The 46704-nt window shown below is 59.0% G+C and carries 30 protein-coding genes and 11 pseudogenes; 25 read left to right on the top strand and 16 right to left on the bottom strand.

Annotated features, from left to right (window positions below; genetic code table 11):
• Positions 1–339 precede the first annotated feature (339 nt).
• Together N181_RS21815 and katE are read left to right on the top strand one after the other, a co-directional pair.
• Entirely contained in the window at positions 340–846 is a 507-nt protein-coding gene (locus tag N181_RS21815) for a YciE/YciF ferroxidase family protein (protein WP_037402433.1), read from the top strand.
• A gap of 118 nt (positions 847–964) precedes the next feature.
• Positions 965–3116: pseudogene (gene katE / locus N181_RS21810) on the top strand (catalase).
• 459 nt (positions 3117–3575) lie between these two features.
• Here the strand turns inward: katE and N181_RS21805 are convergent.
• A pseudogene (locus tag N181_RS21805) lies at positions 3576–5333 on the bottom strand (SLC13 family permease).
• Positions 5334–5808: 475 nt separating this feature from the next.
• Positions 5809–6002, bottom strand: a pseudogene (locus N181_RS34935) (hypothetical protein); the annotation flags it as partial.
• 294 nt (positions 6003–6296) lie between these two features.
• Here N181_RS34935 and N181_RS21800 point away from each other — a divergent pair.
• The 5 genes and pseudogenes from N181_RS21800 to N181_RS35375 form a co-directional block, all read left to right on the top strand.
• Entirely contained in the window at positions 6297–7454 is a 1158-nt protein-coding gene (locus N181_RS21800) for a glycosyltransferase family 4 protein (RefSeq protein ID WP_037435606.1), read from the top strand.
• Positions 7455–7529: 75 nt separating this feature from the next.
• The gene (gene glf, locus N181_RS21795; RefSeq protein WP_037400329.1) at positions 7530–9881 is read left to right on the top strand and encodes a UDP-galactopyranose mutase; all 2352 of its coding nucleotides are present in this window, start codon (positions 7530–7532) and stop codon (positions 9879–9881) included.
• Positions 9878–13120, top strand: coding sequence for a glycosyltransferase (locus N181_RS21790; protein ID WP_060563882.1), 3243 nt, complete (start codon positions 9878–9880; stop codon positions 13118–13120). The genes glf and N181_RS21790 overlap by 4 nt, the downstream gene beginning before the upstream one ends.
• Positions 13117–15395 (top strand): annotated as a pseudogene (locus N181_RS21785) (glycosyltransferase). The gene N181_RS21790 and the pseudogene N181_RS21785 overlap by 4 nt, the downstream one beginning before the upstream one ends.
• A gap of 114 nt (positions 15396–15509) precedes the next feature.
• A pseudogene (locus N181_RS35375) lies at positions 15510–15655 on the top strand (DNA polymerase ligase N-terminal domain-containing protein); the annotation flags it as partial.
• 24 nt (positions 15656–15679) lie between these two features.
• Here N181_RS35375 and N181_RS21780 read toward each other — a convergent pair.
• The 3 genes and pseudogenes from N181_RS21780 to alr all read right to left on the bottom strand — a co-directional run.
• Entirely contained in the window at positions 15680–16264 is a 585-nt protein-coding gene (locus N181_RS21780; protein ID WP_371864116.1) for a hypothetical protein, read from the bottom strand.
• Positions 16265–16368: 104 nt separating this feature from the next.
• A pseudogene (locus tag N181_RS35590) lies at positions 16369–16548 on the bottom strand (FAD-dependent oxidoreductase); the annotation flags it as partial.
• Positions 16549–16578: 30 nt separating this feature from the next.
• Positions 16579–17696: pseudogene (gene alr, locus N181_RS21775) on the bottom strand (alanine racemase); the annotation flags it as partial.
• 126 nt (positions 17697–17822) lie between these two features.
• Here alr and N181_RS21770 point away from each other — a divergent pair.
• Positions 17823–18299, top strand: a complete 477-nt coding sequence (locus N181_RS21770) for an Lrp/AsnC family transcriptional regulator (RefSeq protein WP_037435614.1) — start codon at positions 17823–17825, stop codon at positions 18297–18299.
• A gap of 99 nt (positions 18300–18398) precedes the next feature.
• On the opposite strand, the gene N181_RS21765 is transcribed toward N181_RS21770, so the two are convergent.
• The gene (locus tag N181_RS21765; RefSeq protein ID WP_037435624.1) at positions 18399–19208 is read right to left on the bottom strand and encodes an aminotransferase-like domain-containing protein; all 810 of its coding nucleotides are present in this window, start codon (positions 19206–19208) and stop codon (positions 18399–18401) included.
• Between the two features lie 12 nt (positions 19209–19220).
• Between N181_RS21765 and N181_RS21760 the strand changes: the two genes are divergently transcribed.
• The 5 genes and pseudogenes from N181_RS21760 to N181_RS35245 form a co-directional block, all read left to right on the top strand.
• The gene (locus tag N181_RS21760; RefSeq protein ID WP_037435627.1) at positions 19221–20381 is read left to right on the top strand and encodes an amino acid ABC transporter permease; all 1161 of its coding nucleotides are present in this window, start codon (positions 19221–19223) and stop codon (positions 20379–20381) included.
• A 1-nt stretch (position 20382) separates the two neighbouring features.
• Positions 20383–21522, top strand: a complete 1140-nt coding sequence (locus N181_RS21755) for an amino acid ABC transporter permease (RefSeq protein WP_037400656.1) — start codon at positions 20383–20385, stop codon at positions 21520–21522.
• 9 nt (positions 21523–21531) lie between these two features.
• Positions 21532–22314, top strand: coding sequence for an amino acid ABC transporter ATP-binding protein (locus N181_RS21750; protein ID WP_050994756.1), 783 nt, complete (start codon positions 21532–21534; stop codon positions 22312–22314).
• 63 nt (positions 22315–22377) lie between these two features.
• Entirely contained in the window at positions 22378–23610 is a 1233-nt protein-coding gene (locus N181_RS21745) for a MalY/PatB family protein (protein ID WP_050994757.1), read from the top strand.
• A gap of 447 nt (positions 23611–24057) precedes the next feature.
• A pseudogene (locus N181_RS35245) lies at positions 24058–24199 on the top strand (helix-turn-helix domain-containing protein); the annotation flags it as partial.
• A gap of 125 nt (positions 24200–24324) precedes the next feature.
• Here the strand turns inward: N181_RS35245 and N181_RS21740 are convergent.
• A complete protein-coding gene (locus N181_RS21740; RefSeq protein WP_234885924.1) occupies positions 24325–24489 on the bottom strand; it encodes a hypothetical protein in 165 nt (54 codons plus the stop codon).
• 342 nt (positions 24490–24831) lie between these two features.
• Between N181_RS21740 and N181_RS21735 the strand changes: the two genes are divergently transcribed.
• The 5 genes and pseudogenes from N181_RS21735 to N181_RS32150 all read left to right on the top strand — a co-directional run.
• Positions 24832–25917, top strand: coding sequence for a nucleotidyltransferase family protein (locus N181_RS21735; protein ID WP_037435616.1), 1086 nt, complete (start codon positions 24832–24834; stop codon positions 25915–25917).
• Positions 25918–26873: 956 nt separating this feature from the next.
• On the top strand, positions 26874–27491 hold the full coding sequence (locus N181_RS21730) for a type IV toxin-antitoxin system AbiEi family antitoxin domain-containing protein (protein WP_037435305.1): 618 nt from the start codon (positions 26874–26876) through the stop codon (positions 27489–27491).
• Positions 27484–28353, top strand: a complete 870-nt coding sequence (locus N181_RS21725; RefSeq protein ID WP_037435306.1) for a nucleotidyl transferase AbiEii/AbiGii toxin family protein — start codon at positions 27484–27486, stop codon at positions 28351–28353. Before N181_RS21730 ends, N181_RS21725 begins: the two co-directional genes overlap by 8 nt.
• Positions 28350–29317, top strand: a pseudogene (locus N181_RS21720) (3'-5' exonuclease). Before N181_RS21725 ends, N181_RS21720 begins: the two are co-directional and overlap by 4 nt.
• A gap of 36 nt (positions 29318–29353) precedes the next feature.
• A pseudogene (locus N181_RS32150) lies at positions 29354–29811 on the top strand (NADP-dependent phosphogluconate dehydrogenase); the annotation flags it as partial.
• On the opposite strand, the gene N181_RS21710 reads toward N181_RS32150, so the two are convergent.
• Both N181_RS21710 and N181_RS35585 read right to left on the bottom strand, forming a co-directional pair.
• On the bottom strand, positions 29798–31069 hold the full coding sequence (locus N181_RS21710) for a hypothetical protein (RefSeq protein ID WP_234818769.1): 1272 nt from the start codon (positions 31067–31069) through the stop codon (positions 29798–29800). The pseudogene N181_RS32150 and the gene N181_RS21710 overlap by 14 nt on opposite strands.
• A gap of 620 nt (positions 31070–31689) precedes the next feature.
• The gene (locus N181_RS35585) at positions 31690–32073 is read right to left on the bottom strand and encodes a pyridoxal-phosphate dependent enzyme (RefSeq protein WP_050984148.1); all 384 of its coding nucleotides are present in this window, start codon (positions 32071–32073) and stop codon (positions 31690–31692) included.
• 147 nt (positions 32074–32220) lie between these two features.
• Here N181_RS35585 and N181_RS21700 point away from each other — a divergent pair, with 147 nt between their 5' ends.
• Positions 32221–32430: a CsbD family protein gene (locus N181_RS21700; RefSeq protein WP_037400647.1), complete on the top strand. Its 210-nt coding sequence runs from the start codon at positions 32221–32223 to the stop codon at positions 32428–32430.
• A gap of 52 nt (positions 32431–32482) precedes the next feature.
• Here N181_RS21700 and N181_RS33355 read toward each other — a convergent pair whose 3' ends face one another.
• Complete coding sequence (locus N181_RS33355) at positions 32483–33085, bottom strand: hypothetical protein (RefSeq protein WP_037435309.1); 603 nt, start codon at positions 33083–33085, stop codon at positions 32483–32485.
• 3 nt (positions 33086–33088) lie between these two features.
• Here N181_RS33355 and N181_RS21690 point away from each other — a divergent pair, with 3 nt between their 5' ends.
• The gene (locus N181_RS21690) at positions 33089–36457 is read left to right on the top strand and encodes an adenylate/guanylate cyclase domain-containing protein (protein ID WP_234885922.1); all 3369 of its coding nucleotides are present in this window, start codon (positions 33089–33091) and stop codon (positions 36455–36457) included.
• Between the two features lie 120 nt (positions 36458–36577).
• On the opposite strand, the gene N181_RS21685 is transcribed toward N181_RS21690, so the two are convergent.
• Entirely contained in the window at positions 36578–37051 is a 474-nt protein-coding gene (locus tag N181_RS21685; RefSeq protein ID WP_050994791.1) for a quercetin 2,3-dioxygenase, read from the bottom strand.
• A 68-nt stretch (positions 37052–37119) separates the two neighbouring features.
• Between N181_RS21685 and N181_RS21680 the strand changes: the two genes are divergently transcribed.
• From N181_RS21680 to N181_RS21670, 3 genes are all read left to right on the top strand, one after another.
• A complete protein-coding gene (locus N181_RS21680) occupies positions 37120–37755 on the top strand; it encodes a TetR/AcrR family transcriptional regulator (protein WP_198963526.1) in 636 nt (211 codons plus the stop codon).
• Positions 37756–38292: 537 nt separating this feature from the next.
• Positions 38293–38481, top strand: coding sequence for a hypothetical protein (locus tag N181_RS21675; RefSeq protein WP_143565753.1), 189 nt, complete (start codon positions 38293–38295; stop codon positions 38479–38481).
• On the top strand, positions 38478–38897 hold the full coding sequence (locus N181_RS21670; protein WP_037402043.1) for a DCC1-like thiol-disulfide oxidoreductase family protein: 420 nt from the start codon (positions 38478–38480) through the stop codon (positions 38895–38897). The genes N181_RS21675 and N181_RS21670 overlap by 4 nt, the downstream gene beginning before the upstream one ends.
• Before the next feature lie 34 nt (positions 38898–38931).
• On the opposite strand, the gene N181_RS21665 is transcribed toward N181_RS21670, so the two are convergent.
• A complete protein-coding gene (locus N181_RS21665; RefSeq protein WP_037402085.1) occupies positions 38932–40407 on the bottom strand; it encodes a hypothetical protein in 1476 nt (491 codons plus the stop codon).
• A gap of 437 nt (positions 40408–40844) precedes the next feature.
• Here N181_RS21665 and N181_RS21660 point away from each other — a divergent pair, with 437 nt between their 5' ends.
• Complete coding sequence (locus N181_RS21660) at positions 40845–42341, top strand: lipopolysaccharide biosynthesis protein (protein WP_037402046.1); 1497 nt, start codon at positions 40845–40847, stop codon at positions 42339–42341.
• Between the two features lie 31 nt (positions 42342–42372).
• On the opposite strand, the gene N181_RS21655 is transcribed toward N181_RS21660, so the two are convergent.
• From N181_RS21655 to N181_RS21640, 4 genes are all read right to left on the bottom strand, one after another.
• A complete protein-coding gene (locus tag N181_RS21655) occupies positions 42373–43344 on the bottom strand; it encodes a phosphoribosyltransferase family protein (RefSeq protein ID WP_234885921.1) in 972 nt (323 codons plus the stop codon).
• A gap of 58 nt (positions 43345–43402) precedes the next feature.
• Complete coding sequence (locus N181_RS21650; protein ID WP_037402050.1) at positions 43403–43846, bottom strand: hypothetical protein; 444 nt, start codon at positions 43844–43846, stop codon at positions 43403–43405.
• The gene (locus N181_RS21645) at positions 43843–45300 is read right to left on the bottom strand and encodes a GMC oxidoreductase (protein ID WP_037402054.1); all 1458 of its coding nucleotides are present in this window, start codon (positions 45298–45300) and stop codon (positions 43843–43845) included. Before N181_RS21645 ends, N181_RS21650 begins: the two co-directional genes overlap by 4 nt.
• Positions 45301–45370: 70 nt before the next feature.
• Positions 45371–45988, bottom strand: coding sequence for a sugar transferase (locus N181_RS21640; RefSeq protein ID WP_272949694.1), 618 nt, complete (start codon positions 45986–45988; stop codon positions 45371–45373).
• 279 nt (positions 45989–46267) lie between these two features.
• Here N181_RS21640 and N181_RS32145 point away from each other — a divergent pair.
• Positions 46268–46545, top strand: a pseudogene (locus N181_RS32145) (hypothetical protein); the annotation flags it as partial.
• Positions 46546–46704: the final 159 nt, after the last annotated feature.

Raw genomic sequence — 46704 nt, 5'->3', positions numbered from 1 at the left:
TCTCATCCAGATTGTCGCGCTGATCTCAGCCAGATTGTCGCTCTACAAGTATCGGGAAACTTGACGATCCGGCAGGATTAAAGGCCAGAGCGCTAGGCGCCAGACGATGGTGATTTTGCTCGTCGAAAATTGACGAAGCCAGCAGTCGATCAATTGCAGGATTGCTTGCAGGGCGCTGCGCCCATGGAACCTAATGGGACCTACTGGAGCCTAATGGAACCTGCTGCGGCATAACTAGCCGCAGCGAAAGGTGCCCCTCAATCTTTGCCGAGAGCGGAACTTTACAGGGCGTGAATGGTTTCAGGCCATCGCCCCCTAAAAATTGATCGGAATCCCGAGATGCCTACTGAGAAGACATTGAACGACCTCTTTCTTGACACGCTGAAGGATATCCTCTTTGCCGAAAAGCAGATTCTGAAGGCCCTTCCTAAAATGGCCCGCGCTGCCCAGTCGGAAGAAGCCAAGGCTGGCTTCCTGCAACATCGCGATGAGACTCAAGGACAGATCGAGCGTCTCGAGCAGGTGTTCGGACTGGTTGGCAAACCAGCCCGAGGCAAGACGTGCGAAGCCATTCAAGGGATCATTTCCGAAGGCGAAGAGATCATGGAAGAATACAAGGGCACCGCCGCCCTTGATGCCGGCCTCATCTCGTCGGCCCAGGCCGTCGAGCATTATGAGATCGCACGCTATGGAACGCTCAAATCATGGGCGGCCCAGCTTGGCCTCGATGAAGCCGTCGCACTCCTTGATGCCAATCTCCAGGAGGAGATCGCCACCGATCAGAAGCTGACGGCACTTGGCGAAGCCGCGGCAAACCCAAAGGCGTCCAGGCAGGCCGCCGAGTAGTTGCACTTCGACTTCGAGAAGCCGCCCTGCCAGGCGGCTTTATCATTCCGGCGCGAGCAAGTGCGCGCCTCGCGCGCAGTCCCCGGCCAAGAAAATTCAGCACACCGGAGTTCGCCCCATGGCTAAGAAATCTCTCGAAAAGTCGACCTCGAAGAGAAGAGAAACCGTGACAATCCATGATCAAAAGGTGCACGGGGGAGAAGGTGGCGAGCTTCACCAGGTAGCGGAAGATGGTACGCCTGTCCTGACCACCGCTCAGGGTGGCCCCCTTGCAGACGACCAAAATTCCCTGCGCGTTGGGCCACGCGGTCCCCTTGTCGTCGACGACTTTCACTTCCGCGAGAAGATTTTCCACTTCGATCATGAGCGAATCCCCGAGCGGGTGGTTCACGCACGAGGCTATGGGGCCCACGGCTATTTCGAGACCTACGACGCTCGCCGCTTATACCCGGGCCGATGTTTTTCAGCGGGCAGGTGAGAAGACGCCGGCTTTTGTCCGCTTCTCTATAGTTGCCGGCAGCAAGGGATCCTTCGATCTTGCGCGCGACGTTCGCGGCTTCGCGGTAAAGATCTACACCAATGAGGGAAACTGGGACCTGGTTGGCAACAACATCCCCGTCTTCTTTATCCAGGACGCAATCAAATTCCCCGATATTATTCATGCGGTGAAGCCCGAGCCGGACCGCGCCTTCCCCCAGGCACAATCCGCCCACGACACATTCTGGGACTTTATCAGCCTGACGCCGGAAAGCATGCACATGATCATGTGGGTGATGTCGGATCGCGCCATCCCTCGCTCGTTCCGGTTCATGGAAGGGTTTGGAGTTCACACCTTCCGTTTCGTCAATGCCAAGGACGAGTCGACCTTCGTGAAGTTCCACTGGAAGCCTAAGCTTGGCCTCCAGTCCGTCGCCTGGAACGAGGCGGTGAAGATCAATGGCGCCGATCCCGATTTCCATCGGCGGGATCTATGGCAGTCCATTCAATCCGGCAATTTCCCGGAATGGGAGTTGCAAGTGCAGTTGTTCGATCAGGAGTTTGCCGACGGCTTCGATTTCGACGTGCTTGATCCGACGAAGATCATCCCCGAGGAAGTCCTGGCGCCCCAACCGGTAGGACGTCTTGTTCTTGATCGTATGCCCGACAACTTCTTTGCAGAAACCGAACAGGTGGCATTCATGACGCAGAATGTGCCGCCTGGGATCGATTTCAGCAGCGATCCACTTCTCCAGGGTCGCAACTTTTCCTATCTCGATACGCAGCTGAAGCGCCTCGGCAGCCCTAACTTCACGCATCTGCCGATCAATGCGCCGAAGTGCCCCTTCGCGCATTTCCAGCAGGACGGGCACATGGCGATGCGCAATCCGGTCGGCAGGGTGAACTACCAGCCGAATTCTTTCGACGAAGGGCCTCGGGAATCGCCGATGAGCGGCTACCGCCATTTTCCGGCCGAAGAGACTGGGACCAAGGCGCGGCTCCGGCCGGAAAGCTTTGCCGACCACTACAGCCAGGCTCGACAATTCTACATCAGCCAAACCTCTCCGGAGCAACGCCATATTGCGGCGGCACTGACATTTGAGCTGAGCAAGGTGCAAACGCCGGCTATCCGCGAACGAATGGTGTCCCATCTTCTCAACATTGACGAGACGCTGGCAGCCACGGTTGCCCAAAAACTCGGCTTCCAGTCGATGCCTAAGCCGGCAGACGCCGCAGTGCCCACCCGTCAGGATCTCGAACCGTCCCCGGCGCTGAGCATCGTTGAACGCGGACCGAAACGTTTCGAGGGCCGCAAGCTAGGCATCCTGATCACCGACGGCCTCGATACGAGTTTGTTGAAGGGGTTGACGGCGGCGATTGCCAACGAAAAGGCCGTCTGCGAACTGGTTGCCCCAAAGGTCGGTGGCGCTACGGCGTCCGACGGAACCTGGATAGAGGCGCATCATATGATCGATGGCGGTCCCTCGGTCCTCTTCGACGCCGTCGTCTTGCTGACCTCGTCTGACGCGATTGATGATCTGGTGAAGGAAGCGAACGCCCGCGATTTCGTTGCCGACGCCTTCCAGCACTGCAAATTCATCGGATACGACCCCTCGGCGATGCCGCTGATCGAAAAAGCCGGGATCGCCGATGGCCTCGATGAGGGCACGATCGAGCTTCCAGGCGAACAGGGACTATCCGACTTCGTCTCAAAGCTCGGCAAATTGCGCGTCTGGGGCCGAGAACCGTCGGTGAAACTCGGCAAAGCGTCGTCGCCGGTACAGAGGAAATAGCGCTTATGGTGTGCGGGAGTTGGTCCCAGAATCGATAGAGCAGCCAAGGGGCCGGACCCTCTAGTATTGACGGTCAGGGACGTTTTGGCCGTCAGAGTGAACTGGCATTAGAGAAACCATCTCAGTTATTCTGATATTGGCGTTCTTGCTTCGGGCGTTGGCAATGGGATGTGGGAGTCCTAAATGTCGGAAAAGCTGGCCACTTGCAGCAGCGGGGCCAGCTTTCCTGTCGGCTCCAACGGCGGCAGACGATCGCAAAGATCCGGCTCCCTGGGGTTTTCGGCCTCAACCAGGATGAAGCGAAGCTTCGCATTGCCGGTATGCCTGCGGCGCGCCACCTTTAACATGGCCCCGGAGAAATCAGCGCTGTCGCATCGTGACCGCCACAGGCGAGTTCGAGCACGCGTTTGGGCTCGTCTCCGACGCACGGCGGATAGGTGCTCCCGGGAATAAGTGTCTTTATCGAACCGGCCAAACATAAAGTAGAGTAGGCACGCTCACGAAGATGACTAGCAATGACAACGGGAACCCTAGGCGCGGGTAGTCGGAAAACTTGTAGCCGCCAGGCCCAAATACAAGGGTGTTACACTGATGACCGACAGGGCTAAGGAAGTCCGAGCCGGCGCCGATCGCTACCGCCATCAAAAACGGTTCTGGTTTAAAGCCGAGACCGGTGGCAAAACTTGCTGCGATCGGTCCCATGAGGAGCACGGTTGCGGCATTATTGAGAAATGGGGTAACTGCCATAGCGGTTACCAAAATGAGTCCTAGGGCTCCCCATGGCGGCAGACCTGACGCGGCGTCGCCGAGCCAGCGGGCGACCAGCTCGCTAGCCCCGGACGTGCGCAGCGAATCCGAGACTGGGATCAACGCGGCAAGCATCACAAGGATTGGCCCCTCAATCGACTTGTAAACGTCGGTCAATGGAATTGCGCGAGAGACGATCATCCCAAGCGCTGCAGCGAAGAAAGCGACCGGTACGGGGGCAAGTCCGGCTGCCGTGGTCGCCATGGCGAGCGCTAATATGGTCAGCGGGACAAAAGCGCGGCGACGCGTACCAAGCAGCACTTCCCGTTGAGCAAGCGGGAAAAGCGCAAAATCCTGTAACAAGGCGGTAAGGCTCGGACGACTACCTTGCAGAACGAGTACATCCCCGGTTGCGAGCGTCAAGCTGCCGAGCCTCTCCTTGAGCCGTTCGCCGCGGCGACTGATAGCCAGAAGATTGACGCCATGGGTGTAGGAAAGCAGACAGACCCGCAAGCTGCGAATCCGGGCTGATGATCGCCTCCAGAGAAATGATTTCCGCCCCGGGCTGGCCTTCGCCCTGCAACGGTTTTCCGGAAAGCTGAAGCTTACCCCCGGATACGATACGGTCGAGCGCCGCCGAGGGACCCTCCAAAAGGACGGTATCACTTTCCCGCAACGTCAGGTCGGGGTAGGGCGCCAGGCGAGCTGCGCCTCGCAGAACTGCGGTGGCAATGATTTCACCGTCGCCCAATTTCAGCAAAGTGTTTAGCGGTCCTCCTATCAAACTCGAAGCCTCGGGGATCGCCACTTCACTTGTGTAATTCTTGATCTCAACGGCGTCTTCGATGGGGCCGTCCTGTTTTGTACGGCTGGGAACCAGCCTGTGGAAGATCAATAGGAATGTTATGCCGACGATCGCTAGTATGCCGCCGACCGGGGCGAAGTCGAACATTGTAAAGGAGGTTCCCGTCAACTCTGCGCGTATCCGCGACACAACAATGTTCGGGGAGATGCCGATCTGGGTCATTAGGCCTCCCAGCAGCGCGGCAAATGCCATCGGCATGAGGTATTTAGACGGTGAGACGCCGGATTTCTTGGCGAACTGGAAGGCGACCGGCATCATGATTGCCAGGGCGCCTATGTTCTTTATAAAGGAGGAGAGCACGGCGACGACGATCATGAGAAGCGCGAGTTGCGCATGCATTGTGTTCAGGTTCGGGAAGAGTTTCTTGATCGCGATGTCGACTATACCGGATCGCGCTACGCCTGCGCTCACGACCAAAGCGCTGCCGACGATGACAACGATATCGTCAGCAAAGCCTGAGAAAGCCCTGTCTGCAGGAACAATGCCGATCGCTACCGCAGTGACCAGACCGCAACAAGCCACGACATCGTAGCGAAAACGATCCCAAATGAGACCGCCATCATGATCGCGATGACGGAGAAGGCCAGTATCTGCTGTGTTGTCATGTGACACCAGAAGAGGGGCTGGAAGTCACCGACAACCAGCTCTCGAGGTCCGTCGCTGGAAACTCGCGCCGCTTCAGCATGTTCCCGGCAAAGCGATCGAAAGAGTAACCAGCTAGTGGTCTTTCGCGTCGAAGCCAGCGATGTCGCTGCGGTCGCCATCGAAATTCCTAATGGATTAAAAACGGCCAACAGAGGAACGCAGCGCCGCTTTTTTTTTCGAAAGCCCGCAATCTGTGGAAACCGCGGAACGCCCGTTGATCGTTGACTCCGCTTATGGTTCGCCATCGTCACGCCGAGGCGCTCGGCGGTATGACGCTCTATCGTTGCGCGCCCGCAGTAGGAATTTCGGGATCAGAATTAAGCGCGATCAGATCGTGGTGGCCGAGGTGATAACACGAATTAGAACGCGCGTTTGGCCAGAAAGACATCGTCATTCGGGCGCTGCCCATGCACGGTTATAGTTCAAGGGATGGAGGAAGAAGGAGTTGACCTCGCCGAGATTTCGCCGGTCTTTATAGAAAGGACTTTCCGTGATGTAGCTGATCACGTCGGCAAGGACTTGCTATGCAGTCGCTTGCCAGACTGAGTTTTCCGACTGCTGGTCGTTTCCGAGCCCGGTGCGAACAGGAAGACCTGGCTTCCATTCTGACGCCGATAGTCTGCGACCGACTAGCTACTCGCTTCGCAGCGGAAGATATAACACATAGCCGTCGCCCGTCGCCGCGATCTCCGTGTAACGTCTTCCTCGAGTTCCTATTCGGTCATCGCCTGCTCTACGCCGGCCCTTGCGCTTAAACTGTCCGACGGCTAGTGCGGCTCCGTCCGGCGCGTGACTGTCCGGGGACGGCCACCATCGGAAGATCAAACGTTCTCACAAAACCCACGATCGAGGCGGATCAAACCGTGCATCAGCGGGTTTCTACACCGAACATACAGGAACTAACGCACGCTTCCTTCTATCGCATGACTTCGCATCCAAAACATCGACGGCTTGTCGTCGTCAGCGATTTTCAGGCCGGGTGGCCATTTGCCTCCCGGGTACCCTCGGTTCGAGAGTTCCAGAACCAGTGGGAAAAGCGTGCGCGCGAACAGCCTAAGGCAGTTGAACGGGCACATCGCGATTTTATGGTAGAGGGCGGATACATCGAACGTCTTCCTCTGGCCTGCTTGAAGGTGGGGATAGTCGATGCTGTGGAGATTTGGACACATTGGCGCGGGGACGATCCTCCGGAGACAGATCTAGGGGAAGAACCGCTCCTCCGGCGTTCATTTCAGATGAATGGTCCGGAAGTACCGTTTGCATCAAACGACATGCTGGCCCACATTTTCACATTTGGTCCGCCTGACGTTCTTTGCGTATGGGGCCTTGGCGTTTCTGAAGACATCCTGGCCGCCTGTAAAGGCAGTTACCTGATTTACAATTCCATCGACGCGCCAGCGTTGCGTATCCCGCCCGAGATTAGCCGGCATTTCGATCTCGTGCTCACCGGTGCTAAGTGGCAGTCAGACGAGGTGACCGACCGGCATCCGGGAATGAAAACTGCCATCCTGCCCATCGGTCCGGAATTCGCTTCAGACAGTATGTTTTATCCGTGCCACAGCCCGAAGCCCTATGACGTCATCTATGTCGCAGCCGCGCAGAGCTACAAGCGTCACGACATTCTTTTCGAAGCTTTGGCGAAACTCCCGCCCTCCTATCGGGCGTTGTGCGTCTTTGGTTATGGGGAGATGAGCGAAACTTTGCGTGCGCAAGCTCGTGACTTGCAGATCAACGTTGACTTCGTCGGTCCGCCCGGCGTCCCGTGTGCCGAGGTAAACCGCTTGATGAACCAGGCCAAGATTGGCGTCGTTTGCGGCGTCGATGATGGGGCGCCAGCGATCCTGACCGAATACATGCTTGCCGGGTTGCCCGTCCTTGCGAACAGCGCGCTTCGGTGCGGACTTCAATATATTACGCCGCAGACTGGGGGCGTCGCAGCAGCTGGAGCCTTTCACGAAGGGATTATTGAGATGCTCTCGACGCTTCCCGATTTTTCGCCCAGGCAGACCGTTCTCGACAACTGGACCTGGCCGCACTCGGTGCGCAAGCTGAGAACACTGATGAATTTTTCCGCATATTAGTTATGTTTGAAGGAAGCACGCGGAACAAACCAATGGGATCGTAGTTTGCATCCGTCTCTCAAACGCGGATGTGCAATGAATCTCTCCAGCTCGTTTTCTCAAGCGGCACGTCCCGTGTCCGCCCACAACACACCCCTTATTTGTTTCTCTCACTTACGCTGGGATTTTGTGTTGCAGCGCCCGCAACACCTGATGGACCGCTTTGCCAAAGATCGGCAGGTATTCTTCTTTGAGGAATTTATTCCGACAGACCATCATCTCGCCTATCTCGAAATTCATTCATTCGAGGGAACGGCGGTCAAGGCCGTTCGTCCCCGCGTTCCGCATGGATGGAGTGAAGGCGACCGGGAACGGGCGCTGAGAAAACTGCTGGATGACCTTCTCGGGCTTTGCGGCGCGACACGCCCAATTTTGTGGTTTTACACTCCGATGATGTATGATTTCGCCAGCCATGTGGATGCGTCGGCGGTCATTTATGACTGCATGGACGAACTGGCGAATTTCAAATTTGCACCGCCCCGACTGAAGGAAACGGAAGCTGCGCTCATCGGGCGGGCCGATGCGGTATTCACGGGAGGACATAGCCTTTACGAGGCGAAGCGCCATCTCCATGCCAACATTCATCCCTTTCCATCGAGCGTCGACGCAAGCCATTTTCAGACCGCACGGCTGACCTGTGAGGAGCCGTCCGATCAACGGACGATTTCCGGCTCGAAACTGGGATATTATGGCGTTATCGATGAGCGTCTCGATCTGGCCTTGATCGATGCGGTGGCCAAAGCCAGACCAAACCTCTCCTTCATATTTATCGGTCCGATTTCCAAGATTTCGCCGGATGATCTGCCGAAGGCCCCAAACATCCATTATCTCGGACAAAAGAAATACGCTGAACTGCCGGCCTATCTTTCGGGATGGGATGTGGCATTGATGCCGTTTGCCCTCAATGAGGCAACAAAGTTCATCAGTCCCACGAAGACGCCGGAATATCTGGCAGCCGGACGGCCAGTTGTCAGCACGCCGATTGCGGATGTGGTGCGTCATTACGGTGATGTGGGTGGCGTATTTCTGGCTGGAGACGCCGATGATTTTGCTGCGGCATGCGAAAGTGCGCTTACCTTGAAAAGGTCAGGCACGGATTGGCTGGCATCAGTCGATACTATGCTTGCGGGGTCATCCTGGGACGAGACGTTCCTTGCGATGAATGCACTGATGGATGAAGCTGTGACACGGCGGATCGTGCCCGAGCCGCCTCCCAAAAGAAGCTATCCTCGAAGATCAGGCGCCGCGTTTTCTTTGGCGTACGATTATCTGATTGTCGGTGCAGGGTTTGCCGGTTCGGTCCTGGCAGAGAGACTTGCATCCGATGGCAATAAGCGCGTGCTTCTTTGCGACCGACGACCACATATCGCCGGGAATGCCTATGATTTCCACAATGCAGATGGCATCCTGGTTCATCGATACGGACCTCATATCTTCCACACCAACAGCGAGGTCGTCCTCAACTACCTGTCGCGGTTTACCGATTGGAGACCGTACGAGCATCGGGTACTTGCACACGTCGGCGATCATCTATTGCCTGTTCCCATCAACAGAACGACGCTGAACGCCCTATACGGTCTTGACCTCAAGGACGAGGCGGAAGCCGCGCTATTTCTGGCCAGCCGCGCCGAGCCGTGCCGTGCGATCGTGACGTCGAAGGATGTGGTCGTGTCACAGATCGGCAGTCATTTGTACCGTGCATTCTTCGAGGGTTACACCCGAAAGCAATGGGGGCTTGATCCCACGCAGCTCGACAAGTCGGTAACGGCGCGGGTGCCGACGCGCACAAATACGGACGACCGGTATTTTCTCGACACCTACCAGGCGATGCCGCTTCATGGGTATACCGAAATGTTCGAAAAGATGCTGGATCACGAGAACATCACCGTCTTGACCGGCACCGAGTATGCCGACATTCACCGGGACAGCCTGGCAGCGCATACGATCTTTACAGGGCCAATCGACGAATATTTCGGTTACCGCTTTGGCCGACTGCCGTATCGCAGCCTGAAGTTCCAGCACGAAACGCATGATATCAGTCGCATGCAACCCGTAGCCGTCGTAAACTATCCGTCCGAGGCCGTGCCTTATACCCGCGTTACCGAGTACAAGCATTTGACCGGGCAGATCCACCCGAAAACCAGCATTTCCTATGAGTTCGCCTGTGCCGACGGAGACCCCTACTATCCGATTCCGCGACCGGAAAACCAGGCACTCTACAAGCAGTACGAGGCGTTGGCACGAGAGCGCGCGGACGTAACGTTTGTCGGGCGACTGGGAACCTACAAATACTTCAATATGGACCAGGTTGTTGGTCAGGCGTTGGCAACCTATCGGCGGATGGTGAAGACAGTCCCGACCGACGCCATGGCTGCCAGCGCTCAATGAACACACGTTTACGCATAGTGCTTGCAACCGACAGCGTCGATCCATCCGGAATGGGTGAACACATGCTGACGCTGGGGCGGGCGCTCCAGGGCCAGTTCGATGTGACGCTTGCCGCCATCGATGGGATCGAAGCCGCGCTGCTGACAAGGGCTGCACGTTGCGGCGTCGCGGTCAAAGGCATCGATGATAACGCGTCGTTCGAACATTGGCTGGGGTTTTCAGGCGTTTCTTTGCTCCACGTCCACGCTGGCATCGGTTGGGAGGGGCATGAGATAGCGCGCGCAGGGGTCGCCTGCGGCATCCCGGTTATCCGTACGGAGCATCTTCCCTATCTGCTCACCGATACCGAGCAGAAGGAGCGCTATGCCAATGAAAGTGATGCTCTTGCGCATCATATCGTCGTTTCGGAAGCGTCGAAGTTCAGCTTCGAGAGCAACGGGGTCAATGCATACCGAATGACGGTCGTCCGCAATGGAATCTTCCCGCTAGGCACACGGAACATTACCGATCGCAGCAAAGCCGCACTTGGGCTCGACGGAAAAAACGTCCTCATTACGGTGGCGCGCTTTTCTAAGCAGAAGGACCACGCCACTCTGATCAAGGCAATGCCGGCAGTATTAGCCGCGGACCCGTCGGTCGTTTTGCTTCTTGTTGGCAAAGGCGAGGAGATGGAGCCTGTTCGGGCACTGGTCGAAGACTTGTCGCTTAGCCCGCATGTCCAGTTTCTGGGGCATCGCATCGAGATCGACCAGTTGATGGCCAGCGCCGACCTTTTCGTCCTGCCGTCGCGATTTGAAGGGCTACCCTTAGCAGTGCTCGAAGCAATGTCGGTCGGACTGCCTGTCGTCGCAACCCGGATCGGCGGCACCGTCGAGGCGCTTGGACCGGAACATCCGTTCCTGGCTGAATGCGAAAATCCGTCCTCATTGGCCCGCGTGCTGATCGAAGCTCTGAGAGACCCGGAACGGGCGAAAACGATCGGCCGGGCCGGCCGGGACAGGTTTCACACTGAATTTTCAGCGCAGCGAATGGCGGACGAAACCGCGGCTGTTTATCGGCGATTTCTTTCCGAGCAGACGGAGAATAAACAAGGACATCACTTCATGGACAAGACACGTGTCGGCTTCATTGGCGTCGGGGGCATCGCCCACCGGCATCTCGAGATTTTGGCCGGTTTCGAGGACGTGGCGCTCGTTGCTTTTGCAGACCCGGACTTCGGACGCGCCGAGTATGCCGCGTCGCGGTTCGGTGCGAAGGCGTTCGAGAGCCACAGTGCGATGCTGGAGAAAGAGGCGCTGGATGCGGTCTATATCTGCATTCCGCCCTTTGCCCATGGCGATGCCGAACGGGATCTGATCGCGCGTGGCACCCCGTTCTTTGTCGAAAAACCCATCACGCTCGATATCGGGCTGGCGGAGGAACTGTCTGCCGCGATCGAAGCCGCAAAGCTGATCACGGCTGTCGGCTATCATTGGCGCAATCTCGATACGGTAGAGGAGGCGCGCCGGCTTCTGGCTGAAAATCCCGCTCAGCTTCTGTCGGGCTATTGGCTGGACCAGACGCCACCGCCGCAATGGTGGTGGAAGAACGACCGCTCGGGCGGCCAGATGGTTGAGCAGGCGACCCACATCATCGATCTGGCGCGATACCTCATTGGTGAAGTTACGGACGTTTATGGCCGTGTCGGCTTCAAAGACCGCCCCGAATTTCCGGGCCTTGATGTGCCGGCGGTGACCACTGCGAGCCTCACCTTTCAGTCGGGCGTTATCGGCAACATCTCCTCGACATGTCTTCTCGGTTGGAGCCACAGGGTCGGACTGAACATCTTCGCCGACCGTCTTGCGATCGAGCTGACTGACCATGACATCATGATCGATGTGGGTGCTGGTCGACCCGTCCGGCATGCCGAGGGCGATCCCGTCTGGCGGGAAGATCGCGATTTTGTCGACGCCGTGCGCGGGGGCAATAATAATATTCGCTGTGCCTACGCGGATGCGCTGGCGACGCACCGGCTCGCGCTCGCGGTCGCATCTTCGGCCCGCAGGGGGGAGCCGATAAAGCTCGATCCGCCTGTCATAGTCCGCAACGCCGTGACGACGCTGCAGTATCAATCGCCGTCCGAGGCCTCTCGGGGACTATCTCCAGGCCATCGTGCCATCCGCTCTCTTGGCATCGAAGGGCCCGGAAAAGCTTTCTTCTTCGACTATGAAGAGGGTCCGCCCGATGACGGCCATGTCCGGTTGGAAACGCTCTTTACCGGCTTTTCCGCCGGCACCGAACTTACCTTTATGAAGAACACCAATCCCTACTTCCACTCCCGTTTCGATAGCGGGCGTGGCGTTTTTGTCGAGAACGAGCCGGATCTTCACTACCCGGTGCCTTTTCTGGGATACATGGAAGTGGCGCGCGTCTCGGAGTCGAAGGCGGTCGGCTTCAAGGAAGGGGATGTCGTTGCCGCGACCTACGCGCACAAAAGCGGCCATACTGCCGATCCATTCCTTGACTTGCTGGTGCCCTTGCCAGCCGAAATCGACCCCGTTCTCGGCATCTTCGTAGCACAGATGGGCCCAATCGCGGCTAACGGCATTCTACATGCGGATGCGGACGCTCTGGGGAGCAACGTATCCTGTCTCGGACTTGGGGTTGCGGGGCGTCACGTGGTCGTGCTCGGAGGAGGCACGGTTGGATTGATGACGGCGCTTTTTGCGCAGAAAGCGGGGGCCTCGGAAATCGTCGTTGCCGATCCTTCGGAGTTTCGGCGGAACAAGGCGCGGGGCATGGGTCTGATTGCGATGACCGAGGATGAGGTCTGGCAGCACGCGAAAACGCGATGGCATAACGGCGGAAGCGATCGCGGCGCCGATGTCGTGTTTCAGACACGGGCGCATCCGTGGAGCCTCCACGTCGCGCTGAAGGCACTGCGCCCGCAGGGCACAGTCATTGATCTCGCCTTCTATCAGGGCGGCGCCGAGCGGCTGCGGCTAGGCGAAGAATTTCATCACAATGGCCTCAACATCCGCTGCGCGCAGATCAACCGCGTACCCAGAGGACTGGCGCCGCTGTGGAACAGGCGCCGGCTTGCCGAGGAAACGGTCCAGCTCGTAAAAAGCCACGGAGCTCTCATTCGCGAGCATATGGTCACGCATGTCGTTCCATTCGACGATGCCCCAAAATTCCTCGCCGATCTGGTGGAGAACCGGCCGGAATTCCTGCAGATCGTCTTCAAGGTCAGCGGATGAGGCCGGTTGAGCCACCACTCCGTATTCTGTTCGTCTTCGCATGGCTAGTGGTCGGGGGCGAGGAGACGGAAGTCCGACTTCTGGCTCGTAGTCTCAATCGAGTTCGCTACCGGATCGATGTCGTCGCCTGTTTCCACAAGCCCAACATGCCCCGCCAGACGCATGAACAATTGACGGCCCTGGGCGTCGACGTGGATACGACGCCTTACGATCTGTCGTTCGACGACACGGTTTCCTATCTTGCAAATAAGATACCGGGATACGACGTCGTGGTCTCGTGCCAGAATGTTGCAGATATTTACCCGGCGTTGGAGCGTGTCCATCTGCGACCGCCGCTGATCGAGCATGGTGGACTTGTGTCCGAAGCGCTGGCAGGACCGAAGCATTTCACCAGCCGCTATGTCGGTGTCTGCCGATCTATACGCGACGCCGCTGCCTCGGTCATGCCGGGGCGCGGAGAAGATGCGATCGAAATCCCCTCGATGGTCGATCTTACGGAGTTCGACCCTACCCAGCGCGCCGCAATGCGTGCGTCGCTTGGTGTGGCAGAAAGTAAAGTTCTCATCGGCTGGGTGGGGCGGCTCGATCCAAAGAAAAATGTCGAGGATTTCATCGAGGCAGCGGCGATCGTGCATGCGGAAAATGAGTCTGCGCGTTTCGTAATTGTCGGTGGGCCGGACGCGTTTATGCCAGATTATGCAGCGCATCTGCAGTCGCTAGTCGCTTCGTGGGGGCTGGGCGATGTGCTGACTTTTCTTGGGGACCGGAAGGATATTCAGGCGCTTCTGTCGGCTTTCGACATTTTCACCTGGCTGTCGAAGGGCGAGGTATGCCCCATGTGATAGCGGAGGCGGGCGCGGCCGGCTTGCCTGTTATCGCGACGCCTGACAACGGGGCCTTGCAGCAGATCGAGGATGGGGTGTCTGGCATATTCGTGCCCTATAGCGACCCAGCCGCGGTCGCGACGGCGATGAAGAAGCTGATCGCGTCAGCCGATTGGCGCAGAAAGCTCGGACAGGCTCTGCGTTCAAAGGTGGAAACCCACTACAGTGTAGCTGCTGTAGTTCCCCAGTGGGAAAGCGTCATCCAGAAGGTCGTCGACGAGAGGCGGAAGTCGGGGCCTGCGGGCATATTCCAGTCCTTTCTTCAGGGCGGTTTCGAGTGTTCCACGCATCGCTTGCGTGCACGCGAGGGCGAAATTATCGGAAAACGCCTGGATGTGATCGCCGCGACTCGGCATGATGTCTATGCCGCGGACGACTATGCGCAGCTCGCTCGCCATGCGATCCGCACCGTGCGCGACGGATTGCGCTGGCACCTGATCGAGGCGGTCCCCCGGGAATACGACTGGTCAAGTTTCCTGTCGATGCTCCGGGCAGCGAAGGAGACCAGGACGCAGGTGGTCTGGGATCTGTTGCACTATGGCTGGCCCGACGACATCGACATCTGGTCTCCGGGTTTTGTGACGCGTTTCGCGCGCTTTGCGGGTGCTGCGGCAAGTGTCGTACGGCAGGAAAGCGACGCCGTGCCGTTTTACGCGCCCGTCAACGAAATCTCGTTCTTCTCGTGGGGCGGCGGCGACGCCGGCTACCTCAATCCTTTTGCCAATGGGCGCGGCTTCGAATTGAAGGTTCAGCTGGTGCGTGCTTCTATAGAGGCGATGGAAGCCATTCTTGCGGTGGATCCGAGAGCGCGCTTCGTCCACTGCGATCCGGTGATCAATGTTATCACCGATCCGTCGCGCCCTTGGGAGCGGCGCGCCGCTGAAGGCCACCGTCAATCCCAGTTTCAGGGCTGGGATCTGCTCGCGGGACGGCTCTGGCCGCAGATCGGCGGTGCGGAAAAGTTCCTCGATATCGTTGGCGTAAACTACTACCACAACAACCAATGGATCCACGGCGGGCGGTCGATCGATATGGATCATCCGCTCTACAAGCCACTCAGGACAATTCTGATCGAAACATATGCGCGGTATGGCAAACCGCTCTTTCTCGCGGAAACGGGGATAGAAGCGGAACGACGCGCCGACTGGATAACCTATGTTTACGCCGAGGTCAGAGCCGCTATGGACGCCGGAGTACCCGTAGAGGGCATATGCCTTTATCCGATTGTCTCTCATCTCGGCTGGGATGACGAGCGGCCTTGCGAAAACGGTCTGTTTGCGGCGCAGATATCGGGTGAGGGACGTGCAGTGTATGCACCTCTTGCCCGTGCTTTGCGCGAGATTCAGCGCAGACTTGAACTTGTCCCGGGCGTCAAAAACAATCCGCGATAGCCGACTGCTGGAGATGACAGCTCGGTTGGCTGCGGAGCCCTGGCCAGATATCGGTCACATCTGGACTTGGGCGTGGTGCGCGCATTTCGACTCACGGTGTGAGTCGAGAGATCCATGGCCACCGATAAGCTGTCGGCATATCACGCCAAGCGCGATTTCAAGAAAACGAAGGAACGAGCGGCGAAAGAAAGCAGGATGCAACCCGCCTGCACTACGATCTGAGGCTCGAGCTCGACGGCGTCTTCAAATCCTGGGCGGTGCAAACGCCGTAGCCGCGCCCTCCGCTATGGCATCATGGTGCGGTAACGCTCGCGCTCGCGTTCAACCTGATCAAGCGTGTATGGATCCGCATTTTCGTCAAAACGCGACCACCCTTCTTCAGCATAGATGCTCCTGCGGACGGCGGGATCGACGCGGTCACGTTCCTGCAGTATCGCTTCTGCTTGAAGCGCAAGGCTGTCGTCCATCCTTGCCGTCACCAACGTGCCGCCGCGACGAACGCCCTCGGCATAAACATGGGCGTCCTCTTCATTGACGCCGGAATTCGGCAGCGCGCCGATTATGCCTCCGGCTGCGCCGCCAGCGACCGCACCTGCTGCTGCACCGGCGGCGGTGGCGGCAAGCCACCCAGCGGCCACGACGGGGCCGACACCTAGGATAGCCATAAGGCCCAGTCCTGTCAAAAGCCCAAGCACACCACCTCCCGCTGCTCCGAGGCCAGCCCCTGTGCCGGCACCTTCAGCCGCATTTGAGCTGTCTGTGTTTCGGCATGCAAATTTGGACGCCGATAAGGGGTGAATTTTGCACGCCGATTGACAGCCAGCCGCAGCATGCGGCTCTTGTTGATGGCATAGCGTTTCGAGGTGCAGTTGGAGAGCATCCGCACAAGCCAGGAGATCATGGCGGCATCGACCTTGGGGCGCAGGATCAGCGGCGCGTGATGCATGAACAGCCATTTCAGCGCCTTCATCGGAATGCCGGGCGCGGCCCAGGGCGAGCAATAGCCGAAGGAGACCTCGCCGGCATTGGCGAAGCTGGTCTCGAGCGCCGGGCCAGGCTGGCGGTCGACGACCGTGACCTCGTGGCCCGTCTTGGCAAGCTGGTAGGCCGTTGTGACGCCGACGATACCGGCGCCGAGAACGATGACTTTCATAATGTCCTCACTGGGGGAAAAGAAAGGCCAGCGGAATTGCCGCTGATAGCGATGGCCGAGACCGGTCAGGATCTCGTAGGAAATGGTGCGAGCGTCCCGCGCGATGTCCTCGAGCGTCTGGTTAGGGCCGAGCACTTCCACGAGGCTGCCGAGTCTGATGCGGCCCTCCGGCAGGGCGGAGATGTCGATGGTGATGCTGTCCATGGAGACGCGTCCGACGATCCGCAGGCGAATGCCGTCGCAATAGACGGCGCCGCGGCCGCTGAGGCTGCGCGGCAGGCCGTCCGCATAGCCGGCGGCGATGGTGGCAAGTCGCGTTTCGCCTGTCGTCACATGGGTGGCGCTGTAGCCGACGCGTGTGCCGGCCGGTACGGTGCGCGTTTGGACGACAGCGACCTCGAGGCGCACGACCGGCTCCATTGGGTTCGCCCGACCCGCGGTCGGCGCGCCGCCATAGAGCGCAATGCCGGGACGGGCGAGGACGCCGTGATACGTCTTGCCGAGGAAGATGCCACCCGAGTTGGCGAAACAGACAGGAAATTGCGGAAATTCCGACGTGATGCGGTTCATCTCGGCGAGCTGGTCGGCATTCTGGTCGCTAGCCGCATCGTCGGCAGAGGCGAGGTGGCTCATGATGAACTGGACCTCGATTCCGTTCTCCGCCTTCACCAGGCCGGCAAGCGTCGCCCACTCTTGCGGCGGCACGCCAAGGCGCGACATGCCGGTGTCGAATTGCAGCACAGCCGGGAGTTTAAGGCGGAGTGCCTTCGCGCCGCTTGCCCATTGCCGCCACTGCTCCCGCGAATTGATGACTGGGACGATTCCTTCGCGGGCGCTGGTGGCCTCGTTGCCGGGCTGGAGGCCGTTCAGGACGAAGATGGTGGCGTCAGCGGCGAGGATCGGACGCAAGCGCAGGGCTTCAACAAACTGAGCGACGAAGAAATGACGGCAACCATGGGCATAGAATTTCGCGGCGACCCGGGCGGCGCCGAGCCCGTAGGCGTTCGCCTTGACGACGGGGCAACGCGCGCCGGGGCAACCTGTTCTGCAAGCCTCTCATAGTTACGGGCAAGGGCGGCTAGATCGATGGTCAAGTAGCCTGACGCGCCGCCCGCTCCGCTCTGCCCCTTGCTCTGTGTTGCGTCCATTTCCAGCCTCCAAGGTGCTGGCGGAACCTAGTGAAACGATCGTGAAATTACTGAGGAAACAGCGCTTGATTATTGCGTGTAGTCATGTGTTTTGAAGGAAACATCGAATTTTTAGAATAACCTGCAATGACCGCACTGGACGCGATCGACCGCAACATCCTCCGTCTCCTGAGACTCGATGCGCGCATGAGCAACGCGAGTGTCGCCGCCGAGGTCGGCCTTTCACCCTCGGCCTGCCTCCGGCGAATAAAGTTGATGGAACAGGCCGGCATCATCCGCGGCTATACGGCACTCGTGGACACGTCGGATATTGAGACGACAAGCGCCGTCATCATCAACATCACGCTGGAACGGCAGACGGAAGACCACCTCGATCGCTTCGAGGCGGCGGTGCGCAAGCATCCGGAAATCCGTGAGTGTTTTTTGATGACCGGCGGTTCGGACTATCTCCTGCGCGTCGAGGTCGCCAATGCGGGCGAGTTCGAGCGTATCCACAAGGAGATCCTGTCGACCCTGCCAGGAGTTTCAAGAATCCATTCTAGCTTTGCGATACGCAACGTTTTTGCGACGAAGCCTAAAACGCGCCGGCGAAGCAAATGTTAACGTTGGCTTGGCCCCGCTAAGTCTGACACCCCGCGATACTGGATTGGCATATCAGTCGTTATTGATGACACCAACGGTCGTGCGGTAATCTGTACGGCATTAGGAAATTTGTTCTTTGATTACTTCCGCAAGCAGCGCTAAGTGGGATTGCATAGCGCGTTCGTCGATTGCAGCATAACCCAGCAACAGGCCGCGAACGGGCTCGCGATAGTAATATCTTGAAAGTGGGATCACGTTCAGCTTCACATCATTCGCCTTGCTGGCGATTGCGACATCGTCGAGAGGGCGCTTGAAACGGAATGCGATCTGTATCCCCACGTCGGCCTCAAAAGGGTCCATCCATTCGCTTAGATATTTTTGGCCCAACTTCAGAAATGCCTCGCGTCGTTCAGCGTACAGACGCCGGGTGCGACGCAAGTGACTAGCGAAATGTCCGTTCATGATGAAATCGCTGAGTGTGGCCTGCAGTGGTAAACTGACCTGCTGGCCGCAATAGAGAGCAGCTCGCTTGACTTGTTCACAAATTGACTGCGGCACTACCATGAACCCGACCCGGATTGCGGGAAACAGTGTTTTTGCAAAAGTACCCACGTAAATCGTGAGCCCAAAATTATCATTCCCCTGCATCGCTGGGATCGATCTGCCGAATAATCGATACTCGCTGTCGAAGTCGTCCTCGATGATCCATGCCGCTTTTCGGTTGGCAATTTCAAGTAGACGCAACCTCTGTTCCACACGCATACTCAGCCCGAGAGGGTGCTGACACGAAGGCGTTGTGTAGATTAGCCGGATGTTACCTTCGGGCACGTTTTGAAGGCCCCAGCCCTCCTCAGTAACATTCAGCGGCTCGATATCAGCACCCGCCGCGCTGAACACGAGCCGGGCGTTAACGTAACCTGGCTCCTCCATCAGCCTGCGCACCTGCGCAGGGTTTTCTCGATCTATGACAAGAAAATTCGCGCAATCGCCTATCAAGCCGGGTTGGCTGTAAGTCTGGCTGTCATCGTTACAGGAATCGCGACCCAAACCGTTTCTAACATGAGACAGCGCGGCATTCCCCTGACGTTCGACTTCTGGAACCAAACGGCTGGCTTCCAGATAAATCAGACCCTGATCCCTTATGACACGCTTTCCAGCTACGGCCAGGCGTTCTGGGTCGGGGTTGCGAACACACTTCTTGTCAGCGCTTGTGGCATCGTGCTTGCCACGGTCATCGGATTCCTGATCGGCATATCGCGCCTTTCTAACAATTGGATAGCAGCCAAGGTGGCAACTTCCTATGTGGAGGTCATCAGGAACATCCCGCTGCTGCTTCAGCTGCTGTTTTGGTACAACGCGGTTCTCAAGCCGCTGCCCGCGCCGAAGGCTTCTATCGCCCTTCCGGGGGGGATCTATCTCAACAACCGTGGGATCATCCTGCCTGCCGTCGAGTTTCATGCAGGGGCCGGCTTGGTTGGCATCGCAATCGTTGCATCAGTCGCATTCACAATAGCATTCAGCGCCTACGCAAGCGGCGTTCAAAAGCGAACCGGCAAGCAGCTTCCGGTCTTGGCCGTCGGCCTGCTCCTGCACACAGGGTTACCGTTGGCGGCTTATGTGGCGGCGGGAAGCCCATGGACTTTCACGTATCCGGAACTAAGGGGCTTCAACTTCCGTGGCGGCCAACAAATCTACCCTGAGTTCGCGGCCCTCCTTCTCGGCCTCTCCGTCTACACGGCGTCATTCATCGCTGAAATCGTTCGCGGGGGCATACAGGCGGTTTCCAAGGGTCAGACCGAAGCGGCCCATGCCCTCGGGCTCCCGCAAGGCAAGACGTTGCGGCTCGTCGTGGTGCCTCAAGCGCTCCGGATCATCATTCCGCCTCTTACCAGCCAATACCTGAACTTGATCAAGAACTCCTCGCTTGCTGTTTTCATTGGATATCCTGACCTCGTGCAAGTCTTCGCGGGATCGGTACTTAACCAGACAGGCGCCGCGGTCCAGGTGATGGCCATAACGCTCGCTGTATACCTGGTCATCTCCCTGATTACGTCAGCAGCAATGAATGCCTTTAACCTGCGCTTCGCGCTCGTGGAGAGATAACATGACCACAACTCTTCCTGTCGCGGCGGCTTTCCATCACGAGTACATCCCAGCCACACCGCCACCGGCGGACATCCGACCTAGCCCCGTGACCTGGGCGCTAAAGAACCTGTTCTCGAGCCCGTTCTCATGCCTATTGACTGTATGCTTCACCGGATTGGCGGTGTGGCTCGTCTCCCAGTTTCTGAGTTTCGCGTTGATTAATGCCGTCTGGCGCGGGGACAGCGAAGTCTGTCGCGCCAATCCCGATGGTGCATGCTGGTCCTTCATTGGTGCCAAGCTGAACTACCTCCAGTACGGAGCCTATCCTGCCACCGAACGCTGGCGCGTCGACCTGACGCAGGTGATCGGGGCCATTTTGATCGCTTGGCTTCTTTGGCGGAACGCTCCGCGTCGGAACACGGCAGCGCTCCTATTCTTCGGAGTGTACCCCATTGCTGGGTTCGCTCTGCTTCGCGGCGTCGAAGCGATCGGCCTGCCTGTCATCGATACCACCCTCTGGGGCGGGATGATGATCACGCTTTTGATGTCGGTCGTGGGGATTGTGTTTTCGCTGCCGCTGGGTGTCGTCCTGGCCCTCGGCCGACGCTCCGGGCTACCGATCGTCAGGGCTGTCTGCGTCTTCTACATCGAGGTTGTGCGCGGTGTGCCTTTCATAACCGTTCTCTTCATGGCGAACTTCATGATGCCTCTATTTGTGCCGGAGGCGCTCACACCCGATAGGCTGCTGCGGCCGATGATCGGAACTGCCCTCTTCTCAGCCGCATACATGGCAGAAATCGTGCGCGCCGGATTGCAAGCTATCCCGAAGGGACAATACGAAGGCGCCCAGGCACTTGGGGTCGGGTACTTCACGATGATGAGGCTAATCATCCTGCCTCAGGCCTTGACCATCGTCATCCCCGGCATCGTTTCGACATTCATCGGCCTGTTCAAGGATACGACGCTGGTGGCGATCGTCGGCATCGCCGACTTCTTGCGCGCAGTCGAAGCAGCCCGCATCGATCCGAATTGGGCAGGACCAACGATCTCCTCCACTGGCTACCTCTTCGCCGCGATCATCTACTGGTTCTTCTGCTTCGGAATGTCCCGATACTCGCAGTCTGTGGAACGTCACCTCGCGCGCGGTCATAAATCATAGGAGTTGTCGATGTCCAACAAATCAAAACTCTCGCCAGTAATCTCGCCGGAAAACGACCGCGAAACCGCAGTCGAGCTACACGGCCTCAACAAATGGTATGGCGCATTTCACGTTCTGAAGGATCTCAGCCTGTCCGTGAGGTCGGGGGAGCGGGTCGTTGTCTGCGGCCCCTCAGGATCCGGTAAATCCACGATGATCCGCTGCATAAACCGGCTTGAAGAACATCAAAGGGGTCGGATCGTCGTAAACGGGGCTGAACTGACGGCTGACCTGCGCAATATCGACATTATCCGCGGGAATGCGGGCATGGTGTTCCAGCACTTCAACCTATTCCCCCATCTGACCGTCCTGGAGAACTGCACGCTCGCCCCAATCTGGGTAAAGAAAATGCGTAAGCGTGAGGCGGAAAGCGTTGCAAGAGAATATCTCCGCCGGGTCCGAATTGAGGACAAGGCGGGAAGCTATCCGGGGCAGCTCTCAGGCGGCCAGCAACAACGAGCTGCGATTGCGCGTGCCTTGTGCATGAACCCGAAAGTGATGCTCTTCGACGAGCCGACATCCGCACTCGATCCCGAAATGGTGAAGGAGGTCCTCGACACCATGAAGTCATTGGCGGCGGAAGGCATGACCATGCTCTGCGTGACGCATGAAATGGGTTTCGCCCGGGAGGTGGCCGATCGCGTCGTTTTCATGGACCGAGGGGAAATCGTCGAGGCCGCGACACCAGCCGGCTTTTTCACAAATCCCCGATCGGAGCGTGCACAGCAGTTCTTGCGACAAATCTTGAAGTGACTTGTCCGATCTTCTTGCCAGCGCGGTGGTTCGCGCAACAATAATTTCTAGGAATCTGAACCAATGACATACTCACAGCCGGGCGTGCCGGCGGCCGGGAAACCGGCCGCGGAGGAGTTTGATTTTGGCGTTGTCCACGATCGCAGCCAATTCGGATCTGCGAAATGGGCCAATCAATGGGATGAGTTCTCCCCTCGTGTCGAGGGCGAAGGGCTGATCTCTCTCTGGACGGCTGACATGGACTTCCGGGCGCCGGAGCCAGTGATCGCGCGCCTGCGGGAGGCTGTCAATCATGGCATCTACGGCTATACGAAGCGCGATCTGCGTCACTATGAAATCGTCAAATCATGGTTCGAGCGTCGCCACAACTGGGACGTAGACATGGCGACCCTGCTTCCTGCCCCTGCCATTATGCCTTCGGTCGCGGCGATACTGCGGACCTTCACGCAGCCAGGAGACGGCGTCATCGTACAGGCGCCAGTCTATTCGCCATACTTTCAAGTTGTCCGCGACAACAACAGGACGCTCCTGATCAACCGCTTGAGGCTTGTTGAGGGTGATTACGAGCTCGACCTGGATGACTTCGAGCGCCTGGCTGCAAACGGGGCGCGCGCCTTCTTATTGTGCAATCCGCACAACCCGGCTGGGAAGGCCTGGACGCGCGAGGAACTCGAGAGCTTGGATTCGCTATGCGAGCGCTACGGCATTCTGGTCATCTCCGACGATATTCACTGCGACATTCGCCTAAACGACCGCCCACACGTCGTATTTTCCACGATCGGTGAGGGCGCGGCGGCGAAGTCCTTCATCTGCACAGCCCCTACCAAAACGTTTAACTTGGCCGGTGTGCCTTCGGCCACGCTTTCCGTCGCTGACTCGAAACGCCGGGAGGAGTTGTTCCGAGTTATGCAAGCTTCATTCATGGTGAACGCCAATTTCTTTGGGCGTATAGCTCTGGAGGTTGCTTACACCTCAGGCGATCAGTGGCTGGACCACCTGACACCCTATATTCGCAACAACGTCAATCTTGTATTGAGCTGGGCCGCGGAGTCACTTCCGGGTATCTCCCCTATCCGACCCGACGCCTCGTTTTTGGTCTGGCTAGACGCACGGGAAGTGGACGCAAAAGTTGGAGGCGTACATCGCTTCTTCGTCGAACGAGCCGGCGTCAACTTATACGATGGGCGCGTTTATGGGCCGGGGGGAGAGGGCTTCATTCGGCTCAACGTCGGTTGCCCGCGTTCGGTCCTCGAGGAAGCTTTGGCACGCATGGCGAGCGCCCTTTCACCGCTGTAGCCCGGCGTCGAGTTCGCCGACCCTTTCCCGCTTTTCCGTGCTTCCAAAATCGCACGTATTGATGGAACTGCTGGTGTCGCGAGCCACGAAGATAGGGGTAGTGATCCTAGATTTTCACCGCTGGCGGGGTCTGCAGTTGATGCCTTTCAAGGGGAGGAATGAACGATCACCTCTGGCAGGTCGGCTCGCTTTGCGACGAACCGAAGGGCTGCAATGGGATCAAGCCGGCCATTCACTGCGCCTACTTTCGATGACCGCTATGGGTCGAAGAGAGCCGTTCTTCACAAGCCCTGTGCACGTCTTGTTGCGAGGATGTTCACGCTCTGGGCTAGAAAGATCGCATGATGTATCGACTGGAATGTGCCGTACAGGCGCAGGCTCCGGCTATGCCGCTCTATCAATTTCCGGGATCAACTCTAGTTCTCCATGAAGCGCAACTTCCTCTGGCCGGAACTGGTTGAGTTGGACATGGCTACGGTGCTGGTCTCGGCCGGTATGGTCCACCAAGGCGTTCGACGCTACGCCGAAGGCGGCCCGCCGGATCGTCGGCGAGCTTGGCTTGCGGGAAATGACGGGGAGGGGAGTGTTTGCGCGTAGGGCGTCCTATAAAGGTAGCGAGTACCGGACGCCTGCCGCGGTATGCTCGCGGATGGAGCGGGACGCGGCGCAAATACCATCGGTGTTCCGCACCCCGCTTTACTGCTCCCGGGAGGGTTAGCGAACGTAGATCGTCAGCCCGCCGTCAGTCGCCTGTTCAGCGCCGCCAATGTTGTCCATCTCGACGTTCTGCGCCTTCAGCTTTTCAGCCAAGGACTTGTTCGTCTTGACCGCCTCGAGCAGCGCTGCGCGTTGTTCCGGCGTGGCATGCTCGACCCACATGCGCGTTTGGTTCTGCTCCGCAAGTGTGCTTACATCGACGACATTGATCTTGTCGCCGCTAGCGCGTCAAGCGCGAGTTCGGCGACTGTTCCGAGCGACTCGAAGGTGACGGCATTACCGCCGACGGCGCCGTGGCCGATATAAGTGGAGTACGGACCGTTTGAGCGGGGTCATTCGTCCAACCATGCAAGCAATGCGATGTCGTGTTTCGAAGATTGCTCTTGAAAAAGTGGGATCGTCGTTATACTAAATACGCAAATTTAGTATAACTTCCGTCGTCTACCATTTCCTTGATGGATCGCGGAGCTGTACTAAAAACTCCCATTTAGTACAGCGGGCAACATGAAGCAGATCGATCTCATGTATCGCACCATGACCGCCGAACTCGGTCAACGGCTGCTCGATGCTTCCTTCTCGGCCGACTTCCCGGTGGAAGGCCGCTTCGTCGGGGTCAACAACAAGGGCCGGAAATATTGGTATTTCGACCAGCCGTCGGAAGGAGACGGGTATCGCCAACAGCGCCGCTATGTTGGACCGGCCGACGATCCGGAGATCAACCAACGGGTCGAGGACTTCAAGGTGATCAAAGACGATACGAAAGCCCGCCGCAAATTCGTCTCGACGCTCGTTCGTGAGGCTGGCTTGCCGGAACCGGATCGCTTTACTGGCGATGTCGTCGAGGCTCTCGCCAATGCCGGAATCTTCCGTCTGCGGGCCTGCCTTGTCGGATCGGTCGCCTTCTCGACCTATGCGGGACATCTTGGCGTCCGTCTGCCTGCTGCGTCATTCCAGACCGGAGATGCCGACTTCGCCCAGGACTATGCGATCTCGGCCGAAGTAGGGGACAGCCTTCCACCTATTCTCGAAATCCTTAAGGGCATCGATCCGACATTCCGGCCGGTCATGCATCGCTCGGGGTCATCGCGTGTGACCGGCTTCATCAATCGCAGCGGCTACAAGGTCGAGTTCTTGACTGGAAACAGGGGATCAGATGACCACATGGACAAACCGGCCGACATGCCCGCCCTTGGTGGAGCCTCGGCCGAACCGCTGAGATTCCTGGACTTCCTGATCTATGAGCCGATCAGAGCCGTCATGCTGCACAAGTCAGGCATCAGCGTGATCGTACCAGCTCCGGAGCGCTACGCGATCCACAAGCTGATCGTCGCCAGCCGCCGCGTCGTTGACACGCTTGGTTCCGCGAAACGAGACAAGGACTTGAGGCAGGCCGTTCTCCTGTTCGAGGCACTCGATGTCGCCAATCGGCTCAATGAGCTGTCGGACGCACTGCACGAGGCATGGGAGAGGGGAGAGGCCTGGCGCTCCGCGATCAAGACCGGAATCGGCTACATGAGCCGCGCTGATCGGGCGAAGACGGAAGCGTTGTTCAAGGAACTCAGCGTCGATCCATTCAAGGAAGATAGGTAGGGGGCTGTTTCACAGATTTAGCCGCTTGTTTCTGACCAAGTACTCGCGCCTATGCCGATCTTTGGATTGCGGCGCGATCCCCATTGTGATGTAGAAGAAGAATTCCCAATACAGAACTTCGGCATCTGAGATCATGACCTTCGGTCGGCCACGGTTACGCGCTCTGTGATCCAGTCACCCTTCGCCTTCCAGCTTTTGTACACCAGTTGCGCCGCCTGCAGTATTCCCGTCCGTGTCCATCGCCATCGAGATGATCAGCCAAGGTGCTGCGACCAGCACCGACCTTTACCGATAATGCATGCCCCTCTCCAGATCTCCCGCAGAGATAATAGAACGCGCCAACGGCGCACGACACCCCCCCCGAGCGCGACCTACGAACCCGTGCAGGTATCGCGCTCATTGCGCGACGACAGGCGATCGAGCTGGAGGCTCATGAGAGATCGGATGCGTGGAGTGGCCCGATGTCGAATGATACGCGGCTACCCGCACGATTGCGACGAATTTCGCACATCACCGTCCGGCGGGACGCAGCCACGATGACCTTTAGAATGCGCGGTATAGAAGCGCCAGCGCGATTTCGAGCACGGTCGAACTCCAGACAAATTCGGATCTGAAGCGCAGGTTTTCTAGAAGCTTCAGGAAGATCCACCGGATACTCTGAACCTGTTACGGCAGGACAGAACAGTACGGAAGTAAGCGCCGTCGGGGACGGCGTGACGATCAAGTGCCGGGTTTGTTTCCGATTTGTACGTTTCGGATCGCATAATGTATCGTGCGGAACTCGGAGCGCGACGAACCACCAAGCTAGGATGATGACATAGCTTTTCAGGCCGGCGGGTCTGAAGTTCGAGCGCTATCAAATCCTTACTATTGCATTGGTTTAGGGCTTTCTTTGCTCCTTGGGCGATGATATAAATCCTCGGACAATAGATTCTATAATCCGAGTTTTTGTATCAATGCTTGGCTCCGTCACCCAACGTCAAATCGCCCGGATCGTCCTCATTGAGCGCGGCATAGCGCGTTTGGTGGAACTTCGGAACGCAGGTGTGACAGCAGCAACCATGAGCCGGATGGAACGGGATGGCGAGGTGCTGCGGCTTGCTCGTGGTCTCTATCAACTTCCCGATGCCGAGCTCGATGCTAACCATAGTCTGGCAGAGACTGCCAAGCGTGTTCCGAAAGCCGTTGTCTGCCTTGTTTCAGCCCTCGTATTCCACGGCCTAACCGATCAGCTGCCGAGATACGTGTGGCTTGCCATTGGCCGCAAGGATTGGGCTCCGAAACCAGATGGCACACCTATTCGTATCGTGCGCTTTGCCGAGAGCCTGCTCCACGATGGCGTGGAAACTCATCTGGTCGAAGGTGTCCCTGTAAAGGTCTTTGGGATCGCCAAAACAATTGCCGACTGCTTCCGCCATCGCAGCAAGATCGGTCTTTCTGTGGCGATCGAAGGACTTCAGGAAGCACTGCGGCAGCGCAAGGCCACGCCCGGCGACATTGCCAGCCAGGCCGAACGCGGTGGTGTTGGCACCGTGATCCGCCCCTATCTCGAGGCGCTGACCGCCAATGGCTAAGGAAATCAAAAATCCTGGCGCCTCGGTGCGAGCCCGCCTGTTGCAACTCGCCAAGACAAGCGGGCAAAGCTTCGATCTGGTTCTGGCGCGTTTTGCCCTTGAGCGGTTGCTGTTCCGGCTCAGCCGGTCGCCCCATGCCGGTCGCTTCGTGCTGAAGGGCGCCATGCTCATGATGAGCTGGTTCGACGACCCGCACCGCAGCACGCGCGACCTTGACCTTTTGGGCTTTGGCAACCCCGAAGCGGACCAAATGCTGGCGACCTTTCGGGAAATTCTGGCGCAACAGGCTGATGACGGTGTCACGTTCGACGCCGACACCTTGCGTGTAGATCGCATCCGCGAAGAACTAGAATATGGTGGGCTAAGGCTGCGGGTGGTTGCCTCGATCAGCGGCGCTCGAATCAACCTGACGATCGACATCGGCTTTGGCGATGCGCTCGAGCCCGGGACGGAGATGTTAGACTATCCTTCCATGCTGGATTTCCCAGCGCCTCGGCTCCGAGCCTATGCGCGAGAGACGGTCATTGCGGAGAAGTTCGAGGCGATGGTTATGCTGGGTCGTGCAAATAGTCGGATGAAGGATTTCTACGACATTTGGATTCTCAGCAGGTCCTGTGATTTCAGCGATGACCGCCTGGGGCGTGCAATCGCCGCCACCTTCGAGCGGCGCGAGACACCGATCCCCAACGACCTTCCAGATGCCTTGACGGACGCCTTTGCCCGGGACGAGCAAAAGCAGCGGCAATGGCGTGCTTTCGTTGAAGGCGTTGCGCACAGTCCGGGGGTTCTGACGGACATTATTCCGGAGATTGCTACATTCCTGATGCCGCATGCAGCCGCAGCCGCGAGGCTGAGCAAATGAGGCAGTTCGATTTGTTTGTTGCGGACGAGGCAGCACCTGCGAAGTCAGATGGTTCTTCGGCGAAGAAGCGCCATTCTCCGAGTGGGTTGAGCGAGGACGATATGGTGTGGCAACTCCAGGAGACTGGCCGCTATCGCATCCTGAAAAAGCTCGAGCCTCGTTCTGTGACCACGGCGGCGCGACCTGGGTTTCCGTTGAAAGGCGTGATCCTCGATACCGAGACGACTGGCCTCAATCATCGCAAGGACGAGATTATCGAGATCGGCGCGATCGCCTTCACATTTGATGACGCCGGTGCCATCGGCGACGTCATCGGCGTCTATGGTGGATTGCAGCAACCGAGCATTCCAATTCCAACGAGATCACGCGCCTGACCGGCATCACCGACCGAATGGTTGCCGGCCAAATGATCGACATCCATCAATTGCGCGCCATGGTCGAGCCGGCCGATCTCGTCGTCGCGCACAATGCCGGCTTCGATCGCCCGTTCTGCGAGGCCTTCTCACCGATCTTCGCCGGGAAAGCCTGGGCCTGTTCGGTTTCCGAAATCGATTGGTCGTCACGTGGCTTCGAAGGGACCAAGCTCGGCTATTTGATCGGGCAGACGGGCTTTTTCCACGAGGGCCACCGGGCTGTCGACGACTGCTTTGCTCTGCTTGAGGTCCTCGCGCAGGATGGGGCAGATCCGGGACGAACGCCATTTGCCGAGCTTTATGAAGCGAGCCAAAGATCTCGCGCTCGCATCTTCGCGGAGAACAGCCCGTTCGACATGAAGGATCACCTGAAGGCGCGCGGCTATCGCTGGTCTGATGGCAGCGATGGCCGTCCGAAATCCTGGTGGATCGAGCTTGCTGAGGGCGCCCTCGACGAGGAACTCCGCTATCTACGCTCGGAAATCTATCGTTGGGATGAAGCGGATCCACCGGTCAAACGGCTCACCGCATTCGACCGGTTCAAGGCCTGAGTTACTTGCCGCGCCCATGGCGCGTGGCTGGACTGCTCCTATGCGCAAGGGTTTGCGGTGTGTCGGCGTCGAAGGCATTCGACTGGACCTGCCGTTGCCGACGACTGCCAAGATCTGGTGGGCCGGCCGCATCCTCTCGCAGTTCCTTGACGAGATCACCATCGCCTTCCCCCAGACGCCGGATGTTGCCAATCTGATCGTCGCGCCGGCCTTTGCCGTCATGGTCAGGGAGACCGACGCGGCGCTTCGCCGCGTCGTCTCGGCCGCCGGGCTCCGCGGCCTGCCGGTTTCGCACCTGCCTCGGCGCTCGGCTATTCGGCAGCTACCGCCGCAGCGGCGGCACGGCCAACGTCATCCAGGCGCAGCGCGACCTTCTTCGGCCCCCACGGCTCGACCGCATCGACGGCGCCGACAGCCATCACCGCCCATGGGGCAGCAGAGGTTCAGGGTTGCCTTTCACGAAGGCGATGCCCGAACTGGTCAGATCGACTTGAGATATTCGATCAGCTCACCTTTTTCCTCGTCGGTCAATTTGAGGTCGAGGTGGCGGTCGTAATGGTCCACGACGTCACGAAGGGTGGCGAACCGACCGTCGTGGTAAAACCCGCCCTTGTGGACCTTCTCCACATCCCACAGGGCACGGAGAGGCGCCGTCCGGTAGCGTTCGTCCGGAGAGCGCATCGCCTGGAAGTCATCGATTCCGATCTCCTCCGCCTTGTGCAAGTTCCATCCCGGCTCGGTGAAGATCGGGGGAACGTGGCAAGTGGCGCATTTGCCCTTGTCGTTGAAGAGGGCCTTTCCATTTTCCGCGGCGGCAGTGTCGAAGGCGCCTGCCGGCGGTTTTGGTGTCGGCAGCGCAAGCTGGTAAAAGTGGAGGGCAGGCAGCTTGGCAGTGATCCGGTCCTCCTTGTCCTGCTTGTGGCCCTGCTTCGTCCTGGCGGCGACCGGATATTTCTTGGCGTCGTCCAGCCGAGGATCGAAGAACACGCCTTTTCCATGCATTTCCAGATTGCCGACGTAAGCATTCCAGTAACTTACCGTACCCCATGAGCCAGTCCATGTGTGGTTGTTCACGCCCGCCAGTCCGAAGGCGGCAGGGTTGAGCGTGGCTGCGGTTTTTCCGTCCGGCCGGAAGGCCTTGCCGTCGAGATTGAGCTCGGCATCGAATTTCCCGGGACCCCAGGCCTCGAGCGCCTTTTTCACCTCTTCTTCGCTAAGCTGCAGCATGTCGGTAAAGGCGGTCAGATCGGGCGCCAAGGCGACGATCGCGCCGATGTTGAGATCACGATTGGGCCAGCCGTCGAGGCGGTGCCCTATTCCGGGCGCATAGGCATCGTCGACTGTCGAATGGCATAGTGAGCATTGGATGCCTACGGACCTTAACGTCTTGCCATCCTCGCCAAAGAAGCCGGTCACGCCGACGACGGCATTGGACTTGAGCAGGACGAGGGTGCTGGCCGGGTCCTTGAGATCGACCTCACCCTTGTTGAGCGCCTCGGCCACCTCCTTCGGGATCGCGTTCACATCGACCTTCAATCCAAGCTCGAGAGCCTTTTCGGGGCTGAGGCCCGGTCCGACGCCCCCGGCCTTTTCGCCCGCTATCGCCTCGTGAAGCTTCAGCTTGCCGCCCCAAAAATCCTCGCTGCCGAATGTGTCGAAGCGGAACGTCTCGCGTCCTTCTTCCATATACCGCTTCGCCTGCTCGGCTACCGCAGCTTCGAAATCCTTACCGCTTGCTGCCTTCTTGCTCATTTGAGCAGCGGCCGGAATGAGAGCCGTCGATAGCAGAAGAACCAGAAATATCGCAGAAACCCGCCCGCGCCCTTGCATGACACGTCCTCCCAAGACATGGGTGTCAATCGGCCGTCATGTGGAGTTTCGCGGGTCCTCGTTCAGCGCGAAGCGCAAAACCGACCGAATATCAGCAAACGATCATGCTACACCTAATCCGCGTGTCCGCAATGAGCGAGTGTGAACGGTGGGACGCGCGCTGATTAGGAGGCGAGTTTGCGGCCCCTTGGTATGCGGCACGCGACGGCGCAGTCGTACAAACGTCCGCAACGAAAGTTCACGGAGCCATTCGTGGCGCGGCCGCGAGTGACCGCATTGGGTCGAGAATTCGCCTTCGTCAGCGTCGCGGTTGGGTGGAAAGGTCGTCAGGACGCTCGCAGGCTTGCAACTGATTGACCGAAGCCGTCGACCCGCCGCGAACGACGATCAGGACGCGCTCATAGCGCGCCAGTTGCTCACCATGTGAGTACGCTACCGCGTGTGCTGCGCTGCATCCCGGCTCCACGAGCACCCGATGATCATCGAGGAAACGAAAGTTGCAATGCTGGTGATGGCAGGTATCCCTTCCAGTTCCCCAGCCCTCACCGAGGCTGACAGAGTCGCCGCGCGTCGGTCTCGGCGGCGATGATCGGAATATCTTGAAGTCCATTTCGCGCCAGCCGTTCTGCGACGCCGGATAGAAGCCCTCCACGGCCAACCGAAAGAACGACGGCATCGAAGGCCGCGCCTGCTCGCACAACCTCATCAATCATCGTCGCGTGCCCGGTCCACAAGATCGGATCATCGAAAGGGTGTATGAATGCGGTATCTGCATCGACTGGCTCAAGAGCGCGCTCGTTTGCCTCATGCCACGATGCTCCCTGGACGAAAACCTCAGCACCCTCTTGACGGATGAGCGACTTTGCCCCTTTCGGTCGTTGTCTCCGGAACAAAGACCGCCACCGGAATTCAGAGACGGCGTCCAATGCATGCGCTACCGCGGTGCCCGTATTGCCTCCGGGTCGTCTGGGGAACTACGTCTATCGTCTCGAATTAGCACGTGAGGGCAAGCAGAACAAAATGCGGTGTTGCTGGTTTGAGCTTCACAGCATGTGAGATCCGGAGGATCAGCGATGGACTGGAACCGCATTGAAGGAAACTGGAAGCAGGTCAAAGGCAAGATCAAAGAGCAGTGGGGTCAGCTTACCGACGACGAGTTGGACGAGATCGCCGGCAACCGTGACCAGCTCGAAGGCAAGATCCAGGAACGCTACGGCATCGAGAGGGACCGTGTCAGGCGCGACATCGACGATTGGTATAATCGCCAGACCTGGAATTGGTAACGCCTCGCGCGCTCGCCCGGAACCCCGCTCGGCGGGGTCCGGCTGAGCATACCTAGCAGCCCTTGTCACACTGCCCGAGAGTGCTTTTCCCGTCGACAAAATCTGGTCGATATCGCAACACGCCTGATTGCAAAGCCCTGGACACGCGCCAAATACGAACTGCGACCAGCTCGAAGACAAGATGCAGATCGGCTGCGTTGTCAGAAGACATCTCCCGGCCATATGGCTTCATGGCGATTGTGAACACATGGTTGCCTTTCGGCTTACCTCGGGAAAGCGATCGATGAAGGAATTCATAAGAAGTCTGCTTGCTGAACTGGCCCCGGTCTGGATAACGCAGCAGGAACCGCGACGCGAAGACGAACCGCCTATGCCGACGCCCGGTCGCGAGCCAGATCCCGGCGACAAACCGGGCAAGGAACCAGCTCCGGAGCCCGAACCGATTCCACCCCTTGATCCAGATGAACAGGAGCGGCCGATTACGCCAGTGCCGCCGGTTCGCTGAGCGACCGTCTGGTGCGTGCGGTTTAGCCAGGCCCTCGATATCAGCTTCGAAGACGCGAGCGATTTTGGCCCGTCCGCGCCCGATCGGAGGTTCGGCCCAGTTTGCGGCAGACCCCGCCCGCTCGCTCGTGTATATTTGGGTATTGGGCAACCCGTGAGATCCTGTAATGGGGACGTGGTAAGCATTAGGGCGTGGCTACTCGGCCTGGGGCTCGGCCAGTACGAGCGCGCGTTTTGCGATAATGATATTGATGCGAGCCTGCTTCCCACTCTAACTGACGGTGACCTGCGGGAGCTCGGTGTAGTGTCGCTCGGACACCGCAAACAGCTTCTGGCCGCCATCGCAGAACTGCACAGACCGGCCAGCGGGCCGTCGGCAGTCGCATCGGCGATGGGTCAAGCAGAGCGGCGACAGCTTACCATCATGTTCGTTGATTTGGTTGGTTCGACGGCTCTATCATCGCGTCTCGATCCTGAGGACATGCGTCAGGTCCTGCGCGCATACCAGAATGCTGTCATGGGCGAGATCGCCCGTGGGGGTGGGCATCTTGCCAAGCTTATGGGTGATGGGGTGCTGGCCTATTTCGGTTGGCCTCGTGCGAACGAGGATGATGCCGAGCGCGCCGTGCAGGCAGGTCTGACGATCGTTCAGGCCGTTAAACAGCTTTCCACTCCATTCGGAGAGCCGCTCGCGGCACGAGTCGGCATCGCAACGGGCCTCGTGATCGTCGGCGACCTGATCGGAGATGGCGCGGCACGCGAGGAAGCCGTGGTTGGCGAAACGCCGAACCTCGCGGCGCGATTGCAGGAAGTCGCCTCCTGCGGGACCGTGGTTATCGCAGCCGGAACGCGCCGGCTTCTGGGCGACGCGTTCGATTTGCGCGATCTCGGACCGATCCGGCTCAAAGGGTTTAATCAGCCCGTCAGCGGTTTTGTGGTTCTTCGCCCGCACTTGTCGGAGAGCCGGTTCGAGGCCCGGCAATCCGGCCGCGCGACGCCCATGGTCGGGCGCGATCAGGAACTGGCTCTCGTCCTAAGGAGATGGCGGCAGTCAATAATGGGAGATGGCAAGGCGGTTCTCCTGGTCGGCGAAGCTGGCATTGGCAAGTCCCGATTGGTGCAGGCATTGCTCGATCGTGTTGCGGCGGACGCTCATATCGCCCTGCGCTACCAGTGCTCGCCTCATTACACCGGTACCCCGCTTTGGCCGGTGGTGCAGCAACTCCTTCTTGCGGCTGGTTTCGGGCACGACGATGGCGACGAGCAGAAGTTGAATAAACTCGAGACGCTGCTGCGTCGGGGAGTAAAGGACATCTCAGAGGCGGCACCACTGATCGCTGGACTTCTGGGTATTGAGGCGGGCTCGCGCTATCCCCCGTTGGACATTAGCCCACAGCAGCGGCGGGCCCGTACGCAGATGGCGTTGATCCAGCAACTGCTCGGACGCGAGCGCCGGAAACCAGTGCTGATGGTCGTTGAAGACTTACATTGGATCGATCCGACAACCCTTGAGCTCATCGGCCAGATCCTCGATCGCGTTGTGGGCGCGAGGGTCCTGATGCTCCTGACAACCCGGCCGGATAACCAGCCGCACCTGGGCGAGCACTCGCACATGACGCGCCTTGCGCTCAACCGTCTTGACCGTCGCCAAGCCGAGGCAATCGTCGCACGCCTCAGTGGCAGCAGCAGCCTTCCTCCGGCTGTGCTGGGGGAAATCGCGGCTCGAAGCGACGGCGTGCCGCTGTTCATCGAGGAACTGACGAAGGCTGTCCTCGAGACCGGGATGACAGCGCCAGGAACGGTGCCCGCTTCGCTCTACGCGTCGCTTCTGGCCCGTCTGGATCGGGTGCCAGGGGTGAGGGAGGTGGCGCAGGTGGCGGCCTGCATCGGACGAGAATTCGGCTTCCAGCTTCTCAGCGCGGTGTCGCCGTTACCCGTAGCCGAGCTCCAGACCGCCTTGGAGCGCCTTGTCGAGGCCGAGCTTGTATTCCGCCACGGCACGCCAACCGAGGCGAACTATGCCTTCAAGCACGCGCTGGTGCGCGACACCGCGCATGAGAGTCTTCTCAAGGCTAACCGCCGGGAGATCCATGCCAAAATCGTTCGCGTCCTGGAGACGCGCTTCCCGGAAACGGTGGAGCGTGAGCCGGAACTGCTCGCCAGGCACTGCGGGGAAGCGAAGCTGCTCGACGAGGCCGTGGACTACTGGCAGCGCGCTGGCCAGCAAGCGCTGCGACGCTCGGCGCTCGTTGAGGCAATCGCACATCTGCGCATGGGGCTGGACGTGCTTGGTAGCCTGCCTCCAGGGCCCGAGCGGCTGAGGCGCGAGCTTGTTCTGCAACTGGCCCTTGGTCACTCCTGGCTGCATGCACGGGGCTTCGCGGCAGCCGAGACGGGCTCGACCTATGCCCGTGCCCATGAGCTGTGCCTCGAGCTGGTCGATGTTCCGGAATTGCCTCAGGCGCTGTACGGGCGATGCGCCCATCACGTTCACCGCGGCGAACTGAATGCTGCCCTGAAACTTGCACGGGACCTGCTGAGCGCGGGGGAGCAGCGAGGTGACGGTTCGGCGACCGTCGCAGGCCATCGCATGGTCGGTGTAACTCTGTGCCTGCTCGGGCGGTTGGGCGAGAGCCGCGCCCATCTGGAGGCAGGCGCACGGCTTTACGACCCGGAGCGAGACCGGACTTCGGCCTTTACGTATGCCAGCGATTCCCGCGTGATGTGCTTGGTTTGGCTTTCTCAGGTGCTCGTGATGCTCGGCTATCCAGAACAGGGGGCAGCCCGACACAACGAGGCACTCAGGCACGCCGGTGACCTCTCGCAAGCGAATACCTCGGCGCTGGCATTCTCCTGGGGCTGCATGACCCTTCAACTCCTCCACGATGTGCCCAACGCCCTAGAGGAGTCGACAGCGGCCGTCGCGCTTGCTGCAGAGCTCGGCTTCCCGCTCTATCAGGCTCTTGGCGATGTCGTACACGGCTGGGCTGTTGCGGGAAACGGGCAGCTTGAGGAAGCCATCGCGCTCATGCAGCGCGGCTTCGACGATTATCGGGCCACAGAGGCCGAGGCACTGTCGCCCTATTTCCTGTGCCTGCGCGCTGAACTGACAGTGCAGACCCAGCAAGCCGCAGCAGGCCTGAACCTCGTAGCGGCCGGCTTGGAGAAGATCGATCGGACGCAGACCCGGTGGATCGAGGCGGAGCTATATCGGGTCAGGGGTGAGCTGCTGCGGGCGCTTCCCAAGGCAGATTCACCTGAGGCTGAGGCCTGTTTCTATCAAGCCCTTGGCGTTGCAGACGAGCAGAACGCAAGGCTCTGGCAGTTGCGCTGCGCGACCAGCCTCGCCCGGATGTGGAACGACGAGGGAAGGCTGAGCGATGCCTGCGACCTGCTCAGTCCAATCTACGGCTGGTTTACCGAAGGCTTCGACAGGCCGGATCTCGTCGAGGCCAAGAGCCTCCTCGACGAATTTGGGGGCGCGATCCGTCGCCATCCAGAGGCTGAAACCGGATCGCAATGATTTAGTAAAGGCCTGAGGGCTTCGCTCATCCTAGCGTCGGGTTGCCGACGACCACGATCGCCGGGCCAAGAAGGGGGATGCTCGCGGTACCCGCATTTTCAGCTGCAAGTCCGATATCATTCAGGCAAGCTGTGGACCGACGACCTCGAATCCGAACCTTTCCGCCAAGGCAGCTGCCGCTGCGGGGTCATACGGAACGGCTGGCGCCTCGGCCAAGTCGCCTGCGGGCATTCCGCCGACAGCGAACATTTCCTCTAACCCGCCTGGCGTGACCATGACGAGCGCCCGCGCGCCGCCGGGCTCAACTTTGAACGCGTGCGGGACGCCGCGCGGGCCCCAGACAAATGTACCGGGACCGGCCACAAAGTCGGTGTCGCCTTGAAGAAAGCGGATCTTGCCCTCGAGCACATAAAAGGCTTCGTCCTCGCGATGATGAACGTGCAGCGGCGGACCGAACCCCTCGGGGAAACTGGCCTCCACCAAGCCGAGCGCCCCGCCCGTATCGGCAGCGCGAGCCTTGATGATCATCAAGCTACCCTGCCACCAGAAGCGATCCTGAGCAGAACCGGTCGCCGACATCGCAGTGAGCATCATGCTTTCCTCCCATAGCAAGTCGGACTATATATGGCGCCTAAATTCTATTGTGGGATAACGATACCATAATGAGCATGTCAGTTCCATATGAATGTACTGGCCGGAAACAGCAAAAGGCGCGTACGCGTCGCGCTTTAGTCGAAGCCACCCGTCGATTGCTGACCGAAGGAATCACGCCGACAGTCGAGCAGGCGGCCGATGCGGGTGCCATTTCCCGCACCACCGCCTATCGATATTTCCCCAACCAGCGCTCCTTGCTGCTTGCAGCGCACCCTGAGATCGACCTCCACACACTGCTTGGAGATAATCCTCCAACCGATCCGGAAGCTCGCATAGACTTGGCGGTGAAGACGCTTGCGGAACTTACTGTCGAGAATGAACCTGAGTTGCGCACGATGCTGCGGCTCTCCCTCGATCCCGAGCTTGGCTCCCATGAGCACCTTGTACTGAGGCAAGGGCGTGCGGTTGGCTGGATTTTGGAGGCAATGGCACCGCTCAGCGAACGTATCCCGCAAGCGGAACTGAGGCGTCTTGCTCTGGCGATCAGAGCCGCATGCGGGATAGAGGCGCTCGTATGGCTGACCGACATAGGCGGCCTGTCGCGCGAAGAGGCGACCCGCCTGATGCAATGGTCGGCGCGCGCGCTTTTCCGAGCCGCCATTTCCGATGCCTCTGCTGCTGAACCGTGCATTGCAGACTCCTAAGGCCGCGATGGGATCAGGCCGACACGCGTTCTCTCTGCGAGGCAATGACTGCAATGTGGACATTGATGACCTTCCCACAGAAGATTTCAAGGCGGCATCGGGTCGAATGGAGCCGTTCTTCACGAGCCCTGTGCGCGGCTTGTTGCGAGGATGTTCACGTTCTGGGCTAAAAAGATCACATAATGTATCGATTAGAACGCTGACAGGGCCGGACAGGCCAGCTGCCATATGCCACGTCAAAAACGCGGGCCGCTATTGGAGCCCGCTTGTTATTCCTTCCCCTCCGGCCAGGCTAACTCAGCATGCGCGGTATCCGTTCCGTTAGCACGGGACTCAGCAGCCGGAAGGGAAAGCTTCGGGCAGGGGGACGGGGCTGTTTGCCCCTTTCAAAAGGGCGAAACCCCTTGATTGCCGTGCAAACTTCGTACATGTTGCGTTGCACAACAATGGTGGCGACAACCTCGGGGCGCAGGCCTGCAAGCCTGAATGAGAATCCTGCAACCGTTGCCCGCTCGAATGAACGAGGGAGCACGCCAGATGCTTCGAAACATGGCGTTCTATAAAAAGATCATAGCCTTGGGTGTAGTGGGATTGGCGTTTGTCGGCGTGTTCGATGCGCTGAAGAACCTGCCGGTCGTTTCGGGCTGCACATTTTATGGAAGTTGCAGCCAAGGGGCTATGGCCGAACCGCCGACCGATCTCGGCTTTGATCCGGTTGCCCAATGAAAAAGCCCGAAAAAGCGCTGATCGTCTACGACGGCGATTGCATCTTCTGTCAGAGCTATGTGCGGTTCATGCGATTGCGTGAAGCCGTCGGCCCCGTCGAGTTGATCGATGCGCGTTCCGGCGATCCCCGAGTCGCCGACTTCCAGGGGCAGGGCTTCGACCTGAATGAAGGAATGCTCTTCGTCTTCGAGGACCGCGTCTATCATGGCGACGAAGCAGTCAACCTGCTGGCGATTCTCAGTTCGTCCTCATCGCTTTTGAGCCGGCTCAACCGGGCCATCCTGTCAAACCGCACAGCGGCGCGGCTGATCTACCCACTGCTGAAGTTTGGGCGCCGGGTGACCTTGCGGCTTCGTGGGCGGTCTCTTATCCCCGCTGACCTAGACCGATCGGGCAACGCAGGCAATGGCTGGTGACGCCTATCCCTCAAATGTCCCTGCCGGTCTGCACTCAGTGCGTGCAGACCTTCGGTCGCGAGAAATCCACCAGCTTGAAGATCAGCAGCTTCCGCTCAAGCAGGCTTGGCATCTCATCCGCCAAGGTCGCGGCCGTCGCGCGCGTCACCGTTTCACCATCCTTCACATAGGTCACCCAAGCCTCTGGCTTCCAACGGAGCTGTTTCTTGATCTCGTGCAGGATGTGATACTTGCCGTCGCGAGATTGCTGCACCAGGTAGGGCTCAGAAGAGTCGACGATTTTCACGACCTCGTTCTGATAATTGAAAAGATATGGCGGGCTGGAGAAGAGCAGGTGGTTGGTCTCGCCACCCTCCGTGTGCAGATTGCTGAACATGTTGATCGAGCTTTCGGTCTTGAGCCCGAGGTAGGGTGACAGGCAGGAAAGAAAGAACAGGCCCGGCAACACGTAGACCCAGGCTGGCGGGCGCGGCGCTGAAACATTGTCGCAAGGCAGATTCTGCAGCGCCACATAGGTCAACACAATCATCGCAACTCCGCCGACCACGGACCAGACGAGGATCCATACGGAGTGGACCACCATGTCGAAGGTAGGCTCTGGATAGGCCAAGGTGAGCAGCATGACGACGGCGACTGCAAAAACCATTAGCACTGCGCCGGGGACAAGCGTACCGACCCGTCCGAACTGTTCGCGTAATGTATTCGCGGCCTCGAGCGAAATTCCATAGAGCTGTTTGCTGGCCGGTACCGGGATGCTCAGTACGTAAAGTGCAAATACCAGACTCGAAAAATCCATGTACCATGAATAGGCGGAGATCGGGATCACGTAGTGGAAGACGAGCGCGAGGATGAAGCCGATCGCGAAATAACGCTTCCAGTAGAGCGCCACGATTGCGATCGCCTCGATGATGAAGGTTGCATAAATCGCCAGATTCCGGCCGAATAGATTGTCTTCGAGACCAAACGGTCGGGCGAGCGGAACGTAAAGCCCGACCGCGCAACTGACAGATGGATCGAGGAAGTCGGTGTTGATCTTGTGGAAGATGCCGTAGAAATACATGATCGCGAGCAGGGCTCGAGCGACAACACGAATCTGGCTGTATACCGCCGTACGATCGATGGCCGCCCTGCCGCCGGTCTTGAGGTAGAGCAACGCGGCGCTGAGCAGGATCGCACCATTCATCACCGCCGTGATGGTCTTGTTGTTCGAGGCCACCGGCAGGCGAAGTCCGTAGAGCAGAAGCGAAACGGCAACGAGCGCCAGCAGAATTCCAGTGCGCCGCGGATAGAGCAGCAGCAGGAGGCTGAGCAGGACGACAAACCAGCTCAGTATGGTATAGGCCGGCCCCTTGTAGCCAATCAGTGAATAAACATCACCGGCGATGCTGAAGATCGCTGCCATGGCCCAGAATGGCGTAAAGGCAGTGAGACCGTCATAGGTGTAGGCTAGGCTTCTGACATTGGAGAGTTTGCGTGGGCCAAAATTCAAGAAGGGTATTACGCTCGCCATCATCGATGAATCCACTTAAACGGCCGTTTTCGCCTGGGAAAGCAGCGGGAGTGAATGTTCCCGCGCCCATTTTCCCTACGATTTTCAATTGCGTATCGAAACACGCCGAAGCGTGCTGGTTTCACGGCCGGCAGACCAGCCGTAGGTTGCTTCCAGATGCGAGCGGTAATTAAAGTAACAACTGCCAATTGCAAACAGGATTCCTGATTGCGAATTCATGACGGGCCCCCATCGTGAAATCCCCATGGCACTGCGTGCGGCCCGCCCGTGCGAGCAAAGGGGATCGTCCTACGACCTGGGGTAGACACTACTACCGGAAATGCTGCGCAGCAACATTTTCTTGTGCGGAGCGGTAAAACCCCTGCGTTCCGGTTGCACTGCGACACACACCCCGGTAGGCTCAACCTGTGACCCGCAATCGGCATGAGGGCTTGGATTTGAAAGCCAGCGCATTCGATCCGCCCGAAGGGTCGCTCCGCCAGTCCGTCAGACGAGGCGCTATCGCCACCGGTTTGGCTCAAGCGGTCAAGTTTGCAACGCAGATCCTTTCCGTCATCCTCCTTTCACGCCTCCTCTCGCCGGATGACTTCGGCGTCGTGGCGATGAGCGCGCCCGTGCTGGCGTTTGTTGCGCTCTTTCAGGATTTCGGCCTGACCCAGGCGACCGTTCAGAAGAATTCTATAACGCACGAGGAGGTGAACTACCTGTTCTGGGTCAATGTCGCCGTCAGCCTGGTGCTCGCCTGCCTCATGGTGGGCATGGCTCCGCTGATTGCTCGCTTTTACGGCGAGACTCGGGTGGGTCCTCTCATTGCAGCGATGGCCTTGCAAATCATCGCCTACGGCCTCGGGGCTCAGCATTTGGCCTTGCTCAACCGGCGCATGGCTTTCGGTCGCCTCGCCGTGGTGGAAATCGGAAGCGCAATTGCCGGCCTCTGCGCCGCGGTCGGCTGGACCTTGGTCGACCGATCTTATTGGGCGCTTTATGCAGGCACGCTGACCAGCGCCGTGCTACCGACGCTCTGCTACTGGTCGAATTCGCGCTGGCGCCCCGGCTTCAGCCTCAAAGGCGATGGCGTCGGTGCATTGCTGAACTTCGGTGCCGGGATCACCGGCTTCAACTTTGCGAATTTCTTCGCCCGCAATCTCGATAATATCCTGATCGGCCGGTACTGGGGCGAGGCGCAACTTGGATTCTACGATCGCGCCTACAAGCTCCTCCTGTTTCCGCTGAGCCAGCTCGCCAATCCGCTTTCGAAGGTCATGGTGCCGGCGCTTTCGCGGATGGCGGACGAGCCCGACCGATATCGTAGCGCCTACCTTCGCGTCATGCCCCTGATGCTGCTCGTCGCGCTGCCAGGTGTTGCCGCTGCGATCGCCGCCGCAGATGTGCTCATTCCGTTCGTACTCGGAGAGCAGTGGCGGGAAAGCGCAGGTATTTTTCAGGCGCTCGGCTTCGCCGGCCTTTTACAGCCACTCAACAATCCGGCCGGTTGGCTGTTCATCAGCCAGGGGCGATCCGGCGACTTCATGCGCTGGGGCGTCATTACGGCAGTGACCTCGGCCCTGGCCTTCGTGATCGGCCTGCCTCACGGCGCGCTCGGAGTCGCCGTCGTTTACGCGCTGAGTGAATATATGCGCACGCCCTTTCTTTGGGTCTACGTGGGCAGGAAGGGGCCGCTGAGGTTCGCTGACATATTTCGCGCTGCAAGCCCCTTCATCCTGGGCTCGCACCTCGCCTTGGCGGTCGCCTGGCTTTCCAGGCCGCTTCTTCCGTATCAGACCATCCTCGCCATTGCCTGTGTCGTGATCCTCTCTTATGCCGTGACAATCGCGGTCGCGCTACTGTTTCCCCTCGGCCGCCAATCGCTCGGCGAAGCCCTAAAGCTTCTGCCCAAACGACTGGTCAAATCGCCCGGCGAGGAATCGAGCTGAGGGCGCCCGGTGGGACGAAACGACACGTTCGTCAAGCCGGCTTCCTCATCTTGCTCTTGAGCGCCTGATAGCCGGTTTCGCCCAGCACGGTTCGCGCCATGGCCTTAAGCATAGCCTTCCGGCCTTCGGAAGTCGTCGCCTGCATCAGTTGCCCCGACAGCCAAAGCATGTCCGGCGAGATCATCTGCTGGGACTCCACGCAGAGCACCGGTTTTCCTGAGAGCTTCGCGATATTCATCGCCTGGTCATGCTCGCTTTCGATGAACAGCACGGCGTCCGAGCGCTTGTAGAACTCGGCCTTGAACCGACCGTGGGCGGCAAGCCTCTGGCGCTCTTCCTTGCTCGGGAGATCAAGCATGACGAGCTCGCCATATTCGATTCCCTGCGCCGCCAGCCAGGCGGCCGTCTGCGGCCGGTATTTTTCCAGTCGGCTGGTCACCAGATAGGCGATCTTGCGCGTCGGCACGTAGAGCGGGCGCGCCTGTGCAAGGAAGTTTAGATAGGTCGGGCCATCGTCATTCTCCTCCCGCGTCGGATCGAAACACAGGACACCGTCGATGTCGACGCAGCTCTGCCCGAGAAACTTGTGATGCATGACGTTCCATTGGAACAGCCGTGGCTGCGGCACGACCTCGAACACGAGATCGGCTTCCTCGTAGCGCTCATAGGTGCCATAGACGGCAGCGAAGATCAGTTGATCGCGGGCAACGCCGGCCGCCGCCGCCCTTACCCTCGCCTCCCGCATGGCGCTGCCGCCATTGATGCTGTCGTCCAGGATCAGTATCCTTCGCATCTCGGCCATTGTGCGTCCAAGAGCGGCCGATCTCTTGGTGATCCCGCTGGAAAAGACCTTTCCGGCGACGAAGCTGTCCAAATCGGTCATCTGAATGTTCGCCGTCAGGCTGAAGAGGTTGGCGGCCAGCATTCCGCTGCGCGGAATGCCGACGACCAGGTCGATGTCACCGGGTAAGCGGTGGAGATTCCTGACGATCGTGGCACTCATGTCGACAATCGATCGATAATGCATCTTGCCGCACCCCTAGGTAGCATCGGTTGACACGCTAAGCCGTTTCAAAATTCGCGAATGGGTTCACACAATGCGGGCTTCCGAAAAATCTGACGGGTTCATCCGCTCCGCTCCGCCAGGCGTAGTCTGTCAGAAGATGAAACTCCCCCAGCAGTAACCGCTCGAACCGCTCCAGACGCATTGCGCCGTCATCGGGCAGCAGCGGGCGAGCCACGCCTCCCAATAGCAACCCTTCAAACAGTGTGGTCGCGTCGGCCAACTTCTCGGTGGGGAAATCCCAGGGGTTTCGCTTTTTGAATTCCAGCGTGAAGGCCCGCAGATGGTCATCCGAAATGGTGAGATCATCGAGATATTTTCTCAGTGACGCCCTCACCAAATCCTCGTCGGAGAACGAGCGGACGGCCGAATAGGCAAGAGCGGCCGAGGCAATACCCCCGCCTGCCAACCCAAGCACCGCGCGCCTTGAAAGCCCTCTCATAGCCGGCTCCCTCGCATGATTCGGCTTGCCGCCCGCAGCGAAAGCGCCGCTGCGGTAAGGCTCGGATTGGCGCAGGAACAACTCGGAAAGGTGCTCGTGCCTACGATCAGCAGATTGCGGAGCTTGTGGTGGATCAGGTCGCCATCAACGACGGAATCCGTCGGATCCCTTCCCATGCGGAGCGTGCCTTGGACATGCGATTCCGTTCGCCGCAGGCCGCGATCGATGATCTTCTCGACTGGCAGCGGGCGAAGCAGCTTTGGCAGCTTTTCACGGGCCCGCGCCATGCCCTCGACCGCATAGTTCGCAGGCCCCTTGTAGTGGATGAAGGCGTTGTCGTCTTCATCAAGGCTGACGAAATTCTCCGCCTCAAGCAGGTCCTCGGTGACGATCACCAGAGGCAGCGTCTGTCGCAGCCGTCCCTTCTCCGCACGTAGCCCGTGCTGCCAGCGATTTTCGAAATAGACCAGAGCTGCGGCATGTTTCGATCTGTGATCCCCGTCATAGAGGCCGAAATTCAGCCCCGTGGTAATGGTGCTGCCATCGAAATTGTCGACCCCGTCAAGATAGACTTCCAGGTTCCAGCCGTAGGACTCATGCAGCCCGCGCCCAACGAACTCACCACCGAGATCTGAACGCAACATGATCGCGGCGCTCTGGATTCCATTGGCGCCGAGAACGAAGAGGTCGCCTGTGACGACGTGCTCCTTGCCGTCATAACTGAATGCCACGGCACGAACGGAGCCGCTGGCATGTTCCAACCGACGCACTTCCGATCCCAGGCAAACGGACACGTCCGGGTGCTCGAAGACGTGCATGAGGCCGTTGTTGGCAGTGAATTTTGCATCCACCGGGCAAAGCGAGCAGCGAAGCGACGCGCAGCACGACGGACGCTGTTGCGTCGCCACTCGGGCTCGCGCAGTCGGCATGACAAAATGCTGATCGGGCTGAGCCGCTTTCATCATCCGATCCGGCGTCGACAGGCGATGCGGAGGTTGGGGAAACGACATCGAACGCGGCATGATCGTGCCCATGTCCGGATCTCCCGAGATCGACATGACCGTCTCCGCCTGACAATAAAAAGGCTCCAGATCATCATAGGTGATCGGCCAATCCTGGCCGACGCGATAGCGACTCTTCAGCCTGAAGTCATTTGGATGCAGCCGCGGTGTCTGGGCGAACCAACAGTTCGTTCCCCCCCCGAGGCCGATGGTGTAGTTCCACGGTTTGGGGGAATTGCTCCTGTAGGTCTGCTCGTCGTTCAGGTCCGTGTTGGCTCCATGCTCGAGCTGCCAAGCGTGGGAATTATGCCGCCCCCATTCGAGCAACAGAATGCGGGTGTGGCGATGCTGCAAGAAGGCGTGCAGGAAAAATGCCGAGCCGAAGCCGGATCCGATCACGACAACATCGAAATGCTCTCCGGCGACCTGTCCGGGTCGAACATGCAGGACCAATTGACAAGCCTTTCCTAGAAAGCGTGACCGCAGAGGCGCAAGACGAGGCAGTCGAAACATCGCACGGGGGTCAAAGCCCGCGCGTGCCGACCGTTCTTTTCGTCTGTTCTCTGGCTGCAACGCGAGAAGTAGACACAGTTTTGGCAATGACGCGTAGGTCCGCCACGAGCGACCAGTTCTCGGCATAGTGACGCTCAAGCGCCATCCAGTCCGCGTAGGAGGCGGGAGCACTCCCGCTTACCTGGTGCGGCCTGACTAAGCCAGGCCGTGACTTCAAATAGAACTCGGCCGCATCGCCAAACATTTTCAGTTCAGCTGGCGTGAGCGGGTTGGGCCCGACAATGCTCATATCGCCGCGGAAGACGTTGATGAGCTGTGGCAGCTTGTGGAGGCCGAGTTTCACAAGAACCGTACCGACGGGCGTGAAAGAAAGATCGGGCCCAGGCGGCAGATCCCTCGTCAATACAGCCAGCGCCGCCGGATTGCTGCGGCCGCAGTCTTGGGTATCGACGGTGGCGCGGAACTCCAGGCAATTGAACGTACGGCCGCCTCGACCTACCCGCTGATGGGCTTGCAGAGCCGGACCGCCAACCGCAATCATGACGAGAACGCAAATCAACAGGAACAGCGGGCTGACTAAGACGAGAGCCAATGATGCACTCCCTAGATCGAACCCGCGCTTCACCATTCCGCCGACCAACTGTAGGGGAACGAATTCAGTTCGATGAACTCTGCGGAACGACCAAGCAACACCCCTCATGCGCAACCCCAAGCGGTATCCAGCCTCGCTATGCACCTTAATGTAAAAATTCCGCATTGCAACATGAAGTTTAATTTTGACTGAAGGCAGCATTCGGCGGTGGTCGGTACCTCACGCATTCAGTAGCGACCAGAAGGAGGCGGCTCAGCGCCGCCTCCTTCATTGCAAGATGGGCTTCCATGTCTCTTCGGTCGCGCCGGGTAGTGCGCCAGCATGATGGCGATCAACGGCAGGATCCAACGGGAAGGGATGTGTTCACCTGGTCGCCCAGCAGTTCTTCGATCTCTCGACCGATCTGTCGAACCTTGCCGAGCGCGACGGAGGATTCCGGCGGCCGACCGGCCGCGGCGAAGAGTTCACCCAGGGCTCTCCCGGGAGTCCGGCCTCCCGCGAGCGGCCGGTCCCGGGAGATCGGCCGAGGGATATGTTCGTGCCGGATCTTCATATTCGATACCTTGAAGATCAAGAGCCGGAATTTTCAGTGAGTGCTGAAGGAAGACTCCTGGGTTCGCGGTTGGATCCCTTCAAGGCGCCGGATGCACGTCGGCTCCCGAGGACGGAGGTCGCATCGGCGGCCATCCATCGATCGTCTCGGGTGGGTGGAGGCTGTGTGAAAACTCCCGCGCATGATAGCCTACCTCGAG

This window comes from Sinorhizobium fredii USDA 205 (genome assembly GCF_001461695.1).
GTDB lineage: Bacteria > Pseudomonadota > Alphaproteobacteria > Rhizobiales > Rhizobiaceae > Sinorhizobium > Sinorhizobium fredii.
This window is presented reverse-complemented; position numbering and strand designations above follow the sequence as displayed.

What these genes read in the sequence shown, in the direction of transcription:
- N181_RS21815 (WP_037402433.1), top strand. Translation starts at nt 340, where the DNA reads ATGCCTACTGAGAAGACATTGAACGACCTCTTTCTTGACACGCTGAAG.
- N181_RS21800 (WP_037435606.1), top strand. Translation starts at nt 6,297, where the DNA reads ATGACTTCGCATCCAAAACATCGACGGCTTGTCGTCGTCAGCGATTTT.
- glf (WP_037400329.1), top strand. Translation starts at nt 7,530, where the DNA reads ATGAATCTCTCCAGCTCGTTTTCTCAAGCGGCACGTCCCGTGTCCGCC.
- N181_RS21790 (WP_060563882.1), top strand. Translation starts at nt 9,878, where the DNA reads ATGAACACACGTTTACGCATAGTGCTTGCAACCGACAGCGTCGATCCA.
- N181_RS21770 (WP_037435614.1), top strand. Translation starts at nt 17,823, where the DNA reads ATGACCGCACTGGACGCGATCGACCGCAACATCCTCCGTCTCCTGAGA.
- N181_RS21765 (WP_037435624.1), bottom strand. Translation starts at nt 19,208, where the DNA reads ATGGAGGAGCCAGGTTACGTTAACGCCCGGCTCGTGTTCAGCGCGGCG.
- N181_RS21755 (WP_037400656.1), top strand. Translation starts at nt 20,383, where the DNA reads ATGACCACAACTCTTCCTGTCGCGGCGGCTTTCCATCACGAGTACATC.
- N181_RS21750 (WP_050994756.1), top strand. Translation starts at nt 21,532, where the DNA reads ATGTCCAACAAATCAAAACTCTCGCCAGTAATCTCGCCGGAAAACGAC.
- N181_RS21745 (WP_050994757.1), top strand. Translation starts at nt 22,378, where the DNA reads ATGACATACTCACAGCCGGGCGTGCCGGCGGCCGGGAAACCGGCCGCG.
- N181_RS21740 (WP_234885924.1), bottom strand. Translation starts at nt 24,489, where the DNA reads ATGTGGGTCGAGCATGCCACGCCGGAACAACGCGCAGCGCTGCTCGAG.
- N181_RS21735 (WP_037435616.1), top strand. Translation starts at nt 24,832, where the DNA reads ATGAAGCAGATCGATCTCATGTATCGCACCATGACCGCCGAACTCGGT.
- N181_RS21730 (WP_037435305.1), top strand. Translation starts at nt 26,874, where the DNA reads ATGCTTGGCTCCGTCACCCAACGTCAAATCGCCCGGATCGTCCTCATT.
- N181_RS21725 (WP_037435306.1), top strand. Translation starts at nt 27,484, where the DNA reads ATGGCTAAGGAAATCAAAAATCCTGGCGCCTCGGTGCGAGCCCGCCTG.
- N181_RS21710 (WP_234818769.1), bottom strand. Translation starts at nt 31,069, where the DNA reads ATGAGCAAGAAGGCAGCAAGCGGTAAGGATTTCGAAGCTGCGGTAGCC.
- N181_RS21700 (WP_037400647.1), top strand. Translation starts at nt 32,221, where the DNA reads ATGGACTGGAACCGCATTGAAGGAAACTGGAAGCAGGTCAAAGGCAAG.
- N181_RS21685 (WP_050994791.1), bottom strand. Translation starts at nt 37,051, where the DNA reads ATGATGCTCACTGCGATGTCGGCGACCGGTTCTGCTCAGGATCGCTTC.
- N181_RS21680 (WP_198963526.1), top strand. Translation starts at nt 37,120, where the DNA reads ATGAGCATGTCAGTTCCATATGAATGTACTGGCCGGAAACAGCAAAAG.
- N181_RS21675 (WP_143565753.1), top strand. Translation starts at nt 38,293, where the DNA reads ATGCTTCGAAACATGGCGTTCTATAAAAAGATCATAGCCTTGGGTGTA.
- N181_RS21670 (WP_037402043.1), top strand. Translation starts at nt 38,478, where the DNA reads ATGAAAAAGCCCGAAAAAGCGCTGATCGTCTACGACGGCGATTGCATC.
- N181_RS21665 (WP_037402085.1), bottom strand. Translation starts at nt 40,407, where the DNA reads ATGGCGAGCGTAATACCCTTCTTGAATTTTGGCCCACGCAAACTCTCC.
- N181_RS21655 (WP_234885921.1), bottom strand. Translation starts at nt 43,344, where the DNA reads ATGAGTGCCACGATCGTCAGGAATCTCCACCGCTTACCCGGTGACATC.
- N181_RS21650 (WP_037402050.1), bottom strand. Translation starts at nt 43,846, where the DNA reads ATGAGAGGGCTTTCAAGGCGCGCGGTGCTTGGGTTGGCAGGCGGGGGT.
- N181_RS21640 (WP_272949694.1), bottom strand. Translation starts at nt 45,988, where the DNA reads ATGGTGAAGCGCGGGTTCGATCTAGGGAGTGCATCATTGGCTCTCGTC.